Origin of the sequence: Streptomyces sp. 7-21, assembly GCF_016741785.1 — a bacterium.
Lineage (GTDB): Bacteria > Actinomycetota > Actinomycetes > Streptomycetales > Streptomycetaceae > Streptomyces.
The window spans coordinates 280,944-336,817 of record NZ_JAERRL010000001.1; the positions used below are offsets into that span (position 1 = coordinate 280,944).

A 55,874-nucleotide genomic window follows, 5' to 3' on the forward strand; every position below is an offset into this window, starting at 1 on the left:
CCCGACCTGTTCTTCGGCGCGGCTTTCGTCATCTACACGACGCAGATGGGCCTGTTGCTGCTCCTGCTTCTGATGCTGCGGGACGCCTCGTTCCTGCACGGGCGAGCCTTCGCCGTGGGCGTGGTCGTGGGCACGGCAGCCTGGCTGGGCGGCCAGGCCCGCATGCACATGACGCTGAAGACCCCGTACGTCGAGCCGCGCTCCTCGGCCGCCGCCCGGGGCGGCTCGTCATGAACCGGTCCCGCCTGGCTGCTCATGGCCCGGGGGCCGGTATACGGAACGTCGCGGCGGGCTGCTATCGTCCGTCGCCGGGAGCCGCTGACCTCGGTCCCGCGCGCCTAGCGCGCCGCTTGCGACGACCGGTTCTTCTCCCGCCCACCCAGTCCAGTGCCGTTCCGTGGCGGCCCGCCACGCCGACACACGAGGTTGCCGTATCCATGCGTCACGCCGAGGGAGCACACGGTGAATAGCGACCAGACGCTCGCCTTCGAGACCGACTGCCATCTGTTCCAGGACTGCGGCTTCCCCGCCCCGTCTGAGTGGTCGTTCATCTTCGAGCCGCTCTTCACCATCGGCTCCTTCGAGTTCAACAAGCCGATGGCACTGGTGCTCCTCAGCACGCTGGTGGTCATCGGTTTCTTCTGGAAGGCGTTCGCCAACCCCAAGGTGGTGCCGGGCAAGTTCCAGCTCCTCGCCGAGGTGCTGTACGACTTCGTGCGCCGGGGCATCGCCCGGGAGACGATCGGCAAGAAGGCCGAGCCTTATGTGCCGCTGCTCGTCTCACTGTTCTTCTTTGTCTGGATTATGAATCTCTGGGCGGTCATTCCGTTCGCCCAGTTCCCCGCGACCTCGGTCATCGCCTACCCCGCCGCGCTGGTGCTGATCGTGTGGGTCACCTACATGACCCTCACGTTCAAGAACAACGGTTTCGTCGGCGGCCTGCGGAACCTGTGCGTCCCCAGCGGACTGCCCAAGGGCATCTACGTCATCCTGACGCCCATCGAGTTCGTCTCGAACGTCTTCCTGCGGCCGCTGACCCTGACCGTCCGGCTCTTCGCCAACATGTTCGCCGGGCACCTGCTGCTGCTGGTCTTCATCATCGGCACCTGGTACATGCTGGGGTCGGTCGTCGGCACGTTCTACTCGGCGACGTCCCTGATCATGACCCTGCTGCTGACCGTCTTCGAGATGTTCATCCAGGCGCTGCAGGCGTACGTCTTCACCGTGCTGACCGCGACCTACATCTCCCAGGCGCTCGAAGAGGCGCACTGACCGACAAGACTTCCGGTGGCCAACCCCCACCGGGCCCACCATAGAGAAGGATCGAAACGGACATGTCCAACGCTCTCGACACCCTCGCCCAGGTCGAAGGCAACCTCAACACCCTCGGCTTCGGCCTCGCCGCCATCGGCCCCGGTGTCGGCATCGGCATCATCTTCGGTAACGGCGTCCAGGCCATCGCCCGCCAGCCCGAGGCCGCCGGCCTCATCCGCCAGAACATGCTGCTCGGCTTCGCCGTGGTCGAGGCCCTGGCGCTGATGGGCTTCGTGCTGGCGTTCGCCATCTGACGCCCGCAGCGACGGCAGCGACGCCACTACGGACGGGAGTCCCACCATGCTGAATCACCTGGCGGCGGAAGAGCCCCAGAACCCCGTGCTGCCGGTGGTGCCGGAAATCGTCATCGGCCTGATCTGCTTCGGCGTCATCTTCTTCGTCTTCTACAAGAAGCTCGTCCCGTCTATTAACAAGGCGCTGGAGGAGCGGCGGCAGGCCATCGAAGGCGGCATGGAGAAGGCCGAGGCGGCGCAGGCCGAGGCGCGGCAGACCCTGGAGAGCTACAAGGAGCAGCTCGCCGAGGCCCGCCACGAGGCGGCCCGCATGCGCCAGGAGGCGCAGGAGCAGGGCGCCGCCCTCATCGCTGAGATGCGTGAGGAGGGCCAGCGGCAGCGTGAGGAGATCATCGCCGCCGGCCACGCGCAGATCGCGGCCGACCGCAAGCAGGCCGCCGAGCTGCTGCGGCAGGACGTCGGCAGGCTGGCCATCGAGCTGGCCGGGCGGCTGGTCGGGGAGTCCCTGGAGGACCACGCCCGGCAGAGCCGCACCATCGACCGTTTCCTCGACGAGCTGGAGGCAAAGGCCCAGGCCGCTTCCGCCTCGTCGTCGGAATCCGAGGCCCGGGCATGACCCGTGACCTGGGCAACGGCGAGCGGAAAGGAGCGTGACCGCACGTGATCGGCGCAAGCCGTGAGGCGCTGGACGCGGCGCGCGAGCGCCTGAACGCGCTGACGGACAACACCAGCGTGGACGCGGCCGTCCTGGCCGAGGAGCTGGCGGCCGTCACCGCGCTGCTCGACCGCGAGGTCGCGCTCCGGCGGGTGCTCACCGACCCGGCGCAGCCGGGCGAGGCCAAGGCCGAGCTGGTCGGCCGGCTGCTGGGCGGCAGGGTCGGCGGCGAGACCACCGACCTGGTCTCCGGCATGGTCCGTTCCCGGTGGTCCGCCGCCCGGGACCTGGTCGACGCGATCGAGGAGCTGGCGGACACCGCCGACCTCATCGCCGCGGACCGGGACGGCACGCTGGAGGCGGTGGAGGACGAGCTGTTCCGCTTCGGGCGGACCGTCGCCACGTCGGCCGAGCTGCGCGGGGCGCTGACCCTCCGGGACGACAGCGACCAGGCCAGGGCCGCCAAGACCGCCCTGGTGCGGGAGCTGCTCGAGGGCAAGGCGCACGCCACCACGGTGCGGCTTGTGACCCGCCTCGTGGAACAGCCGCGAGGCCGTAGCCTTGAGGGTGGCATCGACGCACTGTGCACGCTGGCCGCGGCCCGGCGGGACCGGTCCGTCGCCGTCGTCACCACCGCGGTGCCGCTCAGCGACACCCAGCGGGAGCGGCTCGGCGCGGCGCTGGCACGGCTCTACGGCCGCGAGATCCAGCTGAACTGCGACGTGGACCCGGCGGTGCTCGGCGGGGTCTCGGTGCGGATCGGCGACGAGGTCATCCACGGCACCATCGCCGACCGCCTCGACGAGGTGAACCGGCGGATGGCCGGCTGACGGTCCGGCGCGGCCGCGCCCTGTAACCAGGGCGCTTACCAACTCAACATGCACGAAGCGGCCCGAGTTGGGCCGTAGTGGACGAACTTACGGGCCCAACAAGGAGAGCAGGGAACCCAGATGGCGGAGCTCACGATCCGGCCGGATGAGATCCGGGACGCACTGGAGAACTTCGTCCAGTCGTACACGCCGGACGCGGCCTCGCGGGAAGAGGTCGGGACGGTCAGCGTTGCCGGTGACGGCATCGCGAAGGTCGAGGGGCTGCCCTCGGCGATGGCGAACGAACTGCTGGAGTTCGAGGACGGCACCCTCGGCCTCGCCCTCAACCTCGAGGAGCGGGAGATCGGCGTCGTCATCCTCGGCGAGTTCAGCGGCATCGAGGAGGGCCAGTCGGTCCGCCGCACCGGCGAGGTGCTGTCCGTCGGCGTCGGCGACGGCTACCTGGGCCGCGTCGTCGACCCGCTGGGCAACCCGGTCGACGGCCTCGGCGAGATCAAGACCGAGGGCCGCCGCGCCCTGGAGCTCCAGGCTCCCACCGTCATGCAGCGCAAGTCGGTGCATGAGCCGATGGAGACCGGCTACAAGGCCGTGGACACGATGACCCCCATCGGCCGCGGCCAGCGCCAGCTGATCATCGGTGACCGGCAGACGGGCAAGACGGCCCTCGCGGTCGACACGATCATCAACCAGCGTGACAACTGGCGCTCCGGCGACCCGGCCCGCCAGGTCCGCTGCATCTACGTGGCGATCGGCCAGAAGGGCTCCACGATCGCCAGCGTCCGCAGCGCGCTGGAGGAGTCCGGCGCCCTGGAGTACACGACGATCGTCGCCGCCCCGGCGTCCGACCCGGCCGGCTTCAAGTACATCGCGCCCTACGCCGGCTCGGCCATCGGCCAGCACTGGATGTACGGCGGCAAGCACGTGCTGATCGTCTTCGACGACCTGTCGAAGCAGGCCGACGCCTACCGCGCTGTCTCGCTGCTGCTGCGCCGCCCGCCGGGCCGTGAGGCCTACCCGGGTGACGTCTTCTACCTGCACTCCCGCCTGCTGGAGCGCTGCGCGAAGCTGTCGGACGACATGGGCGGCGGCTCGATGACCGGTCTGCCGATCGTCGAGACGAAGGCCAACGACGTCTCGGCGTTCATCCCGACCAACGTCATCTCCATCACCGACGGCCAGTGCTTCCTGGAGTCCGACCTGTTCAACGCCGGGCAGCGGCCGGCGCTGAACGTCGGTATCTCCGTCTCCCGCGTCGGTGGCTCCGCCCAGCACAAGGCGATCCGGCAGATCACCGGTTCGCTGCGCGTGGACCTCGCCCAGTTCCGTGAGCTGGAGGCGTTCGCCGCCTTCGGTTCCGACCTGGACGCGGCCTCCAAGGCGGCCCTGGAGCGCGGTCGCCGCGTGACCGAGCTGATCAAGCAGGACCAGTACAACCCGTACCCCACCGAGCACCAGGTGGTCTCGATCTGGGCGGGCACCAACGGCCTGATGGACGACGTTCCGGTCGAGGACATCCGCCGCTTCGAGCGGGAGATGCTCGACTACCTCGGCCGGGAGCACAAGGACCTGCTGACCTCGATCCGCGAGGGCGGCAAGATGTCCGACGAGACCATCGAGGCCATCCGCAGCGCGGTGACCGAGTTCAAGAAGCAGTTCGAGACCTCGGACGGCAAGCTGCTGGGCGAGGGCTGATCCATGGGCTCCCAGCTCCGTGAGTACAAGCGCCGCATCAAGTCGGTCGGCGCGATCAAGAAGATGACCAAGGCGATGGAGATGATCGCGGCTTCGCGCATCATCAAGGCGCAGCGGCAGGTCAACGCCTCCACGCCCTACGCCACCGCGCTGACGGACGCGGTGACGGCCGTGGCGCACGGCACCGACGTCAAGCACCCGCTGACGACGGAGGCCGAGCGGCCGCGCCGCGCCGCCGTCCTGGTGCTCACCAGCGACCGCGGGCAGGCGGGTGCGTACTCCGCCAACGCCATCAAGGCGGGGGAGCACCTGATCAGCCAGCTCGTCAGCGAGGGCAAGGAGGTCGACACCTACGTCGTCGGCCGCAAGGGCGTGTCGTACTTCTCCTTCCGCGAGCGCCCCGTCGTCGAGTCCTGGACGGGCTTCACCGACAACCCGCAGTACGCGGACGCCAAGCGGGTGGCGGCGCCGCTGATCGAGGCGGTCGGGCGTGACAGCGCCGACGGCGGCGTCGACGAGCTGCACATCGCCTTCACACAGTTCGTGTCGATGATGACGCAGACGCCGGTGGAGCAGCGGATGCTGCCGCTCACCTTCGACAAGTCGGCGAAGGAGTCGGCGGAGGTCTTCCAGCGTGGTGAGCAGCCGCACGCGCTGTACGAGTTCGAGCCGTCGGCGGAGCAGGTGCTCGACGCCCTGCTGCCGCGGTACGTCGAGAGCCGTATCTACAACGCGCTGCTCCAGGCCGCCGCGTCCGAGCACGCTGCCCGCCGCCGCGCCATGAAGTCGGCGACGGACAACGCCGAGGAGCTCATCAAGTCGCTGACGCGGCTTGCCAACCAGGCCCGCCAGGCCGATATCACCCAGGAAATCAGCGAGATCGTCGGTGGCGCCAACGCCTTGGCCGACGCGACCGCCGGGAGTGACTGACAACCATGACTACTGCTGCTGAGGCGGCCACCACCAAGGCTCCTGCGACTGGCCGCGTCGCTACCGTGAGGGGCCCGGTCGTCGACGTGGAGTTTCCCGTCGACGCGATGCCTGACATCTACAACGCACTGACGGTGGAGGTCGCCGACCCCGCCGTCAAGGGGCAGACCAGGACGCTGACGCTGGAGGTCGCGCAGCACCTCGGCGACGGCCTGGTGCGCACCATCTGCCTGGGCCCGAACGACGGCCTGGTCCGCCAGGCCCCGGTGACGGACACCGGCAAGGGCATCACCGTGCCGGTCGGTGACGTCACCAAGGGCCGGGTGTTCGACACCCTGGGCCGCATCCTGAACGAGCCGGAGGCCGAGGCCGAGGTCACCGAGCGGTGGGAGATCCACCGCAAGGCCCCCGCCTTCGACCAGCTCGAGTCGAAGACCGAGATGTTCGAGACCGGTCTGAAGGTCATCGACCTGCTGACCCCCTACGTCAAGGGCGGCAAGATCGGTCTGTTCGGCGGCGCGGGCGTCGGCAAGACCGTGCTCATCCAGGAAATGATCATGCGTGTGGCCAAGCTGCACGAGGGCGTTTCCGTCTTCGCGGGCGTGGGCGAGCGCACCCGCGAGGGCAACGACCTGATCGTCGAGATGGAGGAGTCCGGCGTTCTGCCGCAGACCGCGCTGGTCTTCGGGCAGATGGACGAGCCCCCGGGCACCCGTCTGCGCGTCGCCCTGGCCGGCCTGACGATGGCGGAGTACTTCCGCGACGTGCAGAAGCAGGACGTGCTGTTCTTTATCGACAACATCTTCCGCTTCACGCAGGCCGGCTCCGAGGTGTCCACGCTGCTGGGCCGCATGCCCTCGGCCGTGGGTTACCAGCCGAACCTCGCCGACGAGATGGGCGTGCTCCAGGAGCGCATCACCTCCACGCGCGGCCACTCCATCACCTCGATGCAGGCGATCTACGTCCCGGCGGACGACCTGACGGACCCGGCGCCGGCGACCACCTTCGCCCACCTGGACGCCACCACGGTGCTCTCCCGGCCCATCTCCGAAAAGGGCATCTACCCGGCGGTGGACCCGCTGGACTCGACGTCGCGCATCCTGGACCCGCGGTACATCTCGAAGGAGCACTACGAGTGCGCCTCCCGGGTCAAGGGGATCCTGCAGAAGTACAAGGACCTCCAGGACATCATCGCGATTCTCGGTATCGACGAGCTGAGCGAAGAGGACAAGCTCACCGTCCACCGTGCCCGCCGGATCGAGCGCTTCCTGTCGCAGAACACCCACGCGGCGAAGCAGTTCACCGGCCTCGACGGCTCGGACGTGCCGCTCGACGAGTCGATCGCCGCGTTCAACGCGATCGCCGACGGGGAGTTCGACCACTACCCCGAGCAGGCGTTCTTCATGTGCGGTGGCCTGGACGACCTGAAGGCCAAGGCCAAGAAGCTGGGCGTCTCCTGACGCGCACCGGGGGCCGGGGCGCGGCTGCCCGCGTCCCGGCCCCCGCCCGCGAGTACCGCGCCGGTACCCACTATCCTTCGACCGAGAATCCAGGGGTTACCCAGGGGATGAGGAGCCATCGTGGCTGAGCTGCACGTCGAGTTGGTCGCCGCCGACCGGCAGGTCTGGTCCGGTAAGGCCAGCCTGGTCGTGGCGCGTATCACCACGGGCGACATCGGCATCATGCCCGGCCACCAGCCGGTGCTCAGCGTGCTGGAGTCGGGGCCTGTGACCATCCGGACCACGGGCGAGAGCGGGGAAGGCACGGTCATCGCGGCTGTGCACGGCGGCTTCCTGTCCTACACGGACGGTAAGCTGACGCTGCTCGCCGAGGTCGCCGAGCTGGCCGAGGAGATCGACGTGGAGCGTGCCCAGCGCGCCCTGGAACAGGCGAAAGCCGCCTCAGACACGGCCGCCGAACGGCGTGCCGAGGTGCGCCTCGGCGCCGTCACGGCGGGCAGCTGACACCGCGCCCCCGGGCCTGCAAGGCCCGGGGGCGTTTTCTGCACTATCGCAGGGGACATACCGGAGCAGGACGAGGCGAGGAGGTCGAACGGAATGGTCCTCGCCTTTCTTGCCGCGGCAGGAGCCGTGCTGGGGCTGCTGGTGCTCGGCCTGTTCGGCTTCGGCGTGCGCCGCCGGGTGATCCAGCGCTCGGGCGGCACCTTCGACTGCAGCGCCCGGTTCCGGCCGCCGCGCGCGGGCCAGTCGCCCGGCAAGAACTGGCTGTACGGGGTGGCCCGGTACAACGGGGACCACGTCGAGTGGTTCCGTGTCTTCTCCTACTCCCCGCGCCCGCGGCAGACGCTCCAGCGCGACCGCATCCAGGTCCGCGACCGGCGCCGCCCGCACGGCGATGAGGAGCTGGCGCTGCTGCCCGGCGCGGTGGTCCTCAGCTGCCGCCACGACTCGCACGACATCGAGCTGGCGATGAGCGAGGACGCGCTGACCGGGTTCCTCGCCTGGCTGGAGGCGGCCCCGCCCGGCCAGCGCGTCAACGTCGCCTAGTCACCGCACCACCCAGCCGGGTACCCACACCCCGCCCTCGTCCGCCTCGGGCCGTGGCCGCGCGGCGCGCAGGCAGGCACGCAGCGCGGCGAGCACCGGGTGCGGGTCCCCGGCCCGGGAGAGCAGGACGTGCGGGTAGACCGGGGCCGGCTCCCGCAGCGGGATGCGCCGCAGGTCGTGGGAGTGCGGCCACAGGTACCGGTCGCCGCTGCCGACGAGGGTGGCCAGCGCGCCGGAGTCGGCGAGCGCGTCCATCAGGGCCTCGTCGCCGAAGCTGGGGCCGAGCGCGTCGATGCTCAGGCCGAAGTCGTGCGACAGCGCCTCGTAGAAGGCCGCCCATTCCGTGCCCGGCCTGATGCCGGGGATCCAGATCCGGTGGCCGGCCAGGTCCGCGGGCCGCACCCAGCTGGCGTCCGCCAGCGGGTGGCGGGGGCCGACGAGCAGCTCCAGGGGCGTGTCCAGGAGCCGTTCGGCGCGCAGCCCGGCCGGCACCTGCGCGGCCGCCAGGGCCCGGAACGAGGCGTCGAGGGCGCCTTCCCGCACGGCGCGCGCCGCCTGTGCGGCGTTCTCGCCGTCCAGGGTGACCGCGTCCAGGGCGGTGCCGGGATGGTCGCGGTAGAACCGGTAGACCGCCTGGGCGGGGGCGATGCGGGGGTTGAGGACGTCCACGCGCAGCGGGCGCTGGCCGGGGCGCACGGCCCGCTCGGCCCGCTCGACGGCGGCCAGGACCTGCCGGGCGTGCGGCAGGAAGACCTGCCCGTCCAGCCGCAGCCGGGAGCCGCGGGGGGTGCGTGCCAGCAGGGTGACCCCCAGGTGCCGCTCCAGGCGTGCGAGGCGCTTGGAGACCGCCTGCTGGCTGATGCCGAGTTCGTCGGCGGCGGCCTGGAACTGGCCGGTCTCGGCCACGGCCACGAAGGTGCGCAGGGCGTCGACATCCACGGCGGTTCACCCTAGTGCCACAACCAGCGGTTGTGGCAGGGCGGCAGGGAGCGTTGTTTGCTCGCCCGTCCGGCGGGGTGCTGGGATCGGCGCATGTCTACCCGCACCGACGAGATCATGTATGTGCACAGCACCGAGTTCACGCGCCACGCGGAACGGATCAGGGAGGTGACCGACGCGACCTCCCGGCTGAACGTGCTGCCGTTCAGCGACAGCGAGGCCCGCGCGGAACTCCTGTCCGTTGTATTCGGCGGCCCGCTGCCGGACTCGGTGACGATCTATCCGCCGTTCTACACCGAGTACGGGCTCAACACGACGTTCGGAAAGAACGTCTTCGTCAACCAGGGCTGCACGTTCATGGACCGGGGCGGGATCCGCATCGGCGACGGCGTCATGATCGGGCCCCGGGTCAGTCTCATCACCGGCGGGCACCCGCTGCCGCTGGCCGAGCGCCGCGAGTACCTCTCCTTCGCGCCGGTCGTCCTTGAGGACGACGTGTGGATCGGAGCGTGCGCCGTGGTCACCCAGGGCGTGACCATCGGGGCGGGCTCGGTCGTCGCCGCCGGTGCGGTGGTCACCCATGACGTGCCGCCCGGGACCATGGTCGCGGGGGTGCCCGCCCGGGTGGTCAAGCCCACCGGCTGAGCCGCGGCCCCGGCCAGTCCCCGCCGTCCCCGCTCAGTCCCCGCCCAGCGACCACTCCTGGGCGAGCACGGCGGCCTGGACCCGGCTGCGCAGCTCCAGCTTGTGCAGCACCCGGCTGACGTGGGACTTCACGGTGGCCTCCGCCATGTCGAGGCGGGCGGCGATCTCGGCGTTGGACCTGCCCGCGGCCAGCTCCGCCAGCACCTCCCGCTCGCGCGGCGTCAGCAGCGCCAGCCGCTCCGCTGCCGCGCCGGTCCCGCCCCCCGCCGCTCCCGCCGCCGCGGCGGGGCGCGGGGCCGGGCCGCCGCTCCGGGCGAACTCCGCGATCAGGCGGCGGGTGACGGCCGGGGCGATGATGCCGTCGCCGCGCGCCACCGTGCGGACGGCCTCGATGAGGGTGGCGGCGTCGCTGTCCTTGAGCAGGAAGCCGGCGGCACCGGCGCGCAGCGCGCCGAAGACGTAGGCGTCGAAGTCGAACGTCGTCAGCACCAGGACGTCCGCCAGGCCCTCGCCGGTGATGGTCCCGGTGGCCGTGATGCCGTCGAGCCGCGGCATCCGCACGTCCATGACCACGACGTCCGGCCGGAGCGCGCGGGCGCGCGCCACGGCCTCCTCGCCGTCCGCCGCCTCGCCTGCCACCTCGATGCCGGGGGCGCTGCGGAGTATGAGGACGAGCCCCTGGCGGACGGCCGCCTGGTCCTCGGCCACGAGTACGCGGATGGTCACTGCTGTGCTGTTCCTTCCGTGGTGGGGAGTTCGGCCCGCACCCGCCAGCAGCCGTCCGCCGGGCCGGCCTCGAAGGAGCCGCCGAGGAGGGCGACGCGTTCCCGCATGCCGGTGACGCCCGCGCGGGCGCCGGGGGCGCGCGGGCCCGCCGCGCGCCGCGCGTCGAGAGGGCTGGTGACGGTGATGGCGAGCGCGGCCTCGTGCTGCCGCAGCTCGACGGTGACCTCGCCGGGGGAGGCGTGCTTGACGGCGTTGGTCAGCGACTCCTGGACGATGCGGTAGGCGGCGAGCTCGATCGGGGCGGGCGGCTTGGGGGCGTCGCCGCGCTCGTCGCGCAGGGTGAAGGTGAGCTGGCTGGCGGCGCCGCTCTGTTCCGCGCGCCGCACCAGGGCGTCCACCCCGTCGAGGCTGGGCGCGGACTCGGGGACCTCCTGGTCCTCGCCGCTCTCGCGCAGCAGCCCGATCAGGCGGCGCATCTCGGCGAGGCCCTGGGTGCTGTTCTCGCGGATGACGGTCAGCGCGGTCCGGGTGGCGTCCTCGTCCCCCGGACCGCCGTCCGTGCCCTCGCCGGCGGCGGCGCGGTCGTGCAGGGAGAGGGCGGCGGTGGAGTGGATCGCGATGGCGGTCAGGTGCCCGGCGATGACATCGTGGAGCTCGCGGGCCATGCGGGAGCGCTCGGCGGTCACGGCCTGGACCCGGTCCATCTCGGCGAGCAGCGCGGTCTGCTCGGCGCGCAGCCGCTCGGCCGCAGCGGCCTCCCGGTGGTCGCGGACGATGACCGCGGTGCCGGCGGGGACGACGGTGATGCCCGCGCAGAGGGCACCGAGGATCAGCCCTTCCGGCTGCCGGGTCGCCGCGAGGAAAGCCACGGTCGCGCCGACCGTGGTGACCACGCTGAGCACCAGCACGTTCCGGGAGGCGCGGGCGCCGCCGTAGAGGACGGCGGCGTAGACCACGTCGGTGAACATCACGACCACCGCCAGCAGACCGCCGGTGAGCGTGTCCGCGACGAGCGCGGGCACGGCCACGCACAGGGCCAGCACCGGTGCCGACCGCCGCATCAGTTCGGCCGCGCACATCGCGGCCAGCCCCAGCAGCACCCAGCGCGGATCGCCGTGGGGGCGGAAGGTATACAGGTCCAGCGCCAGGCCGAGCAGTCCGCCCGCGAGTCCGGCCACGGCGATCCAGACGTCGTGGCGGTGAGGGCGGAGAAGGCGCATGGTCCCATCTCAGCATGTGCCGGGCGCTGTCCGGTTCCCCCGCGGGGGCACGGCGGCTCCGCCGAAGGATGCAGGCGGCCGCGGGGCTGAATCGTCCTGGGCGACGACGACCGGGGCGGGCAGGGCAGGCACGCTGAAGGGCGGGCCGGAGAGCTCGCAGGAGCCTGGAGGAGGAGACCGGGATGATTCTGGCGCTGATCGCGGCCGCCGAGATCGGCTTCTGGGTGCTGCTGGCGGCTGGCCTGGCCGTGCGGTACCTGCTGCGCCGGCGGCGGGCCAGCACGGTGCTGCTGGCGTGCGTGCCGCTGGTCGACGTGCTGCTGCTGGCGGCGACCGCGCTGGACCTGCGGAACGGCGCCGAGCCGTCGTTCGGGCACGGCCTGGCGGCGCTGTACCTGGGGTTCACCGTGGCCTACGGGCACTACATGATCCGGTGGGCGGACGGGCACGCCGCGCACCGGCTGGACGGGGCGCCCCGGCCGCCGAAGCCGCCCCGGTACGGCAAGGCGCGGGCGCGGCACGAGTGGCGGCTGTGGCTGATGACGCTGGTGGCCGTGGCGCTGGCGCTGGCCGTGCTGGAGGCGATGGCCGCCATCGTCGGTGACGCGGACCAGGCGGCGCCGCTGCGCGGCTGGCAGGACACGGCGGTGAAGGCGCTGGTCATCCACGGCATCGTGGCGCTGACGTACACGATCTGGCCGAAGAAGCCACCGGCGCAGCCGGCACAGCCGGCGGAACCGGCGGTGCCGGAGGCGTCCCGGCCCGCCGCGGCGGCGGGCCGGGAGGATCCGCCCGCGGCCTGACGCGCGGGCGGTCAGGGGGTCAGCGGTTCTCGCCCGGGACCCACAGCACGTCGCCGCGCTCGGCGTTGGCGGTCCTGGCGAGGATGAACAGCAGGTCGGACAGGCGGTTGAGGTACGTGGCCGTCAGGGCGTTCATGGTCTCGCCGTGTACCTCCAGCGCCGCCCACGTCGAGCGCTCCGCCCGCCGCACCACGGTGCACGCCTGGTGGAGCAGGGCGGCGCCGGGCGTGCCGCCGGGCAGGATGAAGCTGCGCAGCTTCTCCAGGCCAGCGAGGAAGCGGTCACAGTCCGCTTCCAGCCGGTCGATGTAGCTCTGCTCGACGCGCAGCGGCGGCACCGCCGGGTTCTCGGTGACCGGGGTGCTCAGGTCGGCGCCGACGTCGAACAGGTCGTTCTGCACGCGGACGAGGACGGCGCTGACGTCCTCGGGCAGGTTGCCGAGGGCCAGCGCCGTCCCGATGACCGCGTTCGCCTCGTTGGTGTCGGCGTACGCGGCGATGCGCAGGTCGGTCTTGGCGGTGCGGCTGTTGTCGCCGAGCGCCGTCGTGCCGTCGTCTCCGGTCCGCGTGTAGATCCGCGTCAGGTTCACCATGGCAGCGAGGCTACTCCCGCGCCCGCCGCCCGCACCGCGGGTGAGGACCGGCCGTCAGGCGCCGGCCCTGCGGAACAGCCGGGTGCCGAGGAAGAGGGAGATCAGGGCGAACACGCCGGCCACGGCGGCGCCGACGGCGAGGTCGCCGTCACCGTACTCGCCGACGAAGGCGGCGCGGACGGCGTCGACGATGTAGCGGAACGGCACGAAGTGGGAGATCGTGTCCAGCCAGGCCGGGGCCAGCGCCATGGGCAGCAGCACGCCGGAGAGCAGCATCGCCGGCAGGTTCAGGGAATTGATGACCGGCGCGAACTCCTGCATGGTCTCCACGCGCATCGCGAAGGCGTAGGACAGGGAGGCCAGGGAGATGGCGAGCACGGCGACGAACAGGAAGCCGATCAGCACGCCCACCACCGGCGCGCGCAGGCCGAAGGCGTAGCCGAGCAGCACCAGGATCGCCGACTGCACCACCAGCTGGACGACGTCCCGCAGCACCCTGCCGAGGAGGAGGGCGAGGCGGCTGACGGGCGTGACCCGCATCCGCTCGATGACGCCCTGCTGCTTTTCCATGATGAGGCCGAAGCCCACGAACGCGGCGCTGAACAGCCCGAGCTGCACGAGCAGTCCGGGCACCAGGACCTGCCAGGAGTCGCCGGAGTCGCTCAGCCGGATGTCCTCCAGCAGCGGGCCGAAGAAGACCAGGAAGAGGGTGGGCTGGAGCAGCCCGAAGATGACGCCGACCTTGGACCGGAGCGTCTGCCGCATGTAGCGGCCGAAGATCAGCCCGGTGTCGGAGAGGGTGGTGGACAGGGAAGACATGGTGTGCGGAGAGATCCGTTCCGTGGTGAGGGCCGTGGTGAGGGGGCCTGAAGGTCAGACGGCGACGGGCTCGGCCTCGTGCTGCTTGGGGCCGTGTCCGGTGATGGCGATGAACGTGTCCTGCAGCGAGGCGTGGGGGGAGCCGCAGTAGCGCATCTTCAGGTCCTGCGGTGTTCCCTCGGCGACGATCCGGCCGCCGTCGACGATGATCAGCCGGTCGGCGAGCGCGTCCGCCTCGTCGAGGTAGTGCGTCGTCAGGAACACGGTCGTGCCCTGCTCGGCGCGGACGCGGCGGACCAGGTCCCACACGTCGGCCCGGCTGCCCGGGTCGAGGCCGGTGGTGGGCTCGTCGAGGAAGAGGATCGACGGCCGGTGGGTGAGCGCCATGGCGATGTCCAGGCGCCGCCGCTGGCCGCCGGACAGCTCGGAGCACTTGCGGTCGAGCAGCTCGACGAGGTCGAGGTCCCGCGCCAGCTGCTCGGTGCGGCGCCGGGCCTGGGACTTGGACAGCCGGTACAGGCGGCCCTGGAGGGTGAGTTCGTCGCGGACGGTCTCTTCCGGGGAGACGCCGCCGGACTGGGCGACGTAGCCGATGCGCTGGCGTACGGCCTCCGGCTCGCGGGCCAGGTCGTGGCCGGCGACCATCGCGGTGCCACGGGACGGGGGCAGCAGGGTGGTCAGCATGCGCAGGGTGGTGCTCTTGCCCGCGCCGTTGGGGCCGAGGAAGCCGAGCGTCTCCCCTTGCTCGACGGACATGGTGATGCCGCGTACCGCTTCGACGGTCCCGTGCTTGGTCTCGAAGGTGCGGGCGAGCCCGCTGGTGGACAGGATCGGAGCCATGCACCCTACACAACAAGAGCTGACCCCAAAAATGCAATGGGTCCAAGTTTTCAGTTTGATCAACTCTGGTTAGAGTGAAGAGTATGGCTGGTCTGAGAGAACGGAAGAAGCGTCGGACCAGGCAGTTCATCTCCGACGTCGCCACGGCCCTGTTCATGGAACGAGGCTTCGACGACGTCACCGTCGCCGAGATCGCGGAGGCCGCCGACGTCTCCGTCAACACCGTCTACAACTACTTCGCCTCCAAGGAGGACCTCTTCTTCGACCGGGAAGAGGAGACGGTGGACTACCCCTCCCGCTGCGTGCGCGAGCGTGCCCCCGGGGTGTCCGCCGCCGAGGCGCTGTTCGCGGCGCTGCGACGGGACATCGAGGAACGCAACGCCCGCTCCGGGCTGGCCGAGGGCTTCGACCGCTTCGTGCACGTCGCGCAGTCCTCCCCGACGCTGCGGGACCGCCTGGTGCGCATGCAGTACGAGATCGGCAAGCGCCTGACCGAGACGATGCGCGAGGTCTCCGGCGCCGCGCCGGGCGACCACGTGCCGGAGATGGTCGCCATGCAGCTCGTCGCCGTCAACAGCACGGTCTTCAGCACCGTCGTGGAGGGGCTGCGCAGCGGCATGGCGGTTGACGACATCGCCGCCCTCGCGCTCGGGAAACTGGACGCCGCCGAGCAGCTGCTGAGCCCGCGGGTGCGCGACTACGCGCGCCGTCCGCTCGCCGCCTCGGCGTGACGCGTGTCTCTTTACCCGCGACCCGCCCACCGCGCCGGGCCGACGAGGACTAGGGTCCGTCCTCACAGGGAACACCGTTCACGGCGCGCCCGGCCCGGCGGGAAGCCGCGGGCGGGACGGTGCCCGCCTTCGCCGCCGCGGCGGCCGCGGTGCCCCCTGTGAGGACGGACCCTTAAAGTGTTCGCCCCGGGCGGGCCCGCCCGGAGCAGGACCCCGGCATGGATCAAGGGAGATCACACGTGGCCAGGAAGCTTGCCGTCATCGGGGCCGGACTGATGGGGTCCGGCATCGCGCAGGTCGCCGCCCAGGCGGGCTGGGAGGTCGTGCTGCGCGATCTGACGGACGAGGCGCTGGCGCGCGGCAGGGCCGCCATCGAGTCGTCCTGCTCCCGCTTCGTGGCGAAGGGCACCATGACCCAGGCCGACGCGGAGGCAACGTTGTCCCGCGTCACCACCACGACCGACCTCGGCGCCGCGGCCGGGGCCGAGATCGTCGTGGAGGCCGTCTACGAGGACGCCGACGTCAAGCGCGACCTGTTCCGCGCGCTCGAGGACATCGTCAGCGACACCACCGTGCTGGCCTCCAACACCTCGGCCATCCCGCTGACCAAGCTGGCCGCGGCCACCCGCCGCCCCGAACGCGTCGTCGGCACGCACTTCTTCTCGCCGGTGCCGGTGATGCGGCTGTGCGAGCTGGTGCGGGGCCACAAGACCAGCGACGAAACGCTCGCCGCCGCCCGGGAGTTCGCCGAGTCCACCGGCAAGACCTGCGTGGTCGTCAACCGGGACGTCGCCGGTTTCGTCACCACCCGGCTCATCTCGGCGCTCGTGGTCGAGGCCGTGCGGCTGTACGAGTCGGGCGTCGCCAGCGCCGAGGACATCGATACGGCCTGCCGCCTCGGCTTCGGGCACGCCATGGGCCCGCTGGCCACGGCCGACCTCACCGGCATCGACGTGCTGCTGAAGGCCACGGAGAACATCTACGCCGAGTGCCGGGACGAGAAGTTCTCCCCGCCCGAACTCATGCGGCGCATGGTGGACGCCGGGGACATCGGCCGCAAGAGCGGCCAGGGCTTCTACCCCTACTGAAGGGCCGCGGCCCCGGCCCGGCGCCGGTCCGCCGCCGGGCCGGGGGCCCGTTGCCGCGCGCGTGCCCCGCGCGCACGGCGGCCACGCCCACCGCCGTCAGCCGTCACGGGCTGAGCCCAGCCATACGGACAACCAGGAGCGGAGCACCTATGCACATCACGGGCGACCACGCCGAGCTGGTCGTCGTCGGCGGGTGCCTCGACGTCCGCAGCGCAGCGGACGTCCGGGCCGTCTTGCACGAGGCGGTGGACGCGGGGGAGGGGGACCTCGTGCTCGATCTGCGAGGGCTCGACTCGTGGGACGCCACCGGGCTCGGCGTCCTCATGGGCGCGCACCGCCGCGCGGGCCGCTGCGGCCGCAGACTCGTGCTGCGCGACGTTCCGCCGCGCATGCACCGGGTGCTCGTCGCCACCCGGCTTCACAGAATCCTCACGATCGCCCCGTAACCGCCCGCCTCCCCCACGCACGCGGGCCGAGGGAGAGTACCGTTGCTCCGGCCAGGCGGTGCCGCGGCACCGAGCCGTTCACGTCTCGAGACAACGGACCGAGGACATGGATCCCAACTTCCCGGCGCCTCACGCCCAGGGCGATGACGGCCCCCGCCGGGCCGTCGAGCTGGTGGCGGGCGACTTCCTGCTCACCGTCAATCCCGTGGACGGCAGTGAGATCGAGCCCTGCCCTCCCGGCCGCCGTCCCGGCGTCACCCGCCGGCCGCCCGTCCGGCCCGGCCAGGACGAGCGGGCCGCCGACGAACCGCTGCTGCTGGAGCGCCAGGAGGTCATCCAGCGGCTCACCCGGCTCCTCGCACGCGGCCGTTCAGTACGGCTCGTCGCCGCGCCGAGCACCGGGCGCACGACCGTGCTGGACGAGGTCGCGCGCGCCACGGCCGACCTGGCCCCCGACGGCGTGGTGCGCCTGAGCGGGCGGCAGCGCACCGCCGACGACCTGCTCCACGCCCTGTACGCCGCCACCCACCACTCCCCGGGCTACCGTCCGGCCGGCCGGGAGCTGGCCGCCGCGCTGCGTGAGGTCGGCGCCGTCGTCGTGGTCGACGACCTGGAGACCGGCGGCGAGGCGCTCGACGGCCTGCTGGACGCCACCCCCGAGTGCGCCTTCCTCTTCGCCGTGTCCCCCGGGGTGCCCGCCCCCGCCACGGCCGGACGGGTCGAGGAGCTGACCCTCACCGGGCTCAGCCGCACCGCCTGCCTCGACCTGCTGGAGAGCGCGGCCGGGCGCCCGCTCACCACGGCCGAGACCGACTGGGCGGGCGACCTGTGGCTCGCCAGCCAGGGCCTGCCGCCGCGGTTCCTCCAGGCCGCCGCCCTGCTGCGGCAGCGCGATGCCCAGGGAGTGTCCGGGGCCGAGGGACCGCCGCTGCCGGACGCCGCCTCGGTGGTGCCGCGCCTGGCGGCCGGGCTGCCGGGCCCGGCCCAGGAGATCCTGCGCTACGCCGTGGCCCTCGGCGGCGAGATGCCGGGCCCCGACCACCTCGCCGCGCTCACCGGCAGCGCCGAGGCGGCCGCGCACCTGGCCGACCTGAGCGACGCCGGGCTGCTCGCGGGATCCGGCCCGGGCCAGCGGCTGGCGGACGGGGTCGCCGCCACCCTGGCGCGGGCGGGGTACGCCGAGGGCGCGGACGGCCGCATCCGCACCGCGTGCGCCTACTACGCGCGCTGGCTCTCCGAGCCGTCCGCCGCGCCGGCCGCCGCGTACGACGAGGCGCTCGCGCTGCTCGCCACCGCGCGCGCCGCCCAGCGCGACGGGCAGGCCGCCGACGCCGTCCGGCTCGCGCGTGCCGCCGCGCCGCTGCTGGCGGCCTCGCCGCTGTGGGGTGCCTGGGAGTGGATGCTGCGCTGCGGCTCCGAGTCCGCCCGGGCCGCGGGCGAGGTCTCGCAGCAGGCGTACTTCCACCACGAGCTGGGCGTGCTGGCGCTCTGCCGCGGCCAGCTCGACCGGGCCCGCACCGAACTGGAAGCGTCCACCGCGCTGCACGGCGTGCTCTCCGACACCGGCGGCACGGTCGTGGACCGCCGCGCGCTGGCGCTGGTCGCCGACCTGGAGCGCCAGGCCGCGCCGACCGGGCCCATGACCGCGCCGGTGCCGGTGCTGCCGGAGACGACGCCGCGGCTGGGCTCGCCCGCCGCCCCGCCGTCGCCCGTGCCGCCCCACGAGCCCGCGGCGCTGGCGGCGGAGGACGAGCCGACCCAGCTCATCGACCGCGGCGCCGGTCACGAGCCCGGCACCCGCGAGGCCGCCGGCCGCGGCCGCCGCAACGCGCTCACCGCCGGGGCGGCGGCGCTGCTTGCCGTCGTCCTCGGCACGGTCGTCACCCTCGGCATGACCTCCGAGGAGGACGAACCGGAGGACGCCAACGACACCGGTCCGGTCGTCACCGACACCCACACCCCCCGCGACGAGCACACGCCCGCCTCGCCCGAGGACACCCCCAGCGACCCGCCGGAGAACTCGCCGGAGGAGGAGTCTGAGGGCCCCGGCGACCCGTCGGCCAGCGAGAGCGACGGCACCGGAGCCGGCTCCAGCGAGCCGGCCGACGAGGAGACCGGCTCCGGCACGCCCGGCACCACCGGACCCGGCTCGCCCAGCGAGACCGGGAGTGACGGCGGCGGTTCCCCGTCGGGGAGCCCGTCCGGCAGCCCGAGCGAGGGCAGCAGCGACGGGGACAGCGACGGCGGCGGTTCCCCGTCGGGGAGCCCGTCCGGCAGCCCGAGCGAGGGCAGCAGCGACGGGGACAGCGACGGCGCCGGTTCCCCGTCCGGGAGCCCGTCCGGCAGCCCGAGCGAGGGCAGCAGCGACGGGGGAAGCGGCGGGGACAGCGACGGCGGCGACCCCGCCGGCGGCACCTCGGAAGGGGCTACGGGGGGAGACCCAGGCGGCACGGTGGAGGGCGGCGAGACCGGCGACGCCACCGGTACCCCCACGCTCTGACCGGCGCCCGGGCAGCGGCTGACCGGCCGTCAGAACAGCCGCAGCTTGTCGTCGTCCGTGCCGCGCAGGGCGTCGTAGTCGAGCGTCACGCAGCGGATGCCCCGGTCCGTCGCCAGCGTCCGCGCCTGCGGCTTGATCTCCTGCGCGGCGAACACCCCCACCACGGGGGCGAGCCGGGGATCGCGGTTGAGCAGCTCCAGGTAGCGGGTGAGCTGCTCGACGCCGTCGATCTCGCCGCGCCGCTTGATCTCGATCGCGACGGTCGTGCCCTCCGCGTCCCTGCCGAGGATGTCGACGGGGCCGATCGCCGTGGGGTACTCGCGCCGGATCAGCGTCCAGCCCTCGCCCAGCGTCTCCATGCGGTCGGCCAGCAGCTCCTGGAGGTGGGCTTCCACACCGTCCTTGATCAGGCCGGGATCGACGCCCAGTTCGTGGCTGGAGTCGTGGAGCACCTCTTCCATGGTGATGATCAGGCGCTCACCCGCCTTGTTGGTCACGGTCCACACGGCGTGCCCCGTGCCGCCGTCCGCACCCTCCGTGGCCGGTTCCTCCTTGAGCGTGCACGGCGGCGACATCCAGTTGAGCGGCTTGTATGCCCGGTCATCGGCGTGGATGGACACGGAGCCGTCGGCCTTGACGAGGATCAGCCGGGGCGCCGAGGGCAGGTGGGCGGTGAGCCGTCCGACGTAGTCAACGGAGCAGCGGGCGATCACGAGACGCATGGTCCGCCACGCTACTGGACCGGCGGGCGCGGGCGCCAAGTGGACGGCGAGGAGGTCGAAATGGGCCGAATCGCCGGATTCGACAATGGCCAGTTATGTGCCCATTCCGCTGACATGCACGCGCCCCGCACCCTACCGTTGGCCAACGAAGCCCGCCGCCTTAGCGGGGTGGCTATCGGCGGTGGCATCCCGAAGGCTCGTCCGCTTGATCCCCTGCGCAAGGGGGTCGTGAGAGGAGATCTCATGTCGCTCGACGTCCCACCAGCGCTGCTCCAGCAGGCGGAGCGAGGCGAGGTCGATGAGGCGGAGTTCATCGACTGTGTCCGGACGTCCCTGCCTTACGCCTGGGACATGATCAGCAATCTCGTCGCCCAGCTCAAGGTGGACGGCGGACCCTTCGCCGACAACACCACGCCCCCGCCGGACGAGCAGGCCCGCGGCCAGCTGCTGCGCGCGCTCGCCAGTGACGCCATCCGCGGCGCGCTCCAGCGTCACTTCGGCGTGCGGCTGGCCTTCCAGAACTGCCACCGGGTGGCCGTCTTCCCGTTCGACGGCCCCCAGGAGACTCTGGAGCAATTCACCTCCGTCCGCAGCCAGATCCTCAACCAGTCGCCGGAGCTGCGCGACTGCTGAAAGGTTCAGCCGCGGCGCCGCCGGGACCGGTGCCCGCTGATGCTGCCGCCCTCCCCGCGTGCCCGGGGAGGAGCGGCAGCACGTCCTCGGCGAGGCGCCGCACGTTCCGCTCCGTGGCCGCCGCGCCTCCCGACCCCTCGACCATGAGCGCGAAGCGGCTGATCCCCGTGCGCGCTGCCGTCCTGGCCAGCCGCTCGGCGCACAGCGCCGGATCGCCCACCGGATGAAGCTCGCTCAGCAGCTCGGTGTAGGCCAGCGGGTCCCGCATCCGGCGCTCCCGGCCGTCCACGGTCTGATGGGCGGCCAGCCCCTGGCGCAGCCAGCCGGGCAGGGCGCCGCGGAGCGTCTGCACCGCCTCGCTGTGGCTGTCGGCCACCTGCGCCACGCCCGCCGAGACGTGCAGCCCCGCCGCCGCCTCGATGCGTTCCTCGCTCAGCCCCGCCTCCCGGGCCGCCGCGCGCCACTGCGCCACCGCCTCCGCCTTCTCGTCGTCGCCGACGTGCATCCCGAGCAGCATCGGCAGGCCGCGCTCGCCCGCCAGCCGCACCGTGCCGGGGGAGGTGCAGGCCACCACGACCGGCGGCGCGGGCAGCCCGGCTCCGCCGCCAGCGCCGGCCCCGTCCCTCCCGCCGTTCCCGTCGTCTGGGGCGGGGGCGGGACGCGGCACCACCGGCACCTCGCGGAAGCGGTACCGCTCGCCGTCCGCCCCCACGCGCGGCTCCCGCAGCCAGCGCAGCAGCAGGTCGAGCGCCTCGGGGAAGCCCTGCTCGTACGCCGCCAGGCCCGTGCCGAAGACCTCCAGGTCCACCCACGGCCCGCCCCGGCCCACGCCGAGCGTGAACCGGCCGGAGGAGAGCACGTGCAGCAGCGCGGCCTGCTCGCCCAGCGCCACGGGATGGGCGGTGGACATCACGCTGACCGCCGTGCCGACGCCGATGCGGCGGGTCTGGCCCAGAAGCAGCGCCGCGAACGTGGCCGCCGACGGGCACACCCCGTACGGCACGAAGTGGTGCTCGGCCAGCCACACCGAGTCCAGCCCGGCCTCCTCGGCCGCCGTCGCCGCGCGCAGCGCCCGCCGCAGCGGCTCGTGCTGCCCCTGGCCGGGGAACTGCCCCGCCAGCAGGAACGCTCCGACGCGCAGCTTCTGGCCGCCCGCTGCCATCCGCCCTCCCTCTCGCCGCCCGCGCGGCATCCGCCCCGTGTCCCACGCGTCCCTGTGGTACGTCCCCGGGAACGCCCCCGCGGAAGCCCGTCGTCAGGTCCGTGCGGACGCGGAAGATGTTTTCTTGTGTAACGCGTGGCACGTGACAAGGGCACGGGACAGCGGCAGTTTTTTCCGATGATCTGGGTCGCGGGGCGCCGCCGGGCGCACGCGGCCGGACGTGCGGGGGCCGCCAGAACGGGCGGAAGCGTGACTAGACTCAGATAAATAGGTTGACAAACCGGCAGGTTCCCCGCCCCTCCCAGCCCCTGATCCCAGTCCCCGATCCCAGTCCCGAGGTGTCCCGTGTCCCCGCGTCGCAACCGCCCCCGCGGCCAGAAGCCGGACCGCCCCGACGCCAGCGCCGCCCGGTACGGCCTGGAACACACCGCTGACTGGCGGGGCGAGCAGTGGGTAGTGCGCGGCATCACCGCCAGCGCGGCCGTCAAGCACTACCGGTGTCCCGGCTGCGACCAGGAGATCCCGCCGCGCGTGCCGCACGTCGTGGCCTGGCCGGCCATGGGGGACGTGGACGAGCGCAGACACTGGCACCGCCCGTGCTGGAACGCCCGGGACCGCCGCTCCGCCCGGCCCCGGCGCTCCGGGCGGCCCACGTGGTACTGACGACCCGGCGGGCCGACCGGGCCGGAACGCCGCCACCGGACCCCGGACCGTGCAGCGCCACGGCAGCGCCCCGGAACCCGCGGGTCCCGGGGCGCTGCCGTGCGGCACGCGGGCGCCGTCAGACGTCCGTAGCCGTCAGCTTGGCGTAGGCGGCGACCAGTGCCGCCACGGTGACGGCGGCCAGCAGTCCCAGCAGCGGCCAGCCGGTGTCCGTGCCGCCCTGGAACGGCAGGCGGTACAGCGAGGCCAGGCCGTTCAGCGGGGAGTACTCGATGAGCGCGTCCCTGAGCCCGGACAGGCTGTCGACCATCATGAACAGCGCGAGCACCAGCGGCAGCAGCACCAGGCCCACCATCGTGGTGATCGCGCCGGCCGAGTGGCGCAGCAGCGCGCCGACGGCCAGGCCCAGCAGGCCGAGCAGCGCGACATACAGCGCCGCGCCCACCGTCGCGCCCAGCCAGTGACCGCTGGAGGCGACCAGCTCGCCGTTCTCGACCGAGTCCTTCATGACCGGATCGTCCCAGTCCTCCGGCGGGACCGTCTGGCCGCTGAGCAGCGACGAGGTGAAGAGCGCGGTGAGGGCGGTCGCGGCCAGCGTCATCGTGAAGGACAGCAGGAAGAAGACCACGGCCTTCGCCAGCAGCACCCGGCCCCGGTGCGGGCAGGCGGTCAGCGTGGTCCGGATCATGCCGGTGCCGTACTCGGAGGTGATCACGAGCACGCCGAGGGTGATGATGCACAGCTGGCCGAGCATCAGGCCGAACAGGCCGCTGGAGAGCAGCGGCATGCCGGTGTAGTCCTCGCCGCTCAGCGCGGCGGCGACCAGCAGGCCGATGCCCACGGTCAGGACGAACATCAGCACGAGCGTCCACATCGTCGAGCGGACCGTGCGGATCTTCGTCCACTCCGACAGCAGCGCGTGCCCGAAGTGGCTGCGCCCGGCACCGGGGACGGCGGTGCCCGGCGCCGGCTGCGCGGACGGGGCCGGCGGCTGGCCCGGGTGCCCCTGCGGCGGCGCGTACTGCTGCTGAGCGGCGTACTGCTGCTGCGGCGGGAGGTGCTGCTGGTGCGGCGGGTACTGCTGCTGCGCGGGCTGCGGCGGCATCTGCGGCGGCATCTGCGGAGTGGGGGGCGTGCTCATCGGGCGTCCTCGGGGCTCGGCATGGCGGTTCCGGGTGCGTGGGCCGGGGCGTGCGGCGGCGCGGCTGGCGGCTGGCCCGGGTGCCCCTGCGGCGGCGTCATGGGCGCCGCCATGGGCGGCTGGCCCGGCACAGGCTGGCCGGGCGGCATGCCCGGCACCGGCGCCGGGCCCGGCTGGCCGGCCGTGGAGCGGTAGTCCACGGCGCCCTGCGTCATGCGCATGTACGCCTCTTCCAGCGACGCCTGGTGCGGCGACAGCTCCCACAGCCGCACGCCCGCCGCGTGCGCCAGGTCGCTGATGCGCGGCAGGTCCAGGCCGGTCACCCGCAACGCGCCGTCCTCCTCCGGCTGCACCTGGCCGCCGGCGCGGGTCAGCTCGCCGACCAGCTTCTCGCGCTGGCCCGGGTCACCGTCGGGGGTACGCACGCGCGCGAAGCCGGTGGAGTTGCGCTCGATGAACTCCCGCACCGGCATGTCCGCCATCAGCTGGCCGCGGCCGATCACGATCAGGTGGTCGGCGGTCTGCGCCATCTCGCTCATCAGGTGGCTGGAGACGAACACCGTCCGCCCCTCTGAGGCCAGCTGCTTCATGAGGTTCCGCACCCACAGGATGCCCTCGGGGTCGAGCCCGTTGACCGGCTCGTCGAACAGCAGCACCTGCGGGTCGCCCAGCAGGGCGGCCGCGATCCCCAGGCGCTGGCCCATGCCGAGCGAGAAGTCCTTGGCGCGCTTGTTTGCGACGTTGGTCAGCCCCACGATGCCGAGGACCTCGTCCACCCGCCGCGACGGGATGCCCGCGAGCTGCGCGAGGCACAGCAGATGCGCCCGCGCGCTGCGCCCGCCGTGTCTGGCGCCCGCGTCCAGCAGCGCGCCCACGTGGCGCGGCGCGTTCGGCAGCTTCCGGTACGGGTAGCCGCTGATGGTCACGGTGCCGCTCGTCGGCGCGTCCAGGCCGAGGATCATGCGCATGGTCGTGGACTTGCCCGCCCCGTTCGGGCCGAGAAAGCCGGTGACTTTGCCTGGCTGCACCTGGAATGACAGGTTGTACACGGCCGTCTGGGAGCCGTAGCTCTTCGTCAGGCCGACTGCCTCGATCATCCGTTCTGCCCCTGGTCGGTGCTTAGGGCGTACTCCGTATGGACTCGAAACCGCCCCCGTTCGGCCTATGACCATAGCGGCTGGCGGCATAGCGGCGGGCGGCGGGCGGCGCGGTGAGGGCCCGCCGCGCGGGCGGGGCCCGCGTCAGGCGTCCCGCTGCCGGAGCACCAGGTAGCCGGCGAGCACGGCGGCGGCCACCCACAGCACCATGATGAGCAGCCCGGTCCACGGCCCGTAGGGGCGGTCCCCGGTCTCCACCACGGCCATGATCCTCGAGCCGGCGACGTCCGGCAGGTAGTCACCGACCCGTTTCGTCGCCTCCACATTGGCCAGGATGCTCGAAATCATGAAGAAGAAGGGGATCAGCACCCCGAACGACAGCATCGCCGAGCGCAGCGTCCACGCCACGCCCATCGCGAAGAGCGCCATCAGCCCCATGTACAGGCCGCCGCCGACGACCGCCCGCGTCACACCCGGCTCGCCCAGCGACGTCCGGTACGGGCCCAGCATGGCCTGGCCGAGGAGGAACGCCAGGAAGCTGGTGGCCATCCCCACCAGCAGCGCCAGCGCCGTCGCCACCAGCAGCTTGGCGGCCATCAGCGTCCCGCGCTGCGGTACCGCTGCCAGTGAGGCCCGGATGGTGCCGGTGCCGTACTCCGTCGACACCACCAGGACGCCGAAGGCGATCATGGCCAGCTGGCCCAGCGAGGTGCCTGCGAAGCTGGTGTACGTCGGGTCGAAGGTGAGCCGGTCCTCGCGGGAGAGGTCGTCGAAGGAGTGCCGGACCAGCCCGCTGATGAGCATGCCGAGCGCCACGGTCACCACCAGGGCCGAGGCCAGCGTCCACACGGTGGACCGCACGGACCGGATCTTCGTCCACTCCGACCGCAGCACCCGCCGCATGCGCGCCACGTTCAGCCACCGTCCCCGGGCCGTGCCTGGTGCGCGTGGTACTCGACCGCGGCCTGCGTCAGCCGCATGAACGCCTCCTCCAGGGAGGCGCGGCGGGGGCTCAGCTCGTGGAGGGCCAGGCCGTGGCCGGCCGCCAGCTCGCCGACGCGGGCCGCCACCTCGCCGCCGCCCTCCACCTCAAGGCCCGGCCCGTCCGCCTCGGGCGCCACGGTCAGGCCCGCTCCGGTGAGCACGTCGCGCAGCCGCTCCCGCTCCGGGGCGCGCACCCGCACGAACGACCGGGCGTTCTCCTCGATGAAGCGCCGCATGGAGGTGTCCGCCAGCAGCCTGCCCTGCCCGATGACGACCAGGTGGTCGGCGGTGAGCGCCATCTCGCTCATCAGGTGGCTGGAGACCAGCACCGTGCGGCCCTCGGCCGCCAGGCGCTTCATGACGTGGCGGATCCAGTGGATGCCCTCGGGGTCGAGCCCGTTGACCGGCTCGTCGAACATCAGGATGCGCGGGTCGCCCAGCAGCGCGCTGGCGATGCCCAGGCGCTGGCCCATCCCCAGCGAGAACGCCTTCGGCCGCTTCTTGGCCACGGCCGTCAGGCCCACCAGGTCCAGCACCTCGCCCACCCGCCGCTCGGGGATGCCGTTGCTCTGCGCCAGCCACAGCAGGTGGTGGTAGGCGGTACGGCCCGGGTGCACGGACCTGGCCTCCAGCAGGGCACCGATGACGCGCAGCGGCTCACGCAGCTCCTCGTACCGCCGGCCGTCGATGCGCACGTCGCCGCTGGTGGGCCGGTCCAGGCCCAGGATCAGCCGCATCGTGGTCGACTTGCCGGCGCCGTTGGGGCCGAGAAAGCCCGTCACCATGCCGGGCCGCACGGCGAACGTGAGGTCCTCCACCGCCGTCCGCGCGCCGTAACGCTTGGTCAGCCCCGACAGCTCGATCACGCCATCGACGCTAGGACGGCGCAGGGGTCGCCGCCCGGTGAGGCGGCCACCCCTGCGCCGTTCGAGTGAAGCAGGTGCCGTACGCGGCGGTTCAGCGGGACTGCTGCGCCGGCACGCCCTTGCCGAGGCCCTCGTCGGAGTCGTCCGAGTCGCCGAGGGAGGCCGCGGCGACCTGGGCGCCGGTCAGCGTGGCCAGCATCTCGCGGACGTTGGTCAGCTGGGCGTTGATGCTGTCGCGGCGGTTGGTCAGCGCCGCCAGCTCGCGCTCGGACTCGCTGCGGATGCGGTCGGCCTTGGCGTTGGCGTCCGCCACGATGTCCTCGGCCTGCCGCTGCGCCGTCTCGACGGTCTGGCGCGCCCGGCGCTCGGCGTCGGTGCGCAGCTTCTCCGCCTCCAGGCGCAGCTGCTCGGCGCGGTGCTCGATCTCCGCCAGCCGCTTCTCGGCCTTGGCCTGCCGCGAGGCGAGGTCACGCTCGGACTGCTCGCGCCGCTTGGCCAGGTTGGTCTCGAAGTCGGCCGCCGCCTGCGCCGCCTTGGCCCGGGTCTCCTCGAAGAGGGAGTCGGCCTCCTCGCGCTTGGCCTGGGCGTCCTTCTCGGCCTCGGCCAGGGCCGCGGCGGCCTCGCCCTTGGCCTTCTCGATGATGCGGGCGCCCTCTTCCTCGGCCTTGGCCTTGCGCTCGGCGGCGTACGCCTCGGCGTCGTTGCGCACCTGCTGGGCCGCGCTCTCGGCGAGCTCGCGGTGCTGCTCGGCCGCGCGGCGAGCCTCCTCCCGCAGATCCTTCGCCTCCTCCTCGGCGAGACGGAGGATCTTCTCGACCCGGGCCCCGAGGCCGGCGTATGACGGTTCGGCATCCGCGATCTGGGCCTGGGCGTTCTGCGACTCGAGGTGCAGCTCCTCGATCCGCTTCTCCAGGGACGAGATACGGGCCAGTGCGCTGTCGCGGTCGGCGATGAGCTTCGAGATGCGGTCGTCCACCTGCTCACGGGCGTAGCCGCGCCGCACGAGATCGAAGCCGAAGGGGGAGGTGGAAGTGTCGCTCATGGGGTTCCTGTCGCTTCAGACGGATGAGTGAGTTTGGTGACCTGGGCCTGGGCGTTCAGCGCTTCGAGGTCGAGCTCCTCAGCTTTGATCAGCCTTCGGGATTTCTCAGACGGGTTCTCAAGCAGGGTCCGCCCTCGGCAGGCAATCCTAGGGGGCGACCGGCGTGTCTTCGAGCGGTTCGCCATTCTGTGTGGAGAATGCTCCCCTGTTTCTTCGCCGAACGGCGGAACGGTGACGTAACCCGGGGTCAGCGGCCGGACTTCTTGGGCCCCTGACGGGACCCGCCCGCGCCCGCTGCCACGGCGCCCTTGTCCCGGGAGCCGTCCTTGGCACCGCCCCCGGAGCCGGCGGCAGACCCGCCGGCCGGCTTGGGTGCCTCGAACGTCTCCAGCGCCTCCAGCACGTCCTGGACACGGGAGATCTCAGCGTTGATGTCCTCGCGGCGGCGGGCGAGCTTCTCCAGCTCACGCTTGCCCTCCTCGACCATCCGCTTGGCCTCCCGTTCGGCGGCGTCCCGCTGCTCCCGCGCCTCCCGCAGGATCTCGGCCCGCTGCCGCTCGGCCTCCTTCAGCAGGCTCTCCGCCTTCTTCACCGCGGAGATACGTACCTTACTCGCCTCGGCGTTGGCTTCCGAGATCGTGGTCTCGGCCGCCGCCCGCGCCTCGGCGCGCTGCTCCTCGGCCGCCTTGACCAGCTTGTCCACGCGCTCGCCCGCGGCCCGCGACAGCTCGGCCGCCTCCCGCCGGGCGCGGTCGTGCAGCTCCTCGATCTCGGCCTCAACGCGGGCGCGGTGCTCCTCGGCGCGCTCCCGGATCGACGCCGCGTCACGCCGCCCCTCTTCCAGCAGCTGGTTGGCGTCGCTGCGGGCGTTCTCGACCAGCTCGCTGCCCGCCTCCTGCGCCTCACTGACGATGCGGCTGGCCTCCTTGCGCGCCGCCGCGACCATGGTGTCGGACTGCTCCTCGGCCGAGGCGGCGATGCGCAGCGCCTCCTCCTGCGCCTTGGAGATCAGCTCGTCCGCCTGCGCAGCGGCCTCGCTCCGCTTGCGCGCCGCCTCGCGCCGCGCCTCGTCCTTGATCTCGTCGGCCTCCGCCCGCGTCCGCTCGGCGGCCTGCTCCGCGGCGGCGCGCAGCCGTTCCGCCTCCGCGATCGCGTCCCTGACGGTGCGTTCGGCCAGCGCGGAGGCGGCCTCCTTCTCCTCGGCGGAGGCCCGCAGCACGCGCTCGGCCTCGCGCTGCGCCTCGGCGCGGCGGGCCGCGATCTCCGCCTCGGCCTCCTCCCGCAGCCCGGCCACGGAGTCCCGCACCTGCTGCGCCTTGTGCTCGGCCGCGGCCACCAGCGTCTCGGCGCGCCGCTCCGCCTCGTCCAGGCGGGCACGGGCCGTGGCCAGCATCTCCTCGCTCTGCTCCCGGGCGCTGGCGCGCTCGCGGTGCGCCTCGTCCCGGGCCTCCGCCAGCAGGCGGTCGCCCTCGGCGCGCAGCCGTGCGGCCTCCTCCTGTGCCGCCGCCAGCGCCTGCGCCGCCTCGTTCGCCGTGCGCTCCGCCGCCGCGGCGGCCTCGGCGCGCACCCGGTCGGCGGCCTCCTGCGCCTCCTCGCGCACCCGGGCCGCCTCGGTGGTGGCCTCGCCGCGCAGCCGGACCGCCTGCTCCTCGCCCTCGGCGCGGAACCGGGCGGCGTCGGCCGCCGCCTCGTCCCGCATCTCCTGGGCGGCGCGTTCGGCCTGCTCTGTCAGCGACTTGATGCGCTCGGCGGCCTCGGCGCGCAGCCGCTCGGTCTCGGCGCTGGCGTCGGCGCGCATCCGGTCCGCCTCGGCGCGGGCCTCGATCAGCGACTCCTCGGCCTGGACGACCCGCTGCTCGGCCTCCTCGCGCAGCCGCGTCAACTCGGCCGTGGCGGCCTCGCGTTCGGCCGTGATGGCCGCCTTGGTCTCCTCGCGCAGCCGCTCGGCCGCCTCCTCGGCCTCCCTGGTGACGCGCTCGGCGTGCTCCGCGGCCTCGTCGCGCGTCTTCTCGGCCTCGGCGCGCGCCTTGCGCAGCGCCTGCTCGGCCTGGTTGCGCAGGGTCGTGGCGCGCTCGATGGCCTCGGTGCGCACCCGCTCGCTCTCGGAGACCGCCGCGGCGCGCGTCTCCTCCGCCTCGGACTTGGCCTGCGCCAGCAGCTCCTCGGCGCTGGCCGCGGCCTCCTCGATCTGCTGCACGGACTCGCGGCGCGCCTCCGCCCGCAGCCGTTCGGCCTCCTCGGCGGCCTCGGCCCGCAGCTGCTCGGCCTCGCCGCGCAGCCGCCGCGCCTCTTCCTGGAGTTCGACGGTCTTGGCCCGGTACTCCTTGGTGTCGTCCTGGGCCGCGCCCTTGAGCTGCTCGGCGACGTCATGCGCCTCGGCGCGCAGCCGGTCGGCCTCCTTCTCGGCCTCGGCGCGCAGCCGTTCGGCCTCCTCCGCGGCGGCCTTCTTCGTGGCCTGGGCCTCCTCGGACGCCTTGTTCAGCACGTCCTCGGCGGTGCGGGCGGCCTCGGCGATCTGGGCGGCGTACTCCTCGGCGGACTTGGTGCGCGCCTCCTCCGTGGCCTCCGCGATCAGCTGCTCGGCGCGGGCACGCGCGTCGGCGAGCACCTGCTCGGCCTCGGCCCGGCGGCTGTCGGCCTCCTCGGTGGCCTCCCCGACCAGACGGGCGATCTCGGCCTTGGCGGTCGCGGTGCGCTGCTCGTACTCGGTCTCAGCCGCCGCCCGCCGCTTCTCGGCCTGCTGGCTGGCCTCGCTGACGAGCCGCTCGGCCTCCTCGCGGGCGGCGCGCAGCGCGGCGTCGGCCTCGGCCTTGCGCTCCTCGGCCTCGCGGACCATGCCGGCCGCCTCGCGGCGGCCCGCCTCCGCCTCCTCCGCCGCGCTGGCGCGCAGCCGCTCGGCGTGATCGGACGCCTCCTGCGCCTGCGCCGAGGCGGCGTTCAGCAGCCGCTCGGCGTCGGCCCTGGCGCGCCGCAGCACGTCCTCGGCCTCGGCACGGGCCGCCTCGGCCTCGGCGGCGGCGCGCTGGCGCGCCTCCTCGGCCAGCCGCTGCGCCTCGGCCCTGGCCTGCGCCAGGGCACGCTCGGACTCGGCGCGGGTGTCCTCCAGCAGCCGCCGGGCCTGCGCCTCGCTGCGGGCGCGCAGCTGCTCGGCCCAGGCGACGTTCTCGTTGACGTGGGATTCCACGGTGGAGCGGCGCTGCGCCAGCTCCTCGTCGAGCTGCTGGCGGCGCCGGACCGCCTCGGCGTGCAGCTCGGCCTCCAGGCGCGCCCGCCGTTCCGACTGCTCCTGGAGCGCGCGCTGGGACCTGATGCGGGCCTCGCGCAGCTCGCGCTCGGCGTCGGCGCGCATCTGGTCTGCCTGCATGTGGGCGTTGCGCAGCAGCTGCTCCGCGTGGGCCGTGGCGTCGCCGTAGGCGGGGCGCAGCGCCAGCGCCCGCCTGGCCTCGTGCAGCTTGGCGCGCAGCACCTCGACCTGGTAGCCCAGGTCGTCGGCGTGATCGACCGCCTTGTCCCGCTCCTTCTTGAGCCGCGCCATCTCGGCTTCGAGTCGCGAGAGGTGGTCGTCAGGCTCGTAGGCGTCGTAGCCCCGCACTGCGCGGTCCCATCCGTCCCCTGGTCGTGGAAATGCTGATCCGTGTGGTGCCTGGCCCGCGAGGGGAACGCCTCGCGGGCGTGTCGGATCACCGGCCGAGCCCGGGACGAGGGCGTGACGACGGCCCATGCCCCGGCTGGGCCACTCTACCGGCCGGGACTGTCCGCGTCAGTGGCCGGAGCCTCGTCCTGGCCGGTCGCGGCGGTGACGATCTCGGTCAGCACGCCGTGGCAGTCTTTCGGGTGGAGGAAGGTGATCCGCGATCCCATCGAGCCGCGGCGCGGGGTGTCGTACAGCACCCGCACGCCCTTGCCGCGCAGCGACGCGGCCTCGCCGTCGACGTCGTCGGTGCCGAAGGCGATGTGGTGGACTCCCTCGCCGTGCTTCGCGAGCCACCGGCCGACCGGCGAGTCCTCGCTGAGGGGCTGGAGGAGCTGGAGGTAGGTCGCGCCGCCGTCGTCGGTACCGTTGATCCGGAGCATGGCCTCGCGCACGCCCTGCTCCTCGTTGGTCTCGGTGTGGGTGACCTCGAAGCCGTACGTCTCGCGGTAGAACGCGACGGTGGCCTCAAGGTCGGCGCAGGCGATGCCCACATGATCGATGCGCGTCAGCATGTCACCAGTGGAGCGCCGGGCGTGAGCGGGCGCAACGTGCCTGCGGTCACATGTGCGCAACGGTGACGCGGGGTAGGACGCTCAGTACGCTGGCGGTGTCCCGCTTAACCTTCGTTAACTCCTGATCCGCGAGGAGTGATCCGCATGACTGCGAGCAACGACGCTTCGCCGGTGATCGTCGCGGGCGCGCGCACGCCCATGGGCCGCCTGCTCGGCTCCCTGGCCCCCTTCTCCGGGGCGGAGCTGGGGGGCTTCGCCATCAGGGCCGCGCTGGAGCGCGCCGGGATCTCCGGCGAGCAGGTGCAGTACGTGATCATGGGTCAGGTGCTCCAGGCCGGGGCGGGGCAGATGCCGGCGCGTCAGGCCGCCGTGCACGCCGGCATCCCGATGACGGTGCCCGCGCTGACCGTCAACAAAGTCTGCCTGTCGGGACTTGACGCCATCGCGCTGGCCGCCCAGCTGATCCGGGCCGGGGAGTTCGACACCGTCGTGGCCGGCGGGCAGGAGTCGATGACCAACGCGCCGCACCTGCTGCCGAAGGCGCGGCAGGGCTACAAGTACGGGGCCGTCGAGGTCCTGGACTCGATGGCGCACGACGGCCTCACCGACGCCTTCGACGGCGTCGCCATGGGCGAGTCCACCGAGCGGCACAACGCGCGGCTCGGCATCGGCCGCGCCGAGCAGGACGCCGTGGCCGCCGCCTCCCACCAGCGGGCCGCGGCCGCCCGGAAGAACGGCGTGTTCGACGAGGAGATCACGCCGGTGGAGATCCCGCGGCGCAAGGGCGACCCGGTCACCCTCGCCGAGGACGAGGGAATCCGCCCGGACACCACCGAGGAGACGCTGGCGCGGCTGCGCCCGGCGTTCGCGCCCGACGGCACCATCACCGCCGGGTCGTCCTCGCAGATCTCCGACGGCGCGGCGGCCGTGGTCGTGATGGCCCGGTGGCGGGCCGAGGAGCTGGGCCTGCCCTGGCTGGCGGAGGTCGGCGCGCACGGCGTCGTCGCGGGGCCGGACAACTCCCTGCACTCGCAGCCCTCGCGGGCCATCGAGCGGGCGCTCGCCCGGGAGTCGCTGTCCGTGGCGGACCTGGACCTGCTCGAGATCAACGAGGCGTTCGCCGCCGTCGCCGTGCAGTCCATGCGCGACCTCGGGGTAGGCCACGAAAGGGTGAACGTCAACGGCGGCGCGATCGCGCTCGGTCACCCGATCGGCGCCTCGGGGGCCCGGATCGTGCTGCACCTCGCCCTGGAGCTGCGGCGGCGCGGCGGCGGGACGGGCGCGGCGGCGCTGTGCGGCGGGGGCGGGCAGGGCGACGCGCTGATCCTGCGGGTGCCCGCGGCGTAGCGGGCGGCCAGAGCGGCGAGAGCGGACCGGCGAGAGCGGGAGTGAGGAGCGGTGACGGACGACGTGCCACGTCTCGTGGCGAAGGCCAGGGAGGGCCATCCCCGGGCAGTGGCGAGGCTGATCTCCCTCGTGGAGAACGCCTCGCCGCGGCTGCGGGAGGTGATGGCCGCGCTCGCCCCGTTCACCGGGCAGGCCCGCGTGATCGGCCTGACGGGCGCGCCGGGGGTGGGGAAGTCGACGGTCACCTCGGCGCTGGTGTCGGCCTACCGGGCGCGCGGGATGCGGGTGGGCGTGCTGGCCGTCGACCCCTCGTCGCCGTTCTCCGGCGGGGCGCTGCTCGGTGACCGGATCAGGATGGGGCAGCACGCCGGCGACGACGGCGTGTACATCCGCTCCATGGCCACGCGCGGCCACCTCGGCGGCCTGGCCTGGGCCGCGCCGCAGGCGGTCAGGGTGCTGGACGCGGCGGGCTGCGACGTCGTGCTGGTGGAGACGGTCGGGGTGGGGCAGTCGGAGGTCGACATCGCCTCCCAGGCCGACACCTCGGTGGTCCTGCTGGCACCCGGCATGGGCGACGGGGTGCAGGCGGCCAAGGCGGGGATCCTGGAGATCGGGGACGTCTTCGTGGTGAACAAGGCGGACCGTGACGGCGCCGACGCCACGGTCCGGGAGCTGCACCACATGCTGGGACTGGGCGAGGCCCGCGCCCCCGGCGACTGGCGGCCGTCGGTGGTCAAGACGGCCGCGGCCAGGGGCGAGGGCGTGGCGGAACTGGCCGAGGCGCTTGACAAGCACCGTGCCTGGCTGGAGGAGCACGGCGTGCTGGCCGAGCGCCGGGCCGCCCGCGCGGCGCGTGAGGTGGAGACCATCGCCGTGACGGCGCTCAGGGAGCGCATCGGTGACCTGCGCGGCGACCGCCGCCTGGGGGCGCTCGCTGAGCGGATCACCGCGGGCGAGCTCGACCCCTACGCGGCGGCGGACGAGCTGGTCCGAGGGCTGACGGAGAGCTGAGCGGGGCCGCGCCGCCCGTTCTCAGCCGTCGTGCCGGTCGTCATCCCGGTCGTCGTCCCGGTCGTCCCGGTCGCCGTCCCGGTCGCCGCTGGTGATCTCGCCCGTGGCCACGTCGACGTGCAGCTCGTACTCCGCGCCGTCCTCGCCGCGCAGCTCCGCCTCCCAGTGAGTTGCGTCATCGTCGAGTTCGAGTTCCCGCAGCGAGGCGGAGGTGTAGTCCTGGGCCAGGGCGATGGCCGCCGCCGCGCTGACGCCGTCGCCGGTCAGGAGCGCGGCGAGCGCGTCCCGGTCGTCATCCCGGTCGTCATCCCAGTCGTCGTCCCAGTCGTCGTCCCGGTCGTCGGCATCGTCGTCCGCCGCGACACCGCTGCCGAGCACCCGCTCGCCGTCCTCGGAGACCGCCACCCAGTGGAAGCGGCCGTCCTCGCCCCAGACACCGACGTCCCAGCCGTTCTCGCCGTCGTCGTCCTCGCGCTCGACGCCGGTCACCACGCCGGGCACCTCGGCCAGGGCCGTCGCCGCCGCCCGCTCCGGGGCGCTGCCGTCCGTGGCGGCCGGGTGGCCGTCGCCGGTGCCGTCCCCGCCCTGCGGCGCGCCGCCGGGCTGGGCGCCCGGGACGCTGGCCGGGGCGGAGATCTCCTCGGTGCCGCCCTCGCTGGAGCCGAGGGCGATGCCCGTCAGGGTGCCGCCGCCGACGACGGCCGCGGCGGTGGCGACGGCGATGATCACGTTGCGCTTCATGGTGCGGGTCCTCCCGAGTCGTTGGGGCAACGGTCACGACGGTGGCTGACCGGAGCTGAAGCGGAGCTGAAGCAACCTGAAGCCGTCTTCAGGAACGCTCTGGGAAGCTGGTCGTCATGCGCGTGCTGATCGTGGAGGATGAACGCCGCCTGGCCCGCTCGCTGGCCCAGGGGCTCACGGCCGAGGGCTTCGCCGTGGACGTGGTCCACAGCGGGACCGACGGCCTGCACCGGGCGACCGAGGGCAGCTACGACCTGATCATCCTCGACATCATGCTCCCGGGCATGAACGGCTACCGGGTCTGCGCCGCCCTGCGCGCCGCCGGTGACGAGACGCCAATCCTGATGCTGACCGCCAAAGACGGCGAGTACGACGAGGCCGAGGGCCTGGACACCGGCGCCGACGATTACCTGACCAAGCCGTTCTCCTACGTGGTGCTCGTCGCCCGGGTCCGCGCCCTGCTGCGCCGCCGCGGCGGGGGAGCGGCACCGAAGCTGACGGTCGGCGACCTGGTGATCGACCGCGGCACGCGCCAGGTGACCAGGGGCGGGGTGGAGACACCGCTGACCGCCAAGGAGTTCACGGTGCTGGAGTACCTGGCCTCCCGCGCCGGCGAGGTCGTCTCCAAGGCCGAGATCCTGGAGCACGGCTGGGACTTCGCGTACGACGGCGACCCCAACATCGTCGAGGTCTACGTCAGCGCGCTCCGCAGGAAGCTGGGCGCGGGCCTGATCGCCACGATCCGCGGTGCCGGGTACCGGCTGGTGGCGCCGCGTGGGTAGCGTCCGGGCGCGCGCGGCCTTCGGCGCCACGGCGGTGGTGGCGTTCGCGCTGATCGCGGCGGGCGTGGCGATGGTGACGATGCTGCGCGCGGACCTGACCGAGCAGGTGCGGCTGCGCGCCGAGGTGGCGGCGCGCGACATCGCCGCCCAGCTGGCCACGGACACCCCGTTCGACGAGCTGCGCCTGGAGGGGCAGGGGCCCGTGCAGGTCGTGGACGAGGAAGGGCGGGTCGTCGCTGTCAGCGAAGGGCTGGAGTCCATCACGGGCACGGCCAGCCGCGAGGTGACCCCCGAGCCGGTGCCCGGGCGGAGCCCCGCGCCGCCCTCGGAGCGCCCGGACGACGACCAGGACGACGACCCGGACGACGACCAGGACGACGACGATCAGGACGACGACCCGGATGACGACGACCCGGATGACGACGACCGGGACGACGACGAGAACGGCGCCGGTGGCTCCCGGATCGTCCCCGGCGAGGTCGGCGAGGACATCGCGACCGTGGAGGGCTCGGCGACCGTGGCCGGGCAGCACGACGAGTACCTGTTCGCCGTGGTGCAGGCCGTCACCACGCGCGGCGAGGAGGTCACCGTCTACGCCGGCGCCCCCCTCGGCGTGGAGCGCACCGCCCTCGACACCGTCCGCACCTCGATGCTCGTCGGTATCCCCGCCCTGCTCGGCGTCGTCGGCCTCGTCACCTGGCTGGTGACGAGGCGCGCGCTGCGCCCGGTCGAAGGCATCCGCCGCGAGATGGCCGCGATCACGCGCTCCGAGGACCTCTCGCGCCGCGTCCCCGTGCCCGTCTCGCAGGACGAGATCGGCCGCCTGGCGCGCACCACCAACGAGACGCTCGCCGCCCTGGAAAGCTCCGTGGAACGCCAGCGCCGCTTCGTCGCCGACGCCTCGCACGAGCTGCGCAGCCCCATCGCCTCGCTCCGCACCCAGCTGGAGGTCGGCGAGGCGCACCCCGAACTGCTGGACGTGTCCGGCGCCGTCAAGGACACCATCCGGCTCCAGGACCTCGCGGCCGATCTGCTGCTGCTGGCCCGCCTCGACGCGGGGGAGCGTCCGCTCGCGCACGCCGTGGACCTGGCCGGGCTGGTCACCGCCGAGCTGGCAGACCGCACCGGGGACCGGATCCGCGTGCGCGCCGACGAGCTGGCGCACGTCACGGTGAACGGCTCGCGTGGCCAGCTCGCGCGCGTCCTGCGGAACCTGCTGGACAACGCCCAGCGCCACGCCCGTTCCCGGGTGCGCGTCACGCTCCGCGAGGACGGCGGCGAGGCCCGGCTGGAGGTCGCCGACGACGGGCCCGGCGTGCCCGAGGCCGACCGGGAGCGGATCTTCGAGCGCTTCGTCCGCCTCGACGACGCCCGCAGCCGGGACGACGGCGGCGCCGGCCTGGGCCTGGCCATCGCGCGGGACGTGGCCACGCGGCACGGGGGTTCGCTGACGGCCGGCCGGGCCCCCGAGGGCGGCGCGCTCTTCGTCCTCCGGCTCCCCGTCGCCGGCGGCTAGGGCGCCGGAGGCGGCGCAGCGGCGGCTACTGGCGCCCGCGTTCGGCGCGCAGGTGCTCGGCCACCGGCTCCAGCGCGCGCCGCAGCGCGGCCAGCTCGCTGGGCGCGAGCAGGTCGATGAAGTGCCGCCGCACGGACGCGACATGGTGCGGGGCCACCTGGAGCATCGTCTCCCAGCCGGCGTCGGTGAGAACGGCGAACAGCCCCCGCCGGTCGGAGTCGCAGTGCTCGCGGCGCACCAGACCCGCGTTCTCCATGCGCGTGATCTGGTGCGAGAGCCTGCTCTTGGACTGGAGCGTGGCCGACGCCAGGTCGGTCATCCGCATGCGGCGCTTCGGCGCCTCGGAGAGGTGGACGAGGATCTCGTAGTCGTGCATGGTCAGCCCGAACGGCTGGAGGTCCCGCCCGAGCTGGTACGTCAGCAGCCTGGTGACGTCCAAGTGCGTGCGCCAGGCGCGCTGTTCCGCCTCGCTCAGCCAGCGGGTGCCCGTGTCCGGTTCCATACCGTGAAGCCTAACCACCCGCCCGGTTGTGCCCGGAACCCCGGTGAACGGGGGGCAGGGAAGCGGCATCCGGGACGGCTGCGACAATCGGGAGCATGGATCTCAGGACCGCGACCGCGCTGCGACGGCTCCGGCTGGTGTCCGCCCCCGAGGCGGTCTCCTTCCTGGTGCTGCTGGTCTGCTCCGTGCTGCGGCGCACTACCGACTTCGACGCCGTGCCGGTGATGGGCGCCGTCCACGGCTTCCTCTTCGTCCTCTATGTGCTGTTCTGGCTCGATGCCTGGAACCGGGCACGCTGGCAGCTGAAGACGGGCGCCTGGTACGTCGTGATGGCCGTGCTGCCCGGCGGCGGCTTCTTCGCGGAGCGGCGGCTGCGCCGTGAGCAGGACAACGCCGTCATCGCCGCCCGCGCCCGCCGCGAGGGCATCGTCAACGCCCGCGAGGTCTAGGCCCGCCGGCGCTCGCGGCGCGCGGGTGTGCGCGGGTGTGCGCGCCCGGTGGGGCGGCCGAACGGTGAGACGCCCGGCCCGTGGCGGCTGACCAGCCGGTAGGGTCGCAGACGTGCCGAAACCGCTCAGCCTTCCGTTCGATCCGATCGCCCGCGCCGACGAGTTGTGGCAGCGGCGCTGGGGTCCCGCGCCGGCGATGGCCGCGATCACCTCGATCATGCGCGCGCACCAGATCCTGCTCGCTGAGGTGGACGCCGTCGTCAAGCCGTACGGCCTGACGTTCGCCCGGTACGAGGCCCTGGTGCTGCTGACCTTCAGCAAGGCCGGCGAGCTGCCCATGTCGAAGATCGGCGAGCGCCTGATGGTCCACCCCACCTCGGTGACCAACACGGTGGACCGCCTGCTGCGCGCCGGATACGTCACCAAGCGGCCCAACCCCAACGACGGCCGCGGCACCCTGGCCGCGATCACCGAGGAGGGGCGCAAGGTCTGCGACGCCGCCACCCGGGACCTGATGGCCATGGACTTCGGCCTGAGCGCCTACGACGAGGAGGAGTGCCGGGAGATCTTCGCGATGCTGCGGCCGCTGCGGGTCGCGGCCCGCGACTTCGAGGACGACTGAGCCCGGGGCGCGTGAAGATCGCCCGGAATGAACCGATAGGCTCTCCGCCATGAAGCGGAGTGTGCTCACGCGGTACCGGACCATGGCCTACGTCACCGCGGTGATGCTGCTGGTCCTGTGTACGTGCATGGTCTTCAAGTACGGCTTCGACACGGGTGAGGACGTCACGCTCGTGGTCTCGCAGGCCCACGGCCTGCTGTTCATGGTCTACCTGGTCTTCGCGTTCGACCTCGGCCACAAGGCCCGCTGGCCGTTCGGCAAGCTGCTGTGGGTGCTGGCCTCAGGCACCATCCCGCTGGCCGCGTTCTTCGTGGAGCGGAAGGTGGCCGCGGAGGTCCGGCCGCTGGTCGAGGCCGAGCCCGCCCAGGAGCCGGTCAGCGCCTGAGCGGCCCGGCCTGCCGCGTCTCTCGCGCCCGGCGCCCGCCGGGTGCGGCGCCGGGCGCTGTGCTCGACGATTAGTTGGACGTCCAAGTAAATTGGACGCATGGACGCAGACGCCATCGCAGAGGGCCGCCGACGCTGGCAGGCCCGGTACGACGCGGCCCGCACCCGGGACGCCGACTTCACCACGCTCTCCGGTGACCCCGTGGAGCCCGTCTACGGCCCTGCCCCCGGCGACACCTACGAGGGCTTCGAGCGGATCGGCTGGCCGGGGGAGTTCCCCTTCACCCGCGGGCTGTACCCGACCGGCTACCGGGGCAGGACGTGGACCATCCGCCAGTTCGCCGGCTTCGGCAGCGCGCGGCAGACCAACGAGCGCTACCGCATGATCCTCAAGGCCGGGGGCGGCGGTCTGTCCGTGGCCTTCGACATGCCGACGCTGATGGGCCGCGACTCCGACGAGCCGCGCTCGCTCGGCGAGGTCGGCCACTGCGGCGTGGCCATCGACTCCGCCGCCGACATGGACGTCCTCTTCGACGGCATCCCGCTGGGCGAGGTCACCACCTCGATGACCATCAGCGGGCCGGCCGTGCCGGTCTTCTGCATGTACCTGGTCGCCGCCGAGCGCCAGGGCGCCGACCCCGGCGCCCTGAACGGCACGCTCCAGACCGACATCTTCAAGGAGTACATCGCCCAGAAGGAGTGGCTCTTCCCGCCCGAGCCCCACCTGCGGCTCATCGGCGACCTGATGGAGTACACCTCGCGCCACATCCCGGCCTACAAGCCGCTGTCCGTCTCGGGCTACCACATCCGGGAGGCGGGCTCGACCGCGGCGCAGGAGCTGGCGTACACGCTGGCCGACGGCTTCGCCTACGTGGAGCTGGGCCTGAGCCGGGGCCTCGCCGTCGATGACTTCGCTCCAGGGCTGTCGTTCTTCTTCGACGCCCACATCGACTTCTTCGAGGAGATCGCCAAGTTCCGCGCCGCCAGGCGGATCTGGGCCCGCTGGATGCGCGACGTGTACGGCGCGCGGACCGAGCGGGCGCAGTGGCTGCGGTTCCACACCCAGACCGCCGGGGTGTCCCTCACCGCGCAGCAGCCCTACAACAACGTGGTGCGCACCGCCATCGAGGCGCTGGCCGCCGTGCTCGGCGGCACGAACTCCCTCCACACCAACGCCCTCGACGAGACGCTCGCGCTGCCCAGCGAGCAGGCGGCCGAGATCGCCCTGCGCACCCAGCAGGTGCTCATGGAGGAGACCGGCGTCACCAACGTGGCCGACCCGCTGGGCGGCTCCTGGTACGTCGAGCGCCTGACCGACCGCCTGGAGGAGCAGGCGGAGCGGATCTTCGAAGAGATCCTCGACCGCGGCCGCCGCGCCGCCGCCCGCTCCGGCGGCGAGCACCCCATCGGCCCGGTGACCGCCGGGCTGCTCAGCGGCATCGAGGACGGCTGGTTCACCTCCCAGATCGCCGAGGCGTCCTTCCGCTACCAGCAGGCCCTGGAGAAGGGCGAGAAGAAGGTCGTCGGCGTCAACTGCTACACCGGCTCGGTCACCCGCGACATCGAGATTCTGCGCGTCAGCCACGAGGTGGAGCGGCAGCAGGTGCGCGACCTGGCCCGGCGGAAGGCGGAACGCGACGACGCGGCGGTGCGTGCCGCCCTCGCCAGCCTGCTTGAGGCGGCCCGGAGCGACCGGAACATGATCGAGCCCATGCTGGAGGCGGTGCGCGCCGAGGCCACCCTGGGCGAGATCTGCGGTGCGCTGCGTGAGGAGTGGGGCAGCTACACCGAGCCGCCCGGCTTCTGACGTCCGGCCCGGGAGCGGCGCCGCCGAGGCGCGTTCCCGGGCGGGCGCGTGAGGGGGGAGACTGTATGCCATGCAGCCACGCAACATGTCCATGAGCGGAGCCGTCGACCTCTCCGCGGTGAAGGCGGCCGCAGAGGCCAAGCAGAAGGCCGAGCAGGCCAGGGCCCAGCGGGCGGCCCAGCAGGGTGGGCAGCAGGCGGCTGCCGCGCCGCGGCTCGTGATCGACGTCGATGAGGCGGGCTTCGAACAGGAGGTGCTCCAGCGCAGCACCGAGGTGCCCGTCGTCATCGACTTCTGGGCGGAGTGGTGCCAGCCGTGCAAGCAGCTCAGCCCGGTCCTGGAGCGCCTGGCCCAGGAGTACGCCGGCAAGTTCGTGCTGGCCAAGATCGACGTCGACCGCAACCAGATGCTGTTCCAGCAGTTCGGCGTCCAGGGCATCCCGGCGGTGTTCGCGGTCATCGCGGGCCAGGCCCTGCCGCTGTTCCAGGGGGCCGCGCCCGAGCCGCAGGTGCGGCAGGTGCTCGACCAGCTGATCGAGGCCGCCGAGCAGCGGTTCGGCGTCGCCGGGGCGCCCGTCGGCGACGGCGCGCAGCAGGCCCAGCAGCAGCCGCAGCCGCCGTCCAACCCCGCGCTCGCGGCCGCGCACAGCGCCCTGGACGCGGGCGACCTGGGCGGCGCCATCCAGGCGTACAAGAACGTGCTGGCCGACGATCCGGCCAACCAGGAGGCGAAGGTGGGGCTCGCCCAGGCCGAGCTGCTCCAGCGCGTGCGAGGGCTCGACCCGCAGCAGACGCGGCAGGCGGCGGCCGACAACCCCAAGGACGTCGCCGCCCAGCTCGCCGCCGCCGACCTCGACATGGTGGGCGGCCACGTGGAGGACGCCTTCGGGCGGCTGGTCAGCACGGTGCAGCGGACGGCGGGCGAGGACCGCGACACCGCCCGGCTGCGCCTGCTGGAGCTGTTCGAGGTGGTGGGACCGGAGGACCCGCGCGTGGTGTCCGCCCGGGGTGCCCTGGCCCGCGTCCTGTTCTGACCAGCGCTGGTTTTCCGCAGCGTCGCTGGCACGGGCCACTGCCTCAGAAGTTGACGACGGCCGCCTTTACCAAATCTTAGTAAAGGCGGCCGTTGTGACGTTCGGTTAACCATAAGTGGGGGGTTTACGGGGGTTTTCCCGTCTTGTAAGCCGCAGGTTTCTGCGGCTATCTTTCACTCTCTGTATGCGATCGTGGGCGCGCGGCAGTGTCCTGGCACATTCGCATTACCGACTGGTAACGAACCCCTTGTGTGCGGACGTGAGATGGACCACGATCGGCCAAGCCGACTCTCGCCACGTGTCGGCGCCGGACCAGGGGGGTGCCCGTCTGCCGGGGCCTGGTCCGGTGCGAGCCGTGCAACCAGCCGCGGTCAGTGGCTGTCGCCGGGGTGCAGACCGGGGACAACGAGCTTCTCCCTCCGGGTCGTGGCTGGCTTGGCGACCACTGGGCGGGCCGGTCCGGAGATGTTCGTCCGAGAAGGAGGAAAGTACATGGAGTCACAGGCTCGCGGCGGCACCAGATGGCGGCGATTCGGCCTGGTCATGGTGCCGAGCGTGGCCGCTACAGCCGCCATCGGCATCGCACTCGCGCAGGGGGCTCTCGCCGCGTCGTTCGCCGTCTCCGGTCAGCAGTTCAAGGTGTCGGCGGACCGGCTGGTCGGTGAGGGCTTCGTCCAGTACGGATCGGTGGTCGATCCGTCGGGCAAGAACGAGCAGCCCGTGTCGATCTCGGCGTTCGACAGCGCCGACATCACCAATCTCTGCCAGTCGGTAGTCATACCGGGGATCCCTGTCATAGGTGACGTCACGCTCCAGCTGGGGGCGGGCAGCGATCCGGACAACCCGGTGCGGGCGGAGAACCTCTTCATCGACATCGCGCAGCTCGACGCCTCGGAAGCGGTGTTCAGCAACGTCGACATCGGCGTCAGCGTCGACAGCACCACCAAGGGGCCTGACCCGACCGGCGACACGCTGCCGGGTTCGTTCGCCCAGCAGGCCGACGAGGTCGAGCTGAGGAACATCGAACAGACCGCATGGGCCACGTCCGCGGGATCGTTCCGGCTGACTGACTTCAGCCTGGACCTGTCCCTCGGCCGTAACGAGTGCTTCTAGCGGCCTGAACCGCCCCTGGGGCAGGGGGAATGGCGCCTCTGCCCCAGGAGCACCGCACGTATCGTGCATCCCGCCAACGTAAGCGCCACCAGGGGAGTACGTGCCGTGAGCACTCAGACCGACGAACGCGCAGCGACCTCGCGCTTCACCCGGGGCCGTCTGGCCTTCCGGTACTTCAGATGGCGGCGCCCCTTCTGGGCGGGCCTGTTCACCATCCTGGCCGGCGGCCCCATCCTGTACTTCCCCTACGCGCACGTCACCCTGGGCGACCTGACGATCCGCATGTCCACGACGGCCGGAGCCGGATCCCTGGTGATCGGCGTGCTGCTGATCGTCCTCGGCCTGACGATGTGGTTCCAGCCGCACGTGAGGGTCTTCGCCGGGGTCGCGGCCATCATGCTGGCGCTGGTCTCGCTGGTGGTCTCCAACTTCGGAGGCTTCTTCCTGGGATTCCTGTGCGGACTCGTAGGCGGGGGGATGGCCATCGCCTGGATGCCGGGACAGCCGGCGTCCAGCACGGAGCAGGACAAGCAGGCGGACGGGCAGCCGCCGACCGCGACGCCCGGCACCGGCAGCGCTCTGGCCGACTTCGACAGCCGGGCACCGGAGCGCGACCCGGTACCGGGGAAGGGGGCACAACGTGCCGATTAACAAGCCCGGCGGGGCCATACCGGGCGCCGGCGGCAGCCGGGGCAGCGGCAAACGGGGAGGACACGAGCGGGGCGGCGCCGAGGCGGACGCCCGCGAGGACGGCCCGGTTATGCGGCCGGAGGGGCGGCACGCCGCACCGCGCCGGACCCTCCTGCGGCGTCTGCAGATGCCGGTGGGCAAGGCGGTCGCGCTGGCGGCCATGCCGTCGGCCGTGTTCCTCGGGACGGGGTTCACCTCGCCGCTGGCCAAGGCTGACCCGCAGCCCGAGGACCGCTACCAGCCAGGGGCCTGCGTCGAGATGCCGGATGCGGCACCGGAGCAGGACGAGGAAGACCGCCAGGACCAGCAGGACCGGGACGAGCAGGAGACAGCGCAGGACGACGGGGAGTCCGGCGGCGGCCAGGACGGTGCGGACAGTGACGACCCCGCCCGCACCCGGCGGTCCGGTTCCGCCAGTGAGTCCGGGGCGTCGGAGGAAACCAGCGGACCGGACGGGGACCAGGACGCGGCGGACACCGGCGCCGGCCGGGACGGCACGGGCGACAGCTCCGGGCAGGACCAGGCCACGGGCGGGACGGACACCACCGGCGAGAGCGCGTCCGGCGACGAGGAGCCCGGGGACGAGGACGACGACGAGTCCGGCTCCGGCTCCGGATTTCTCGGCCTGCCCACCCTGGAGGAGATCGGCCAGGGGCTGATCGACTTCTTCACTCCGGGCAGCGGCCGGGAAGAGGAGGCCAGCGGCGAGGAGAGCGCCGGCGACGCCCAGGACGACGGAGCGGACGACGGCGGGGACGACAGCGGGGACGACAGCGGGGACGACAGTGCCGGCCAGCAGGACCCCCTCGGCGGCGACGTGGAGGCCCCCGAGCCCGGCCAGGCGCCCGCGGAGAACCGGCGCGGCGAGCAGGCCCGCCGCGACGAGGAGGCCGAACCGGACGAGGAGGACGACGACCCGGACGGCGAGAGCGACGAGCCCGAAGAGCCCGGCGACGACACCGGCGAGAACGCCGCGGACGGCGACCAGGAGCCGGACCGCCCCGCATCACCGGAGGAGGACCCCTTCGCCCCCGACGAGCAGGGCCGCGTGCCCTTCCCCTGCCCCCTCGAGGGAGCCGTCGCGGGCACCGACGAGCAGACGCCGGTCACGCTGCCCAACGACCCCTGGTACCTGGAAGCCAGCTCTCTCACGCTCTACGGCCTCGACTACCACGGCGTCGTCAACGTCACCACGGCGGACGGCACCGTCAAGCAGGCGCTGAAGTTCACGGCCGAGCGCATCGACATCGGGGACCTGCACCAGATCGTCGACGCGCCCGGCGGCGTCCGGCGCCACGTGGGCACCGAGCCCGGCTCGACCTCCACGTTCCGCAACGGCACGGTGACCATGTACACCGAACGGCTCGAGGGCAAGCTCTTCGGCATCGTCCCGATCGTCTTCGACCCCGAGCACCAGCCGCCGATCGACCTGCCGATCGCCCACTTCACCGATGTGTTCGTGACGCAGGCCGGGCAGTTCGGCGGCGAGCTGACGATGACGGGCATGAGCTCCTACCTCACCGACGACGGCCCGACGGTCCCGGCCGGCTGACCGGGGGCGGGAGCCAGCGGCACGGGGCCGGCCGCCGGGGCGCCGGCGGCCGGCCCCGGCCATGGCGCCGGCGGGTGCGGCTCAGACGCCGCCCGCGGCGCCGTTGAGGTGGTGCACCCGCACCATGTTGGTCGTGCCCGGCACACCGGGGGGCGAGCCGGCGGTGATGATCAGGGTGTCGCCCGGCTGGTAGCGGTTCAGCTTGGTCACCTCGGCGTCGCACAGCTCGACCATCTCGTCGGTGTGGTTGGCGTACGGCACCACGAACGTCTCCACGCCCCACGTCAGCGACAGCTGGTTGCGGGTGGCCGGCTCCGTCGTGAACGCCAGGATCGGCTGGACCGCCCGGTACCGGGAGAGCCGCCGCGCCGTGTCGCCGGACTTCGTGAACGCCACCAGTGCCCTGGCGCCGAGGAAGTCCGCCATCTCGCACGCCGCACGGGCCACGGACCCGCCCTGGGTGCGCGGCTTCTTCTCCTCGTCCAGCGGCTGGAGGCCGCGCGAGAGCAGCTCCTGCTCGGCCGCCTTGACGATCTTGGACATCGTCTTGACCGTCTCGATCGGGTAGCGGCCCACCGAGGACTCGGCCGACAGCATCACCGCGTCCGCGCCGTCCAGGATCGCGTTGGCCACGTCCGACGCCTCCGCGCGCGTCGGACGGGAGTTCTCGATCATGGACTCCATCATCTGCGTCGCCACGATCACCGGTTTGGCGTTGCGGCGGCACCGCTCGATGAGCTGCTTCTGCACCATCGGGACCTTCTCCAGCGGATACTCCACCGCCAGGTCCCCGCGAGCGACCATGACGCCGTCGAAGGCGGCCACGACCTCGTCCATGTTCTCGACCGCCTGCGGCTTCTCCACCTTGGCGATCACCGGCACGCGCCGCCCGACCCGGTCCATCACCTGGTGCACGTCGCGGACGTCCTCCGCGTTGCGGACGAACGACAGCGCCACCATGTCGCAGCCGAGGCGGAGCGCGAACTCCAGGTCCTCGACGTCCTTCTCCGACAGCGCCGGGACGTTCACGGCCACGCCGGGCAGGTTGATGCCCTTGTGGTCGGAGATCACGCCGCCCTCGATGACGATCGTGCGCACCCGGGGGCCGTCCACCTCGGTGACCTGGAGCGAGACGTTGCCGTCGTTGATGAGGATCGTCTCGCCCTTGGCCACGTCGGCCGGCAGGCCCTTGTAGGTGGTGCCGCAGATGGTGCGGTCCCCGGGAACGTCCTCCGTGGTGATCGTGAACTCGTCGCCGCGCTTGAGCTCGACCGGGCCGTCCTTGAACGTCTCCAGGCGGATCTTCGGCCCCTGGAGGTCGGCCAGCACGCCGACGGCCTTGCCGGTCTCCTCGCTCGCCTTGCGGACCCGGTGGTAGCGCTCCTCGTGCTCCTGGTGGGTACCGTGGCTGAAGTTGAAACGGGCGACGTTCATGCCGGCGTCGATGAGCATCTTCAGCTTGTCGAACGAATCGACGGCGGGGCCCAGGGTGCAGACGATCTTGGAGCGGCGCATGGTGGCGATCCTATCGGTTTGTTCCGAGGCGGAATAATGGCGGTCGCACGCCCGCCATCTCGACCGTACTCGCCCTCCCGGGGGCGGCGCGCGGCGGATCCGCGAGCGCCGTTCGTACGCGCCCGCGAGGCGTGAAAGAATTCCCGCGGCCCCGACGGTGAGGCCCGCGCCACACGCGTCCACAGCGAGACAGGAGACCTACGCCATGCGTATCGGCGTTCTCACGGCGGGCGGTGACTGCCCCGGCCTCAACGCTGTCATCCGCTCGGTCGTCCACCGGGCCGTGGCGGACCGAGGCGACCAGGTGATCGGCTTCGAAGACGGCTTCAAGGGCCTGCTGGAAGGCCGGTACCGGGAGCTCGACCTCGACGCCGTCAGCGGCATCCTCGCCCGTGGCGGGACGATCCTCGGCTCCAGCCGGCTGGAGCGGGCGCGGCTGCGGGACGCGTGCGAGAACGCTGAGGCGTTCCGCCGCAAGCTGAGCCTGGACGCCCTCATCCCGATCGGCGGCGAGGGCACCCTGACCGCCGCGCACATGCTCGCCGAGGCGGGCATCCCCGTCGTCGGCGTGCCCAAGACGATCGACAACGACATCTCCGCCACCGACCGCACCTTCGGTTTCGACACGGCGGTCGGCGTGGCCACCGAGGCCATCGACCGGCTCAAGACCACCGCCGAGTCCCACCAGCGCGTCATGGTCGTCGAGGTCATGGGCCGTCACACCGGCTGGATCGCCATGGAGGCGGGCATGGCGGGCGGCGCCCACGGCATCTGCGTGCCCGAGCGCCCCTTCCAGGTGGACGACCTGTGCAAGATGGTCGAGGACCGGTTCGCGCGCGGCAAGAAGTTCGCGGTCATCTGCGTCGCCGAGGGTGCCCGGCCCGCCGAGGGCTCCATGCCGTACGAGCGCGGCGAGATCGACCAGTACGGGCACGAGCGGTTCGCCGGCATCGGCAACCGGCTGGCCGGGGAGCTGGAGAAGCGCCTCGGCAAGGAGGCCCGCGCCATGATCCTCGGCCACATCCAGCGCGGCGGCACGCCGACGGCCTACGACCGGGTGCTGGCCACCCGCTTCGGCTGGCACGCGGTGGAGGCCGCGCACCGCGGCGAGTTCGGCAAGATGACCGCCCTGAAGGGCACGGAGATCGAGCTGGTGCCGCTGGCCGACGCGACCGCCGAGCTCAAGCGCGTGCCGCAGTACCGCATGGACGAGACCGAAGCGGTCTTCTGACCGCCCACGGCATACCGGCCCGCGCTGACAGCCAGCTGACACGGGCCGCACCCCGCCGCACGGTCCGCTGACGGCCTGTCGTCAGCGGACCGTGCGCGTGCTGCCAGCGCTCCCTGGCAGCGTCCCCTCCTGTCGCGGCTGCCGCGACGCACCACCGGCACCACCGACAGGAAGGAGAAGCCGCCGTGAGCTATGCCATCCAGGCCGAGGGCCTGGTGAAGCGCTTCGGCGAGACCACGGCGCTGGCGGGGACCGACCTGGCCGCCCGGCAGGGCACCGTGCTCGGCGTCCTGGGGCACAACGGGGCGGGCAAGACCACGGCCGTCCGCATCCTGGCCACCCTGCTGCGCCCCGACGCCGGCCGCGCCCGCGTCGCCGGCTACGACGTGCGCCGCCAGCCCGCCGAGGTGCGGCGCCGCATCGGGCTCACCGGACAGTACGCCTCGGTCGACGAGGACCTCACCGGCACCGAGAACCTCGTGATGATCGCGCGGCTGCTCGGGCTGCCGCGCGCCGAGGCCCGCGCCCGCGCGGCCGGCCTGCTGGAGCGGTTCGGCCTCACCGGGGCGGCGGGCCGCCGCGCCAGCGCCTACTCGGGCGGCATGCGCCGCCGCCTGGACCTCGCGGCCAGCCTCGTCGGCCGGCCGGAGGTGATCTTCCTCGACGAGCCGACCACGGGCCTGGACCCCGCCGGGCGCGACGAGGTGTGGGCGATGGTCCGCCAGCAGGTCGCCGAGGGCGCCACCGTGCTGCTGACGACCCAGTATCTCCAGGAGGCCGACGCGCTGGCCGACGACCTGGCGGTGGTCAGCCGCGGCACCGTCATCGCCCGGGGCACCCCGCAGCGGCTGAAGGCCGTGGCCGGCGGCCAGACCCTCCAGGTGCGGCCCGCCGACCCGGAGCGGCTGCCCGAGGCGGCGGCCCTGCTGGAGCGGATCAGCGGCCACCCGGCGGCCTTCCCGGGGCAGGGCGTGGCCAGCGTGCCCGTAGCCGGCGACGGCGCGCTGGCCGAGGCCGTCGCGGGGTTCGCGCAGCGGGGCATCACCGTGACCGAGCTCGCGCTGCGGCTGCCCAGCCTGGACGAGGTGTTCGCTTCGCTCGCCGGTGACGGCCAGCGGACCGCCGTGCCCGGCCCGTCCGCGCCGAAGGAGGCGACCCGCGCATGACCGCAACCGCCCCCTCTGCCACGGCCGCCGCGCCGCGCCTGCGCGTGGCCGCGCACAGCCTGACGCTGGCCCGGCGCAGCCTCACCAAGACCCTGCGGACGCCGGAGCAGCTGATCGACGTCACGCTCCAGCCGGTCATCTTCCTGTCGCTGTTCCTCTACCTGCTGGGCGGCGCCGTGGCCGGCTCCCGCGGCGAGTACCTGACGTTCCTGCTCCCCGCGGTCATGGTGCAGACGGTGGTGTTCGCCGCCACCGCCACCGGCATCAACCTCAACAACGACATCAGCAAAGGCGTGTTCGACAGGTTCCGCAGCCTGCCCATCGCCCGCTCCGCGCCGCTGCTCGGCGCCGTGCTGGGCGACATGATCAGGTCCGTCGTCTGCGTCACCGTGCTGCTGGGCTTCGGCTACGCGCTGGGGGTCCGCGTCGCCACCGGCCCGCTGTCCGCCCTGGCGGGCTGCCTGCTGGTCCTCGCCTTCGGCTTCGCGGTCACCTGGGGCTCGGTGCTGCTGGGCGTCCTGGCGCGGGAGCCCGGCAGCGTGCAGGGAATCCTGTTCCTGGCGATGTTCCCGCTGACCTTCGGCACCGACATGATCACGCCCGCTGAGACGATGCCGGGCTGGCCCCAGTGGTGGGTGAACGTCAACCCCGTCACCGACGTCATGGCGGCGGCGCGCGCCCTGCTCACCGGCGGGCCGGCCGCCGGGCCGGTGCTGCGGGCCCTGGCGTGGTCGGCCGCCCTGTTCGCCGTCCTGTTCCCGCTGGCCGTCCGCGCCTACCGGCGCAAGACCTGACGGCGCCGGCCCCCGGGCCGGGGCCGCCGCCTTCACTCCAGGGCGTCCGCCAGCGCGGCCACCGCCTGGTCCCGCGGCAGCGCAGCACCGGTGGCGTAGGCGGCGGCATAGGCCGCCTCGCCCAGCCGGTCCCGCAGCCGCGCGGCGACCGCGCCGGCCTCGGGGCCCGGCTCCGCCATGCCCGCCAGCGACTCCACCGCGCCGAGCACGCGCGCGGCCCGTTCCGCCTGGCCCCGGGCCGCGCACAGCGCCGCGACGCCGACGCCGACCGCGGCGGTCACCGGCATGTCCTCCTCGGGCCCCACCTCCGCCAGCGCCTGCCGGAGCAGGGCGGCCGCCTCGTGCGGCGGCCGGGTCAGGCTCGCCGAGGCCCGGGCCAGCGCGCTGAGCTGCGGCTGGACGTACGGGCCCCGCTCCAGCTGCGCCAGCGCCGCCGCGTACCGCCGGCCCGCCTCGTGGCGCTCGCCTCCCCAGCGCAGCACGTCCCCCAGGACGAGGTTGCCGTAGACCGCGAGGTAGACCGAGCCCTCCCGCTCCGCGCGGGCGGTCAGCTCCCGCAGCCGGGCGCGGGCCGCCTCGCTCTCGCCCTGGCGCGCCCGCACGGCGGCCAGCCGGATGTCGGTGCTGCTGCCGTCCTCGTCGGCGCGCAGCTCCCGCAGCAGGCGGCGCGCCTCCTCCAGCGCCGCCCGCGCGGCGCCCAGGTCGCCGCGCCGGGCCGCCAGGTCCCCCAGCGAGGTAAGCGTCATCGACAGGCCCCACCGGTCGCCGACCCGCCGGAACCCCTCGGCCGCCGCCTCCAGTTCGGCCCGCTGCTCCCCGGGGCGGCCGTCGTTCTCGCACATCGCGCCCCGCAGCAGCCGCACCATGGCCCGCGACCACGCGTCCGGCTGGCGCGCCACGGCCTCTTCGCCCAGCGCCGAGTCCCGCGCGCCGCGCCCGGTGAACAGCGCCAGCGCCGACTCGGCCACGGACAGCACCGGATGGCGGGCCAGCTCGCCGGCGGGCGCCGCCCGCCGCGCCTCGGCGATCGTGCGGCGCAGCGCCGCGGCCGACTCCTCGCTCTTCCGCGGATCGCCGCCCGCGCCCTGGTTGCTCACGTAGTACACGGTGCACATCAGCCGGGCACCTGGCGGCGACTCGCCCGGCACCGCCAGCGCCGTGCCCAGCCAGCTGGCCGCCTCGCGGTGGTTGCCCCGCATCGTCCAGAACAGCCCGAGCGCCGCGCCCAGCCGGACGGCGGTGGCGGCGTCACCCACGGCCGCGGCGTGGCGCAGCGCGGCCAGCACGTTGTCCCGCTCCGCGACCAGCCGCATGATCCACCGCACCTGGTCCGGGCCGCGCAGCCGCGGCTCGGCCTCCTCGGCCAGCGCGAGGAAACACGCCGCGTGCGCGTCCCGCGCCGCGCGGAGCGCGCCCCGCGCGGCCAGCCGCTCCGCGCCGTACTCGCGCAGCGTCTCCAGCATCCGGAACCGCGGCTCCTCGTCGTCCTCGGCGGCGTCGCCGGCGTCGTCGGCGAGCTGGAGCAGCGACTTGTCGGCCAGCGACACCAGCAGGTCCAGTGCCCGGACGGCGGACACCCCGGCGACCGGGGCGGCCGTGGCGGGCGTGATGCTCCCGGCGAAGACGGCCAGCCGCTCGGCGAAGCGCCGCTCGTCGGGGCTGAGCAGCTCCCAGCTCCAGGCCACCACGGCCCGCAGCGTCTGGTGGCGGGGTGCGGCGGTGCGTCCGCCGCCCGTCAGCAGGCGGAACCGGTCGTCCAGCCGCGCCACGAGCTGCGCGGGCGTGAAGGTCCGCAGCCGCGCCGCCGCCAGCTCGATGGCCAGCGGCAGCCCGTCGAGCCGGCGGCACAGCTCTACGACGCTGGCGGCGTTGGCGCCGGTCACCGCAAAGCCGGGGCGCACGGCCGCGGCCCGGTCCGCCAGCAGCCGCACGGCGGGGCAGGACAGCGCCTCGGCCGCCCCGGCGCCGGGCCGGGGCAGCGGCAGCGGCGGCACCGGGCACAGCGCCTCGCCGGGGACGCCCAGCGGCTCGCGGCTCGTCGCCAGGATCCGCAGCCGGGGAAGCGCGCCGAGCAGCCGGTCGGCCAGCGCGGCGACCGCGTCGATGAGGTGCTCGCAGTTGTCCAGGACCAGCAGCGTGGGGGTGGCCGGCAGCTCCCGCAGCAGCACGGCCAGGGGGTCGCGGTCCACCGGGACGCGCACCGGCGACTGCGTGACGTGCCGCACCCGCTGCCCCAGCGCCTCCAGCACGGCCTGCGGCACGCCGCTGGGGTCGGTGACCGGCGCCAGCGAGGTGAACCACACCCCGCCGGGGTGGTCTCCGGCGGCCGCGGCGGCCGCCGTCGTCGCCAGCCGCGTCTTGCCGGCGCCGCCGGGGCCGACGAGCGTGACCAGGCGGCACTCAGCCAGCCGCTTGCCGATCAGCCGCAGCTCCTCGTCGCGGCCGACGAAGCTGGTCAGCGGCGCCCGCAGGTTCCCCGGCACCTCGCCGCGGGAGGCGCCGGCCGCTCCGGCCCGGGCGGGCGGCACCGGGGACAGCGCCGGGTCGCCCCGCAGCAGCGCCAGGTGCAGCTCCCGCAGCCCGGGCGAGGGGTCGGCCCCCAGCTCCGCGGCCAGCAGCACCCGGTACTCCTCGTAGGCGGCCAGCGCGTCCGCCTGCCGGCCGGTCGCGTACCGCGCCCGCATCAGCAAGCCGCGCGCCCGTTCCCGCAGCGGCTCCTCGGTGACCAGCGCCTCCAGGTCCGCCACGGCCGCCGTGACCCGCCCGGCGGCCAGCTCCGCCTCGGCGAGGTCCTCGCGCGCCGCGAGCCGAAGCTCGGCCAGGCGCCTGGCGGGCGCGGCGGCGAACGGGGCGTCACCGGCGTCGGCCAGGGCGGGGCCGCGCCACAGCTGAAGCGCCTCGCGCAGCAGCCGGGCCGCCGCGGGCGCGTCACTGGCGGCCAGCGCCCGCCGCGCCTGGGCCGCCGCGTCCTCAAAGCGGAGCGCGTCGACGGCGTCCCGCGGCACCGCCAGCGTGTAGCCGCCCGCGACGGAGCGCACGAGCCCGGCGTCGGGCAGGGCGCGGCGCAGCCGCGACACCAGCGACTGCAGGGCGTTGGCCTGGCCGGCCGGGGCCGCGTCGCCCCACAGCCCCGCCGCGAGGGCCTCAGCGGGCACCGGACGCCCGGCGTCCAGCGCCAGGCGGATCAGCAGCGCCCGCACGCGCGGCCCGCCGATCTCGGTACGCCGTCCGTCCTTCGCGGTGACCGCCAGCGGCCCCAGCACGCCTATTCGCACGACGGCCAGTGTCCCTCCGGGTCAGCCCAGGTCGGCGGGGTCGGTGTTGGCGCCGCACAGCAGCACGCAGGTCACCTCGTCCGGCTCCCGGACGTAGGCGCCCGAGAGCAGCGCGGCGTACGCGGTCGCTGCCGCGTGCTCGACCACCACCCGGTGCGCCTGCCACAGCTGGCGCCTGGCCGCGCGGATCGCGCTGTCGCTCACCAGCACCGACCGGGTGTGCCCGGCGGCGGCCAGGCGCACCGCGTCGGCCGAGGCCCGCCGGGCGCCCAGCGAGTCAGCGGCGACCGAGTCGACCGGCACGTCCACGGGGCGGCCGGCCGCCAGCCCGGCGTGCAGCGCCCGGCTGCCCTCCGGCTCGACGGACACCACGCGGATGCCGTGCGCGGCGGCCGCGGTCGCCATCCCGGCGAACAGCCCGCCGCCCCCGGTGGCGACGACAACGGTGGTGACGTCCGGCCGCGCGGCGCGGATCTCGTCCAGCAGCGTGCCCGCGCCCGCCGCGATCAGGGGGTTGTCGTAGGCGTGCGAGGCGAGCGCGCCGGACTGCTCCGCGAACTTGTGGGCCGCCTCGGCCGCTTCGGCGTACTCGCGGCCGCTGAGCCGGACGTCGGCGCCTTGCGCGCGCAGCGCCTCGACCTTGACGCGGGGGGCGGTCTCGGGCACGAACACCGTGGCGGGGACCTGGTGCTGGGCGGCGGCCCAGGCGCAGGCCAGGCCCGCGTTGCCGCCGGAGGCGATGACGACGCCCGCGTCGGGCATGTCACCGGCCTGGAGGTGGGCGGCGGTGAAGTTCAGCGCGCCGCGGGCCTTGAAGGAGCCGGTGTACTGGAGGAACTCCAGCGCGAACCACAGCCGTTCGCCCTCGTCCCCCGGTGCGGTGCTGGGCGGCGTGGCCGGTGTCACGGCAACGGGCCGCACCCGCCCGGCGATCCGGGACGCGGCCGCCCTGACGTCGTCATAGCTGAGCATGAGGCCAGCCTACGGACGCAGCGGTGAGATAGATTCACTGCCCATGGATGTCGCGATCAAGTCCGGATATGTCGTTCCCCTCGCCACCGCGGACGGCGGCGGTGAACCCATCGACGGCGGCACGGTGCTCATCACCGGCGGCCGGATCGCCGCTGTCGGCCCGGACGCCGAGGTCGAGGTGCCCGAGGGCGTGCGCGTGGTGGACGCCGCCGGCCGCTGGGTGCTGCCCGGCTTCGTCGAGGCGCACGCGCACCTCGGCGTGCACGAGGAGGCCGAGGGGTGGGCCGGCCAGGACACCAACGAGATGACCGACCCCAACGGCGCCCGGATGCGCGCGCTCGACGCCATCAACCCGGCTGACACCGGCTTCGGCGACGCCCTCGCGGGCGGCGTGACGACGGCCGTGGTCAAGCCCGGCTCCGGCAACCCGATAGGAGGCCAGACCGCCGCGGTCAAGTGCTGGGGGCGCAGCGTCGACGACATGCTGCTGCGGCATCCGGTCAGCGTGAAGAGCGCGCTCGGAGAGAACCCCAAGCGCGTATACGGCGAGAAGAAGCAGCTGCCGTCCACCCGGCAGGGCGTGGCCGCCGTGATCCGCGACGCCTTCACCCGCGCCCAGGACTACCGCGCCAAGCGGGCCAAGGCGGCCGAGGAGTCCGCGCCGTTCGACCGCGACCCGGCGCTGGAGGTGCTGGTGCGCGTGCTCGACGGCGAACTGCCGTGGTGCCAGCACAGCCACCGCGCGGACGACATCGCCACCGCGCTGCGCCTGGCCGACGAGTTCGGCTACCGGGTGATCCTCAACCACGGCACGGAGGCGCACCTGCTGGCCGACGAGATCGCCCGCCGGAACGTGCCGGTGATCACCGGGCCGCTGTTCACCACCCGCTCCAAGGTCGAGCTGCGGCAGCGGACCCTGGCCAACCCCGGCATCCTCGCCCGCGCCGGCGTCACGGTCGCGCTGACCACCGACCACCCGGTGGTCCCCATCAACTTCCTGGTCCACCAGGCCACGCTGAGCGTCAAGGAAGGGCTGGACCGCGCCGAGGCGCTGCGGACCATCACGGTCAACCCGGCCGCCATGATGGGCCTGGACGACCGCGTCGGCGCGCTGCGTCCCGGCCTCGACGGCGACGTGGTCATCTGGTCGGGCGACCCGCTGGACGTGATGAGCCGCGCCCTGACCGTCTTCATCGAGGGGCGCGAGGTGTACTCGTACGACGAGGAGCGGCGCGAGGGCCAGGTGCGCGACCCGTACTACCGGGAGTCCTGACCCGCCGCCGGCCGCGCGGTCACGCCGGGCGCAGCCACACGGTGGCCAGGGG

The 55,874-nt window shown here is 73.3% G+C and carries 55 protein-coding genes (2 of these 55 cut by a window edge); 34 read left to right on the forward strand and 21 right to left on the reverse strand.

What is annotated here, in order from left to right; translation table 11 throughout:
- From JK356_RS01350 to JK356_RS01395, 10 genes are all read left to right on the forward strand, one after another.
- A protein-coding gene (locus JK356_RS01350) for a hypothetical protein (protein WP_201865572.1) crosses the window boundary here: on the forward strand, positions 1–234 show its 3' portion. Its footprint begins 192 nt before the window's first position; the window shows 234 of its 426 coding nt (coding positions 193–426); its start codon lies beyond the left edge, outside the window; the stop codon is at positions 232–234.
- A gap of 228 nt (positions 235–462) precedes the next feature.
- Positions 463–1,272: a F0F1 ATP synthase subunit A gene (gene atpB / locus JK356_RS01355; protein WP_201865573.1), complete on the forward strand. Its 810-nt coding sequence runs from the start codon at positions 463–465 to the stop codon at positions 1,270–1,272.
- 62 nt (positions 1,273–1,334) lie between these two features.
- Positions 1,335–1,568, forward strand: a complete 234-nt coding sequence (atpE, locus tag JK356_RS01360) for an ATP synthase F0 subunit C (RefSeq protein WP_201865574.1) — start codon at positions 1,335–1,337, stop codon at positions 1,566–1,568.
- A gap of 46 nt (positions 1,569–1,614) precedes the next feature.
- Positions 1,615–2,184: a F0F1 ATP synthase subunit B gene (locus JK356_RS01365; protein ID WP_201865575.1), complete on the forward strand. Its 570-nt coding sequence runs from the start codon at positions 1,615–1,617 to the stop codon at positions 2,182–2,184.
- Between the two features lie 44 nt (positions 2,185–2,228).
- Complete coding sequence (locus tag JK356_RS01370; RefSeq protein ID WP_201865576.1) at positions 2,229–3,053, forward strand: F0F1 ATP synthase subunit delta; 825 nt, start codon at positions 2,229–2,231, stop codon at positions 3,051–3,053.
- A 120-nt stretch (positions 3,054–3,173) separates the two neighbouring features.
- Positions 3,174–4,745 (forward strand): F0F1 ATP synthase subunit alpha, encoded by a 1,572-nt coding sequence (gene atpA / locus JK356_RS01375; RefSeq protein ID WP_201865577.1) that lies wholly within the window; start codon positions 3,174–3,176, stop codon positions 4,743–4,745.
- A 3-nt stretch (positions 4,746–4,748) separates the two neighbouring features.
- The gene (locus JK356_RS01380; RefSeq protein WP_201865578.1) at positions 4,749–5,675 is read left to right on the forward strand and encodes a F0F1 ATP synthase subunit gamma; all 927 of its coding nucleotides are present in this window, start codon (positions 4,749–4,751) and stop codon (positions 5,673–5,675) included.
- 5 nt (positions 5,676–5,680) lie between these two features.
- Positions 5,681–7,135 (forward strand): F0F1 ATP synthase subunit beta, encoded by a 1,455-nt coding sequence (gene atpD / locus JK356_RS01385; RefSeq protein ID WP_201865579.1) that lies wholly within the window; start codon positions 5,681–5,683, stop codon positions 7,133–7,135.
- Between the two features lie 120 nt (positions 7,136–7,255).
- Positions 7,256–7,639: a F0F1 ATP synthase subunit epsilon gene (locus JK356_RS01390; RefSeq protein WP_201865580.1), complete on the forward strand. Its 384-nt coding sequence runs from the start codon at positions 7,256–7,258 to the stop codon at positions 7,637–7,639.
- 93 nt (positions 7,640–7,732) lie between these two features.
- Positions 7,733–8,182 (forward strand): DUF2550 domain-containing protein, encoded by a 450-nt coding sequence (locus tag JK356_RS01395; RefSeq protein WP_201865581.1) that lies wholly within the window; start codon positions 7,733–7,735, stop codon positions 8,180–8,182.
- On the opposite strand, the gene JK356_RS01400 is transcribed toward JK356_RS01395, so the two are convergent.
- Positions 8,183–9,121, reverse strand: coding sequence for a LysR family transcriptional regulator (locus JK356_RS01400; RefSeq protein ID WP_201865582.1), 939 nt, complete (start codon positions 9,119–9,121; stop codon positions 8,183–8,185). It lies immediately after the preceding gene.
- Between the two features lie 93 nt (positions 9,122–9,214).
- Between JK356_RS01400 and JK356_RS01405 the strand changes: the two genes are divergently transcribed.
- The gene (locus JK356_RS01405) at positions 9,215–9,766 is read left to right on the forward strand and encodes a sugar O-acetyltransferase (RefSeq protein WP_374100581.1); all 552 of its coding nucleotides are present in this window, start codon (positions 9,215–9,217) and stop codon (positions 9,764–9,766) included.
- Between the two features lie 33 nt (positions 9,767–9,799).
- On the opposite strand, the gene JK356_RS01410 is transcribed toward JK356_RS01405, so the two are convergent.
- Both JK356_RS01410 and JK356_RS01415 read right to left on the reverse strand, forming a co-directional pair.
- Complete coding sequence (locus tag JK356_RS01410) at positions 9,800–10,492, reverse strand: response regulator transcription factor (RefSeq protein WP_201865583.1); 693 nt, start codon at positions 10,490–10,492, stop codon at positions 9,800–9,802.
- Complete coding sequence (locus JK356_RS01415; RefSeq protein ID WP_201865584.1) at positions 10,489–11,712, reverse strand: sensor histidine kinase; 1,224 nt, start codon at positions 11,710–11,712, stop codon at positions 10,489–10,491. The genes JK356_RS01410 and JK356_RS01415 overlap by 4 nt, the downstream gene beginning before the upstream one ends.
- A gap of 182 nt (positions 11,713–11,894) precedes the next feature.
- Here JK356_RS01415 and JK356_RS01420 point away from each other — a divergent pair, with 182 nt between their 5' ends.
- Complete coding sequence (locus tag JK356_RS01420; protein WP_201865585.1) at positions 11,895–12,515, forward strand: hypothetical protein; 621 nt, start codon at positions 11,895–11,897, stop codon at positions 12,513–12,515.
- Between the two features lie 19 nt (positions 12,516–12,534).
- Here JK356_RS01420 and JK356_RS01425 read toward each other — a convergent pair whose 3' ends face one another.
- From JK356_RS01425 to JK356_RS01435, 3 genes are read right to left on the reverse strand one after another with little or no spacing between them, the layout of a single operon-like run.
- Positions 12,535–13,107: a cob(I)yrinic acid a,c-diamide adenosyltransferase gene (locus tag JK356_RS01425; RefSeq protein ID WP_201865586.1), complete on the reverse strand. Its 573-nt coding sequence runs from the start codon at positions 13,105–13,107 to the stop codon at positions 12,535–12,537.
- Positions 13,108–13,161: 54 nt separating this feature from the next.
- Positions 13,162–13,926, reverse strand: a complete 765-nt coding sequence (locus tag JK356_RS01430) for an ABC transporter permease (protein ID WP_201865587.1) — start codon at positions 13,924–13,926, stop codon at positions 13,162–13,164.
- 54 nt (positions 13,927–13,980) lie between these two features.
- The gene (locus JK356_RS01435) at positions 13,981–14,766 is read right to left on the reverse strand and encodes an ABC transporter ATP-binding protein (RefSeq protein WP_201865588.1); all 786 of its coding nucleotides are present in this window, start codon (positions 14,764–14,766) and stop codon (positions 13,981–13,983) included.
- Between the two features lie 83 nt (positions 14,767–14,849).
- Between JK356_RS01435 and JK356_RS01440 the strand changes: the two genes are divergently transcribed.
- The 4 genes from JK356_RS01440 to JK356_RS01455 all read left to right on the forward strand — a co-directional run bounded on the left by JK356_RS01440 (position 14,850) and on the right by JK356_RS01455 (position 19,531).
- A complete protein-coding gene (locus tag JK356_RS01440) occupies positions 14,850–15,497 on the forward strand; it encodes a TetR/AcrR family transcriptional regulator (protein WP_201865589.1) in 648 nt (215 codons plus the stop codon).
- 239 nt (positions 15,498–15,736) lie between these two features.
- The gene (locus JK356_RS01445; protein ID WP_201865590.1) at positions 15,737–16,585 is read left to right on the forward strand and encodes a 3-hydroxyacyl-CoA dehydrogenase family protein; all 849 of its coding nucleotides are present in this window, start codon (positions 15,737–15,739) and stop codon (positions 16,583–16,585) included.
- Positions 16,586–16,734: 149 nt separating this feature from the next.
- Positions 16,735–17,031, forward strand: a complete 297-nt coding sequence (locus tag JK356_RS01450; RefSeq protein ID WP_201865591.1) for an STAS domain-containing protein — start codon at positions 16,735–16,737, stop codon at positions 17,029–17,031.
- Between the two features lie 106 nt (positions 17,032–17,137).
- Positions 17,138–19,531, forward strand: a complete 2,394-nt coding sequence (locus JK356_RS01455) for an ATP-binding protein (RefSeq protein ID WP_201865592.1) — start codon at positions 17,138–17,140, stop codon at positions 19,529–19,531.
- 29 nt (positions 19,532–19,560) lie between these two features.
- On the opposite strand, the gene nucS is transcribed toward JK356_RS01455, so the two are convergent.
- Entirely contained in the window at positions 19,561–20,253 is a 693-nt protein-coding gene (gene nucS, locus JK356_RS01460) for an endonuclease NucS (RefSeq protein ID WP_201865593.1), read from the reverse strand.
- 243 nt (positions 20,254–20,496) lie between these two features.
- On the opposite strand from nucS, the gene JK356_RS01465 reads away from it, so the two are divergent.
- The gene (locus tag JK356_RS01465; protein WP_201865594.1) at positions 20,497–20,886 is read left to right on the forward strand and encodes an SCO5389 family protein; all 390 of its coding nucleotides are present in this window, start codon (positions 20,497–20,499) and stop codon (positions 20,884–20,886) included.
- On the opposite strand, the gene JK356_RS01470 is transcribed toward JK356_RS01465, so the two are convergent.
- Complete coding sequence (locus tag JK356_RS01470; protein WP_201865725.1) at positions 20,855–22,027, reverse strand: LLM class flavin-dependent oxidoreductase; 1,173 nt, start codon at positions 22,025–22,027, stop codon at positions 20,855–20,857. The two genes, JK356_RS01465 and JK356_RS01470, sit on opposite strands and share 32 nt — an antisense overlap.
- Before the next feature lie 366 nt (positions 22,028–22,393).
- Between JK356_RS01470 and JK356_RS01475 the strand changes: the two genes are divergently transcribed.
- Positions 22,394–22,711, forward strand: coding sequence for an ATP/GTP-binding protein (locus tag JK356_RS01475; protein WP_201865595.1), 318 nt, complete (start codon positions 22,394–22,396; stop codon positions 22,709–22,711).
- Between the two features lie 118 nt (positions 22,712–22,829).
- Here the strand turns inward: JK356_RS01475 and JK356_RS01480 are convergent, their stop codons facing one another.
- From JK356_RS01480 to mce, 7 genes are all read right to left on the reverse strand, one after another.
- Positions 22,830–23,852, reverse strand: coding sequence for an ABC transporter permease (locus JK356_RS01480; RefSeq protein ID WP_236670541.1), 1,023 nt, complete (start codon positions 23,850–23,852; stop codon positions 22,830–22,832).
- Positions 23,849–24,949: an ABC transporter ATP-binding protein gene (locus JK356_RS01485; protein ID WP_201865596.1), complete on the reverse strand. Its 1,101-nt coding sequence runs from the start codon at positions 24,947–24,949 to the stop codon at positions 23,849–23,851. The genes JK356_RS01480 and JK356_RS01485 overlap by 4 nt, the downstream gene beginning before the upstream one ends.
- A gap of 144 nt (positions 24,950–25,093) precedes the next feature.
- The gene (locus tag JK356_RS01490) at positions 25,094–25,852 is read right to left on the reverse strand and encodes an ABC transporter permease (RefSeq protein WP_201865727.1); all 759 of its coding nucleotides are present in this window, start codon (positions 25,850–25,852) and stop codon (positions 25,094–25,096) included.
- Positions 25,853–25,863: 11 nt separating this feature from the next.
- Positions 25,864–26,799, reverse strand: a complete 936-nt coding sequence (locus JK356_RS01495; RefSeq protein WP_201865597.1) for an ATP-binding cassette domain-containing protein — start codon at positions 26,797–26,799, stop codon at positions 25,864–25,866.
- A gap of 91 nt (positions 26,800–26,890) precedes the next feature.
- A complete protein-coding gene (locus JK356_RS01500; protein ID WP_201865598.1) occupies positions 26,891–27,841 on the reverse strand; it encodes a cellulose-binding protein in 951 nt (316 codons plus the stop codon).
- A gap of 247 nt (positions 27,842–28,088) precedes the next feature.
- Complete coding sequence (locus JK356_RS01505) at positions 28,089–31,433, reverse strand: hypothetical protein (RefSeq protein WP_201865599.1); 3,345 nt, start codon at positions 31,431–31,433, stop codon at positions 28,089–28,091.
- Between the two features lie 146 nt (positions 31,434–31,579).
- On the reverse strand, positions 31,580–32,047 hold the full coding sequence (gene mce / locus JK356_RS01510) for a methylmalonyl-CoA epimerase (RefSeq protein ID WP_201865600.1): 468 nt from the start codon (positions 32,045–32,047) through the stop codon (positions 31,580–31,582).
- 171 nt (positions 32,048–32,218) lie between these two features.
- Between mce and JK356_RS01515 the strand changes: the two genes are divergently transcribed.
- A complete protein-coding gene (locus tag JK356_RS01515) occupies positions 32,219–33,394 on the forward strand; it encodes an acetyl-CoA C-acetyltransferase (RefSeq protein WP_201865728.1) in 1,176 nt (391 codons plus the stop codon).
- 51 nt (positions 33,395–33,445) lie between these two features.
- Positions 33,446–34,405 carry a methylmalonyl Co-A mutase-associated GTPase MeaB gene (meaB, locus tag JK356_RS01520; RefSeq protein WP_201865601.1) on the forward strand — a complete coding sequence of 320 codons (960 nt, stop codon included), beginning with the start codon at positions 33,446–33,448 and terminating at the stop codon, positions 34,403–34,405.
- A gap of 21 nt (positions 34,406–34,426) precedes the next feature.
- Here the strand turns inward: meaB and JK356_RS01525 are convergent, their stop codons facing one another.
- Positions 34,427–35,146 carry a PepSY domain-containing protein gene (locus JK356_RS01525; RefSeq protein WP_201865602.1) on the reverse strand — a complete coding sequence of 240 codons (720 nt, stop codon included), beginning with the start codon at positions 35,144–35,146 and terminating at the stop codon, positions 34,427–34,429.
- Between the two features lie 116 nt (positions 35,147–35,262).
- On the opposite strand from JK356_RS01525, the gene JK356_RS01530 reads away from it, so the two are divergent.
- Both JK356_RS01530 and JK356_RS01535 read left to right on the forward strand, forming a co-directional pair.
- The gene (locus JK356_RS01530) at positions 35,263–35,928 is read left to right on the forward strand and encodes a response regulator transcription factor (protein ID WP_201865603.1); all 666 of its coding nucleotides are present in this window, start codon (positions 35,263–35,265) and stop codon (positions 35,926–35,928) included.
- Positions 35,921–37,444 (forward strand): cell wall metabolism sensor histidine kinase WalK, encoded by a 1,524-nt coding sequence (locus JK356_RS01535; RefSeq protein ID WP_201865604.1) that lies wholly within the window; start codon positions 35,921–35,923, stop codon positions 37,442–37,444. The genes JK356_RS01530 and JK356_RS01535 overlap by 8 nt, the downstream gene beginning before the upstream one ends.
- 25 nt (positions 37,445–37,469) lie before the next feature.
- On the opposite strand, the gene JK356_RS01540 is transcribed toward JK356_RS01535, so the two are convergent.
- Positions 37,470–37,946: a MarR family winged helix-turn-helix transcriptional regulator gene (locus tag JK356_RS01540; RefSeq protein WP_201865605.1), complete on the reverse strand. Its 477-nt coding sequence runs from the start codon at positions 37,944–37,946 to the stop codon at positions 37,470–37,472.
- Positions 37,947–38,041: 95 nt separating this feature from the next.
- Here JK356_RS01540 and JK356_RS01545 point away from each other — a divergent pair, with 95 nt between their 5' ends.
- From JK356_RS01545 to JK356_RS01580, 8 genes are all read left to right on the forward strand, one after another.
- A complete protein-coding gene (locus tag JK356_RS01545; RefSeq protein WP_201865606.1) occupies positions 38,042–38,395 on the forward strand; it encodes a DUF3817 domain-containing protein in 354 nt (117 codons plus the stop codon).
- 112 nt (positions 38,396–38,507) lie between these two features.
- Entirely contained in the window at positions 38,508–39,017 is a 510-nt protein-coding gene (locus JK356_RS01550; protein WP_201865607.1) for a MarR family winged helix-turn-helix transcriptional regulator, read from the forward strand.
- A 49-nt stretch (positions 39,018–39,066) separates the two neighbouring features.
- Positions 39,067–39,402, forward strand: a complete 336-nt coding sequence (locus JK356_RS01555; RefSeq protein WP_201865608.1) for a DUF3817 domain-containing protein — start codon at positions 39,067–39,069, stop codon at positions 39,400–39,402.
- 99 nt (positions 39,403–39,501) lie between these two features.
- Entirely contained in the window at positions 39,502–41,208 is a 1,707-nt protein-coding gene (locus tag JK356_RS01560) for a methylmalonyl-CoA mutase (RefSeq protein WP_201865609.1), read from the forward strand.
- Positions 41,209–41,278: 70 nt separating this feature from the next.
- Positions 41,279–42,241, forward strand: coding sequence for a tetratricopeptide repeat protein (locus tag JK356_RS01565; protein ID WP_201865610.1), 963 nt, complete (start codon positions 41,279–41,281; stop codon positions 42,239–42,241).
- Between the two features lie 492 nt (positions 42,242–42,733).
- On the forward strand, positions 42,734–43,354 hold the full coding sequence (locus JK356_RS01570) for a DUF6230 family protein (protein ID WP_201865611.1): 621 nt from the start codon (positions 42,734–42,736) through the stop codon (positions 43,352–43,354).
- A 105-nt stretch (positions 43,355–43,459) separates the two neighbouring features.
- A complete protein-coding gene (locus tag JK356_RS01575; RefSeq protein ID WP_307815352.1) occupies positions 43,460–44,005 on the forward strand; it encodes a DUF6114 domain-containing protein in 546 nt (181 codons plus the stop codon).
- The gene (locus JK356_RS01580) at positions 43,995–45,596 is read left to right on the forward strand and encodes a hypothetical protein (RefSeq protein ID WP_201865612.1); all 1,602 of its coding nucleotides are present in this window, start codon (positions 43,995–43,997) and stop codon (positions 45,594–45,596) included. The genes JK356_RS01575 and JK356_RS01580 overlap by 11 nt, the downstream gene beginning before the upstream one ends.
- 81 nt (positions 45,597–45,677) lie before the next feature.
- Here JK356_RS01580 and pyk read toward each other — a convergent pair whose 3' ends face one another.
- A complete protein-coding gene (gene pyk / locus JK356_RS01585; RefSeq protein ID WP_201865613.1) occupies positions 45,678–47,111 on the reverse strand; it encodes a pyruvate kinase in 1,434 nt (477 codons plus the stop codon).
- A gap of 205 nt (positions 47,112–47,316) precedes the next feature.
- Between pyk and JK356_RS01590 the strand changes: the two genes are divergently transcribed.
- The 3 genes from JK356_RS01590 to JK356_RS01600 all read left to right on the forward strand — a co-directional run bounded on the left by JK356_RS01590 (position 47,317) and on the right by JK356_RS01600 (position 50,302).
- On the forward strand, positions 47,317–48,342 hold the full coding sequence (locus JK356_RS01590; protein ID WP_201865614.1) for an ATP-dependent 6-phosphofructokinase: 1,026 nt from the start codon (positions 47,317–47,319) through the stop codon (positions 48,340–48,342).
- A gap of 185 nt (positions 48,343–48,527) precedes the next feature.
- Positions 48,528–49,508: an ATP-binding cassette domain-containing protein gene (locus JK356_RS01595; protein ID WP_201865615.1), complete on the forward strand. Its 981-nt coding sequence runs from the start codon at positions 48,528–48,530 to the stop codon at positions 49,506–49,508.
- The gene (locus JK356_RS01600) at positions 49,505–50,302 is read left to right on the forward strand and encodes an ABC transporter permease (RefSeq protein ID WP_201865616.1); all 798 of its coding nucleotides are present in this window, start codon (positions 49,505–49,507) and stop codon (positions 50,300–50,302) included. Before JK356_RS01595 ends, JK356_RS01600 begins: the two co-directional genes overlap by 4 nt.
- A 32-nt stretch (positions 50,303–50,334) precedes the next feature.
- Here JK356_RS01600 and JK356_RS01605 read toward each other — a convergent pair whose 3' ends face one another.
- Positions 50,335–53,577, reverse strand: coding sequence for a BTAD domain-containing putative transcriptional regulator (locus JK356_RS01605; RefSeq protein WP_201865617.1), 3,243 nt, complete (start codon positions 53,575–53,577; stop codon positions 50,335–50,337).
- A 21-nt stretch (positions 53,578–53,598) separates the two neighbouring features.
- On the reverse strand, positions 53,599–54,549 hold the full coding sequence (locus tag JK356_RS01610; protein ID WP_201865618.1) for a serine/threonine dehydratase: 951 nt from the start codon (positions 54,547–54,549) through the stop codon (positions 53,599–53,601).
- A gap of 43 nt (positions 54,550–54,592) precedes the next feature.
- On the opposite strand from JK356_RS01610, the gene JK356_RS01615 reads away from it, so the two are divergent.
- Positions 54,593–55,822: an amidohydrolase gene (locus JK356_RS01615; protein WP_201865619.1), complete on the forward strand. Its 1,230-nt coding sequence runs from the start codon at positions 54,593–54,595 to the stop codon at positions 55,820–55,822.
- 19 nt (positions 55,823–55,841) lie between these two features.
- Here JK356_RS01615 and glgB read toward each other — a convergent pair whose 3' ends face one another.
- On the reverse strand, positions 55,842–55,874 hold the 3' portion of the coding sequence (glgB, locus tag JK356_RS01620) for a 1,4-alpha-glucan branching protein GlgB (protein WP_201865620.1). 2,229 nt of this gene lie beyond the right edge of the window; only the last 33 of its 2,262 coding nucleotides appear in the window; its start codon lies off the right edge, out of view; the stop codon is at positions 55,842–55,844.

What these genes read in the sequence shown, in the direction of transcription:
- atpE (WP_201865574.1), top strand. Translation starts at nt 1,335, where the DNA reads ATGTCCAACGCTCTCGACACCCTCGCCCAGGTCGAAGGCAACCTCAAC.
- JK356_RS01365 (WP_201865575.1), top strand. Translation starts at nt 1,615, where the DNA reads ATGCTGAATCACCTGGCGGCGGAAGAGCCCCAGAACCCCGTGCTGCCG.
- atpA (WP_201865577.1), top strand. Translation starts at nt 3,174, where the DNA reads ATGGCGGAGCTCACGATCCGGCCGGATGAGATCCGGGACGCACTGGAG.
- JK356_RS01380 (WP_201865578.1), top strand. Translation starts at nt 4,749, where the DNA reads ATGGGCTCCCAGCTCCGTGAGTACAAGCGCCGCATCAAGTCGGTCGGC.
- atpD (WP_201865579.1), top strand. Translation starts at nt 5,681, where the DNA reads ATGACTACTGCTGCTGAGGCGGCCACCACCAAGGCTCCTGCGACTGGC.
- JK356_RS01395 (WP_201865581.1), top strand. Translation starts at nt 7,733, where the DNA reads ATGGTCCTCGCCTTTCTTGCCGCGGCAGGAGCCGTGCTGGGGCTGCTG.
- JK356_RS01405 (WP_374100581.1), top strand. Translation starts at nt 9,215, where the DNA reads ATGTCTACCCGCACCGACGAGATCATGTATGTGCACAGCACCGAGTTC.
- JK356_RS01415 (WP_201865584.1), bottom strand. Translation starts at nt 11,712, where the DNA reads ATGCGCCTTCTCCGCCCTCACCGCCACGACGTCTGGATCGCCGTGGCC.
- JK356_RS01420 (WP_201865585.1), top strand. Translation starts at nt 11,895, where the DNA reads ATGATTCTGGCGCTGATCGCGGCCGCCGAGATCGGCTTCTGGGTGCTG.
- JK356_RS01425 (WP_201865586.1), bottom strand. Translation starts at nt 13,107, where the DNA reads ATGGTGAACCTGACGCGGATCTACACGCGGACCGGAGACGACGGCACG.
- JK356_RS01430 (WP_201865587.1), bottom strand. Translation starts at nt 13,926, where the DNA reads ATGTCTTCCCTGTCCACCACCCTCTCCGACACCGGGCTGATCTTCGGC.
- JK356_RS01435 (WP_201865588.1), bottom strand. Translation starts at nt 14,766, where the DNA reads ATGGCTCCGATCCTGTCCACCAGCGGGCTCGCCCGCACCTTCGAGACC.
- JK356_RS01440 (WP_201865589.1), top strand. Translation starts at nt 14,850, where the DNA reads ATGGCTGGTCTGAGAGAACGGAAGAAGCGTCGGACCAGGCAGTTCATC.
- JK356_RS01450 (WP_201865591.1), top strand. Translation starts at nt 16,735, where the DNA reads ATGCACATCACGGGCGACCACGCCGAGCTGGTCGTCGTCGGCGGGTGC.
- JK356_RS01455 (WP_201865592.1), top strand. Translation starts at nt 17,138, where the DNA reads ATGGATCCCAACTTCCCGGCGCCTCACGCCCAGGGCGATGACGGCCCC.
- nucS (WP_201865593.1), bottom strand. Translation starts at nt 20,253, where the DNA reads ATGCGTCTCGTGATCGCCCGCTGCTCCGTTGACTACGTCGGACGGCTC.
- JK356_RS01465 (WP_201865594.1), top strand. Translation starts at nt 20,497, where the DNA reads ATGTCGCTCGACGTCCCACCAGCGCTGCTCCAGCAGGCGGAGCGAGGC.
- JK356_RS01480 (WP_236670541.1), bottom strand. Translation starts at nt 23,852, where the DNA reads ATGAGCACGCCCCCCACTCCGCAGATGCCGCCGCAGATGCCGCCGCAG.
- JK356_RS01485 (WP_201865596.1), bottom strand. Translation starts at nt 24,949, where the DNA reads ATGATCGAGGCAGTCGGCCTGACGAAGAGCTACGGCTCCCAGACGGCC.
- JK356_RS01490 (WP_201865727.1), bottom strand. Translation starts at nt 25,852, where the DNA reads ATGCGGCGGGTGCTGCGGTCGGAGTGGACGAAGATCCGGTCCGTGCGG.
- JK356_RS01500 (WP_201865598.1), bottom strand. Translation starts at nt 27,841, where the DNA reads ATGAGCGACACTTCCACCTCCCCCTTCGGCTTCGATCTCGTGCGGCGC.
- mce (WP_201865600.1), bottom strand. Translation starts at nt 32,047, where the DNA reads ATGCTGACGCGCATCGATCATGTGGGCATCGCCTGCGCCGACCTTGAG.
- JK356_RS01525 (WP_201865602.1), bottom strand. Translation starts at nt 35,146, where the DNA reads ATGAAGCGCAACGTGATCATCGCCGTCGCCACCGCCGCGGCCGTCGTC.
- JK356_RS01530 (WP_201865603.1), top strand. Translation starts at nt 35,263, where the DNA reads ATGCGCGTGCTGATCGTGGAGGATGAACGCCGCCTGGCCCGCTCGCTG.
- JK356_RS01540 (WP_201865605.1), bottom strand. Translation starts at nt 37,946, where the DNA reads ATGGAACCGGACACGGGCACCCGCTGGCTGAGCGAGGCGGAACAGCGC.
- JK356_RS01545 (WP_201865606.1), top strand. Translation starts at nt 38,042, where the DNA reads ATGGATCTCAGGACCGCGACCGCGCTGCGACGGCTCCGGCTGGTGTCC.
- JK356_RS01555 (WP_201865608.1), top strand. Translation starts at nt 39,067, where the DNA reads ATGAAGCGGAGTGTGCTCACGCGGTACCGGACCATGGCCTACGTCACC.
- JK356_RS01560 (WP_201865609.1), top strand. Translation starts at nt 39,502, where the DNA reads ATGGACGCAGACGCCATCGCAGAGGGCCGCCGACGCTGGCAGGCCCGG.
- JK356_RS01565 (WP_201865610.1), top strand. Translation starts at nt 41,279, where the DNA reads ATGCAGCCACGCAACATGTCCATGAGCGGAGCCGTCGACCTCTCCGCG.
- JK356_RS01570 (WP_201865611.1), top strand. Translation starts at nt 42,734, where the DNA reads ATGGAGTCACAGGCTCGCGGCGGCACCAGATGGCGGCGATTCGGCCTG.
- pyk (WP_201865613.1), bottom strand. Translation starts at nt 47,111, where the DNA reads ATGCGCCGCTCCAAGATCGTCTGCACCCTGGGCCCCGCCGTCGATTCG.
- JK356_RS01590 (WP_201865614.1), top strand. Translation starts at nt 47,317, where the DNA reads ATGCGTATCGGCGTTCTCACGGCGGGCGGTGACTGCCCCGGCCTCAAC.
- JK356_RS01600 (WP_201865616.1), top strand. Translation starts at nt 49,505, where the DNA reads ATGACCGCAACCGCCCCCTCTGCCACGGCCGCCGCGCCGCGCCTGCGC.
- JK356_RS01610 (WP_201865618.1), bottom strand. Translation starts at nt 54,549, where the DNA reads ATGCTCAGCTATGACGACGTCAGGGCGGCCGCGTCCCGGATCGCCGGG.
- JK356_RS01615 (WP_201865619.1), top strand. Translation starts at nt 54,593, where the DNA reads ATGGATGTCGCGATCAAGTCCGGATATGTCGTTCCCCTCGCCACCGCG.